Raw genomic sequence first — 43,669 nt, 5'->3', positions numbered from 1 at the left:
GGTTTTTTTTTTTTTTTCGGTTTGGGGGTTGATTTTTGCGGTTAAAATTCGGGGGTTTTGGGGGGGGGGGCCGGGGGGCCCCCCCGGGGGGGGGGGGGGGGGGGTGGGGGGGGGGGGGGGGGCGGGGGGGCCCGCCGTGAGCCTCCGGGGGTTTGACGAATCGCCGCCTGGGGTTGCGGCATGTCTGGGGGGACATTTTGTACACCTCTGTGTTCATTTCCGTGATTTCGCTTGCGCTCTTCGGGATAGCCGCCTTCACGCTCTGGTGGCAGATGCACGCCTGGCGGACGCCCGAGGTGCTCGCCTCCACCCGCTTCGACCGCCCCGACGGGGGCGACAGGCTGGCCTTCTCGCTGCTGCTGCCGGCCCGGCACGAGCAGGCGGTGCTGGAGCACACCATCGACCGGCTCCTGGAGTCGACCCACACCGACTACGAGATCATCGTGATCGTCGGCCACGACGACCCCGAGACCTCCGCCGTCGCGCTGCGGGCTGCCGCCAGGGAGCCGGCCCGGGTCCGGGTCGTCGTCGACCGCCACGAGACCAAGAACAAGCCGAAGGCCCTCAACACCGCCCTCCCGACCTGCCGGGGCGACATCGTCGGAGTCTTCGACGCCGAGGACCAGGTCCACCCCGAGCTGCTCTCCCACGTCGACCACGCCTTCCGCTCCACCGGCGCCGACGTGGTGCAGGGCGGGGTCCAGCTCATCAACTTCCACTCCAGCTGGTACAGCCTGCGCAACTGCCTGGAGTACTTCTTCTGGTTCCGCTCCCGGCTGCACCTGCACGCCGAGAAGGGCTTCATCCCGCTCGGCGGCAACACCGTCTTCGTGCGCACCGAGGTGCTGCGCGAGGCCGGCGGCTGGGATCCGAACTGCCTCGCCGAGGACTGCGACCTGGGCGTGCGGCTCTCGTCGGCCGGCAAGAAGGTGGTCGTCGCGTACGACTCCGACATGGTCACCCGCGAGGAGACGCCGGGCTCGCTGCTGAGCCTGCTCAAGCAGCGCACCCGCTGGAACCAGGGCTTCCTCCAGGTGTACCGGAAGAGGGACTGGCGGCAGCTGCCCGGCCGCGGCCAGCGCTGGCTGGCCCGCTACACGCTGATGACGCCCTTCATGCAGGCCGCGTCCGGCGTGATCATCCCGCTCAACTTCGCCGCCGCGGTCTTCCTCGACGTGCCGGTCGGCATCGCGATCATCACCTTCCTCCCCATGATCACGGCGATGGTGACGTTCGTCTTCGAGATCGTCGGCCTGCACGACTTCGGCAGGCAGTACGGACTGCCCGTCCGCTTCCCGCACTACCTCAAGCTCGTCGTCGGCGGCCCGTTCTACCAGGTGATGCTCGCCGGCGCCGCGATCCGCGCGGTCTGGCGCGAGCAGCGCGGGCAGGGCGAGTGGGAGCTGACCAGCCACACCGGCGCCCACCTCGGCGGGGCCGCGGCCTCCGCCGCGGCTCCTGCCGCCGCCTCCGCTGCTGCTGCCTCCGCCGTGCCCACGTACAGCGCGTCCACCCCGCCCGTCCCGCCCGTCTCGCACCCCGCGATCCGAGAGGACAGCCACCGGTGACCGCCACCCTGCCCACGGCCACTGATCCCCGGCCCGCCGCGACGACCGCCGCCGCCGCCGACGCGAGCGCGGCCGAGCCCCGCGTCCCCGCCCGGCGGGGCGGCCGCGGCGGGCCCGGAGCCGAGCCGCCCGCGCCGGCCCGCCCGCCCGTACGCTTCCGCTCCTCCCGCCCCGACCTGCTGCTCTGCGGGGCCCTGCTGCTGGTGATCGTCCTCGTCCAGGGCTGGAACATCACCGACTTCCCGGCCCTGAGCGACGACGAGGGCACCTACCTCGCCCAGGCGTGGGCCGTCCAGCAGGGCGAAGGCCTCGCCCACTACACGTACTGGTACGACCACCCCCCGCTCGGCTGGATCCAGGTCGCGGGACTGACGTACCTGCCCTCCCTCTTCGTACCCGAATCGATGACCGTCGCGACGATGCGGTTCTCGATGCTCGTCGTCGCCGCCGCCAGCGCGGTGCTGATCTACGTCCTCGCGCGCCGGCTGTGGCTGCCGCGCTGGGCCGCCGGCCTCGCGATGGGCCTCTTCGGGCTCTCACCGCTCTCCGTCGTGCTCCAGCGCGAGATCTTCCTCGACAACCTCGCGGTGATGTGGATCCTGCTCGCCTTCTGCCTCGCCGCGTCGCCCAGCCGTCACCTGTGGCACCACTTCGGGGCCGGACTGGCGGCCGCCACCGCCGTCCTGACCAAGGAGACGATGCTGGTGGTGCTCCCGGCGCTGCTGGTGACCATGTGGCGCCACAGTCACCGCGACACCCGCAAGTTCGCCGTCACCGGAGCCATCACCGCCTGCGTGCTGATAGGGCTGGCCTATCCGCTGTACGCGCTGCTCAACGGCGAGCTGCTGCCCGGATCGGGCCACGTCTCGCTCATCGACGGCATCACCTACCAGATGGGCCGCGAGGGCTCCGGCTTCATCCTCGACGCCGGCTCCGGCTCGAACGGCGTCCTCCGCTCCTGGCTCTACTACGACACCGTCCTGCCGCTCGGCGGGCTGGCCGGCGCCGTCCTGCTGCTCGCCACCCTGCTCGCCACCCTGCTCCCCCGAGCTCTCGGCTCCGTTCGAGCAGGGGGGAGCCACACGTCGGTCACCGCCCGCGCGCTCGCCGGTCCCGCGCTCGCCGCCGTCCTCCTCGCCCTCGTCGCGCTGCGGCCCTCCGGCTACCTCCCCGCGATGTACGTGATCCAGGCGCTGCCGTTCCTGGCCCTCGTCCTCGCGGGCGGCGCGGCCGGCGTCGCGCACGCCGTGCTGCGCCGCCGCCGGGCCCCGGGGGAGCGCAGGCGGTGGGTGTGCGCGCGCTGGGCGCTGCTCTGCGTACTCACCGCGTGCGCCGCGGCGTACGTCCTGCCGCGCTGGTACGACGGCAACCGCACCGCGCTCACGGCCGACGCGAACGCCCCGTACCGGCAGGCCGCGGCCTGGCTCGGCAGCGAGGTGGAGGATCCGGCGCGCACCAGGGTGCTGCTGGACGACGCGCTGTGGCTGGACGCCGTGCACCGCGGCTACGAACCCGGGCTCGGCGCGATCTGGTTCTACAAGGCCGACCTCGACCCCGCCGTCAGCAGGACCCTGCCGCGCGGCTGGCGGGACATCGACTACGTCGTCTCCTCGCCGACGGTGCGCCGCGACGCGGTGAACCTGCCGAACGTGAAGGCCGCGCTGGAGCATTCGACGGCGGTCGCCGTCTTCGGCTCGGGCGAGGACCGCATCGAGATACGCCGGACGGACCGCGCCGACCGCGCCGACGGAGCCGACCGCGCCGACCGTCAGAGTGGGAGCTGAGCCGCCATGAGCGAGGACCTGTGGTCCCCCCATGCCCCGGTCGACGCGGACCCCGCCGCCCCGCGGACGGTCACGGGCAGCGTCACCCTGATCATCCCGACCTTCAACGAATCCGGAAACATCGGCGAGTTGCTGCGCCGGCTCGGTGACGCGCTGCCCGAGCACCTGCCGTGTCAGGTGCTGTTCGTGGACGACTCCACGGACGACACCCCGGCCGTCATCGAGAAGGCCGCCGTGGAGTACCCCTTCCCGGTGGCCGTCCTGCACCGCGAGAGCGCCGACGGCGGCCTAGGCGGCGCGGTCGTCGAAGGGATCCGGCGGGCGGACACCGACTGGATCGTCGTCATGGACGCCGACCTCCAGCACCCGCCCCACCTGGTGCCCGAACTCGTCGGCGAGGGGATGCGCACCGGCGCCGACCTCGTCGTCGCCTCCCGCTACATCAGCGGCGGCAGCCGGGCCGGACTCGCCGGCGGCTACCGCATCGCCGTCTCGCGCGGCGCGACCTGGCTCACCAAGGGGCTCTTCCCGCGCGCCCTGCGCGGGATCAGCGACCCGATGAGCGGCTTCTTCGCCATGCGCCGCCCGGTGGTCACCGCGGACGCCCTGAAGCCGCTGGGCTACAAGATCCTGCTGGAGCTGGCGGTGCGCACCCGGCTGACGCCGGGAGGCGCCCCCGGCCGGCCGGTGAAGGTCGCCGAAGTGCCCTTCGTCTTCCAGGACCGCTTCGCGGGCGAGTCCAAGTCCACCGCCCGCGAGGGCATGCGGTTCCTCGTCCACCTCGCCTCGCTGCGCTCGGCCACCCCGCTCGCCCGGATGATCGGCTTCGGCCTCATCGGGCTCTCCGGCTTCGTCCCAAACCTGGCCGCGCTCTGGCTGCTCACGCACGCCGGGATGCACTACCTGCCGGCGGAGATCGTCGCCAACCAGGCAGGGGTGCTGTGGAACTTCGTCCTCATCGAGGCCCTGCTCTTCCGCGACCGCCGCCGTCACCGCCGCCGGGCGGACCGGGCGGGCCGTTTCGTGCTGCTCGCCAATGCCGATCTGCTGCTGCGGATCCCGCTGATCGCGGTGTTCGTCGCCAAGCTCGGCATGGCGGCGCTGCCGGCCACCGCCCTCGCGCTGGTCACCACCTTCGTCCTTCGGTACGCGGCCACCGAGGCCCTCGTCTACCTGCCGCGCACCTCGCGCACGGCGGGGCGTCACACCAGGAGCTGAGCCGCACAGAAGGGAACTTTTCGATGCGTCTGACGATCCGGCGGAGGGCAGGGCGGCGGGCCGCCCTGCTGGCCGTCGGGGCGATGACCGCGGGACTGCTGCTCACCGCACCGCAGCAGGCCACGGCCGGCCCGCCCAATCTGCTCACCAATCCAGGTTTCGAGACGGCCGGCGCGCCCGGCGCCGACATGCCGTCCTGCTGGTCCAGGTCCGGCTGGGGCGACAACGACTTCACCTTCGCCACCGTCGCCGACGCGCACAGCGGCACCAAGGCGATGAAGGTCTCCCTCACCCGCCGCGTGACCGGCGACCGCAAGGCGCTGGTCACCGAGAACGCCACCTGCGCCCCCACCGTCACGCCGGGCAGGCAGTACGACCTCTCCGCCTGGTACAAGTCGAACACCCCGGACGTCTCGGTGACGGTGTTCCGGCGGGAGGCCGCGACCGGGACCTGGCACTACTGGACCGACCTGCAGAACCCGCCGGTCAGTGCCGCCTGGGCGCGCACGGAGGTCCGTACGCCGGCGGTCCCGCCGGGCACCGACAAGATCGCGTGGGGCCTGTCGGTGTACGGGGTGGGCACGCTCACCACCGACGACTACGCCGTGGAGGAGGTGGGCGCGGCCGGCCCGCAGCCCGCCTGTTCGGGCACGGCGGAGGAGTGCGCCAAGGGCAGGTGGGAGGTGATCCCGGCCAAGAACCCGGTGCGTTCGATGCACGCCGTCGTGCTGAAGAACAGCAAGGTGCTGCTGATCGCGGGTTCGGGCAACGACATCGCCCAGTTCAACGCGGGCACCTTCACCTCGGCCGTCTACGACCCGGCGAACGGGTCGTTCAAGACGATTCCGACGCCGGTGGACATGTTCTGCTCGGGCCACGTGCAGCTGGCCGACGGCCGGGTGCTGGTGATGAGCGGCAACAAGGGCTATCCGTCGGCCGACGGCAGGATCGGCTACCAGGGGCTGAAGGACAGTTACGTCTTCGACCCGGCGACCGAGACGTACACGAGGACGAACGACATGAACGGCGGGCACTGGTACCCGTCGGCGACGGTCCTCGGCAACGGCGACGTGATCTCCTTCGGCGGCCTGAAGGAGAACTCCACGGGCAACGTGACCGCGGAGAGGTTCTCGGCGGCGCAGAACAAGTGGCTGCCGGTGAACGAGGTCAACCAGACCTGGTCGTACTGGGGCCTGTACCCGTCGATGATCCTCATGCAGGACGGGCGGCTCTTCTACTCGGGCAGCCACACGTTCGGCAACAACACCCCCGGCACCGGCTCCTCGGTCTACGACTACGACGCCAACACCGTCACCGACGTGCCCGGGCTGCGCAACAAGGACCAGCGTGACGAGTCGGCGAGCGTCCTGCTGCCTCCAGCGCAGGACCAGCGGGTCCTGACCATCGGCGGCGGCAACAACGAGACGAATCCGGCCGCGAACCGGATCACCGACATCATCGACCTGAAGAAGCCGAGCCCCGCCTACACGGCCGGCCCGGACCTCCCGCAGGGCCTGGTCGACACGGGTGCGGGCAAGCGGCCACAGACCGGGGCCGAGGGCAAGATGTACGTGTCGGCCGTGCTGCTGCCGGACGGCAAGGTGCTGGAGACCGGCGGCGGGCTGCACGACCGGGCGGACCCCGTCTTCGAGGCCTCGTTCTTCGACCCGGTGACCAACACCTACCAGGCGGGACTCGCCGCCGACCCGATCCCGCGGACCTACCACTCGGCGTCGTTCCTGATGCCCGACGGCCGGGTCATGTCGGTCGGCGACAACCCGGGCAACGGCACCTACAACCACAACGTGTCGATCTACACGCCGCCGTACCTCTTCAAGGGCCCGCGCCCGCAGATCACCTCGGTGATCGACACGCAGTGGGTGTACGGGGACACGCAGCGGATCACCGTCGACCGGCCCGTCGCCAAGGCGGAACTGATCCGTCCGGCGGCGGTCACCCACTCGTCGGACCCGAACCAGCGGTTCGTGGACCTGCCCATGACGGTCGACGGGAACACCGTCGACCTGGCCGTCACCAGCAACCCCAACCTGGCGCCGCCCGGCTGGTACATGCTCTTCGCGGTCGACGCGAACGGCGTCCCGTCGATCGCGACCTGGGTCCGCCTGGGCGGGGCCCCGGCGCTGGCGGCCGCCGAGGAGCAGCCCGCCGCGCACGAGCACGCCTTCGCGGACAGGCTGGGTCCCGCCAGGGACAACCCGGCCGAGCGGGACTCCGTCCCCGTCCCGCCGAGCGTGGCCGGCTGCGACCGCCACTACGGCACGGTCAGCCTGTGCGTACCGACCCGCTTCCCGGCGGAGGTGAAGGAGACGACGAAGGCCCGCTGCGACTGGCTGGCCGCCCACCGGTACCCGCAGCGCATGAAGGTCAACGGGAGCGATCCGCTGCGCCTGGACCCCGACCGTGACGGGTACGCCTGCTGACCGGCCGCGTCGGTCAGTGCGAGTACGCGGCGAGCGAGATGCCGACGTAGTGCGCGACGAAGGCCGCGAGGGTCAGTGAGTGGAAGACCTCGTGGAAGCCGAAGAAGCGTGGGGAGGGGTTGGGGCGCTTCATCCCGTAGATGACCCCTCCCACGCTGTACAGCAGGCCGCCGACGATCACCAGGACCAGGACGGCGATGCCGCCGGTGCGCATGAAGTCGGGCAGGAAGAAGACCGCGGCCCAGCCCATCGCGATGTAGCACGGGGTGTACAGCCAGCGCGGCGCGCCGACCCAGAAGACGCGGAAGGCGATGCCCGCGGCGGCGGCGAGCCACACCGCCCACAGCAGCGTCCGTCCCGTGGAGGGCGGGAGCAGCAGGACGGTCAGCGGGGTGTAGGTCCCCGCGATGATGAGGAAGATGTTGGCGTGGTCGAGCCGCCGCAGGATGGCCTCGCCGCGCGGTCCCCACGTACCGCGGTGGTAGACCGCGCTGACGCCGAAGAGCAGGCATGCCGTGAGGATGTACACCCCGCAGGCCACGCGTGCCCGGGTCGAGTCGGTGAAGGCCATCAGCACCAGCCCCGCGACCACCACGGCGGGGAACATTCCTAGGTGCAGCCAGCCGCGCATCAGCGGCTTGGCCTCCGGCTCCGGTGCGGCCGCGGCGTCAGAAGTCATGAGCGACATGCTACCTACGGGTCCGTAGGTTTCCCTCGGTGCTCTTTACGGAAGATTGACGGACGTGGCGATGCTCACGTGAGAGGCCCCCTGGACATATGCGCACATGCACCGGATGATCAGATGAGTGCGGTCGACACCGGATGAGCGGAGCGCGAAGCGTCCGGGTCGCAGCCCCCACGGGGCCTACACCAAACAAACCCCTCAACAAGGAGCAATCGTGGCGCGCGACAACGCGGCTCCCACTGTCCCGACGAACCACCAGGAGCTGATCTCCTGGGTGGACGAGATCGCTGCCCTGACCCAGCCGGACCGCATCGTCTGGTGCGACGGCTCCGAGGCCGAGTACGAGCGCCTGTGCGAGGAGCTCGTCGCCAAGGGAACGTTCAAGAAGCTCGACGAGACGAAGCGCCCGAACTCGTACTACGCCGCCTCCGACCCCTCCGACGTCGCGCGCGTCGAGGACCGGACCTTCATCTGCTCCGAGAAGGAGGAGGACGCGGGCCCGACCAACCACTGGAAGGCCCCGGCGGAGATGAAGGAGATCTTCGCGGGAGAGAAGGGCATCTTCCGCGGCTCCATGAAGGGCCGGACGATGTACGTCGTCCCCTTCTGCATGGGCCCCCTCGGCTCCGAGCTCTCCGCGATCGGCGTCGAGATCACCGACTCCGCCTACGTCGCGGTCGCCATGCGCACCATGACCCGCATGGGCAAGCCCGTCCTGGACGAGCTCGGCACCGACGGCTTCTTCGTCAAGGCCGTCCACACCCTCGGCGCTCCGCTCGCCGAGGGCGAGGCCGACGTCCCGTGGCCGTGCAACACCACCAAGTACATCTCGCACTTCCCCGAGACCCGCGAGATCTGGTCCTACGGATCCGGCTACGGCGGCAACGCCCTGCTCGGCAAGAAGTGCTACGCCCTGCGCATCGCCTCCGTCATGGCGCGTGACGAGGGCTGGCTCGCCGAGCACATGCTGATCCTCAAGCTCACCCCGCCGCAGGGTGAGGCCAAGTACGTCGCCGCCGCCTTCCCGTCCGCCTGCGGCAAGACCAACCTCGCCATGCTGGAGCCCACGATCTCCGGCTGGACGGTGGAGACCATCGGCGACGACATCGCCTGGATGCGCTTCGGCGAGGACGGCCGCCTCTACGCGATCAACCCCGAGGCCGGCTTCTTCGGCGTCGCCCCCGGCACCGGCGAGCACACCAACGCCAACGCCATGAAGACGATGTACGCGAACACCGTCTTCACCAACGTCGCGCTCACCCCCGACGGCGGCGACGTCTGGTGGGAGGGCATGACCGAGGAGGCGCCCGCCCACCTGATCGACTGGAAGGGCAACGACTGGACGCCGGAGTCCGAGACCCCGGCCGCCCACCCGAACGCCCGCTTCGCCGTCCCGGCCTCCCAGTGCCCGACGATCGCCCCCGAGTGGGAGGACCCCAAGGGCGTCCCGATCTCCGCGATCCTCTTCGGCGGCCGCCGCGCCTCCGCCGTGCCGCTGGTCACCGAGTCCTTCGACTGGAACCACGGCGTCTTCATCGGCTCGAACATCGCCTCCGAGAAGACCGCCGCCGCCGAGGGCAAGGTCGGCGAGCTGCGCCGCGACCCCTTCGCCATGCTGCCGTTCTGCGGCTACAACATGGGCGACTACATGGCCCACTGGGTCAAGGTGGCCGCGAACAAGGACCAGGCCAAGCTCCCGAAGATCTACTACGTGAACTGGTTCCGCAAGAACGACGCGGGCAAGTTCGTGTGGCCCGGCTTCGGCGAGAACAGCCGCGTCCTGAAGTGGATCGTCGGCCGCCTCGACGGCACCGCCGAGGGTGTCGAGACCCCCATCGGCATCCTGCCGACCAAGGACTCCCTCGACCTCGACGGCCTGGACCTCCCGGCCGAGGACCTCGACTTCCTCCTCACGGTCGACAAGGAGGTCTGGCGCGAGGAGGCCGCCCTGGTCCCCGAGCACCTGAACACCTACGGCGACCACACCCCCAAGGAGCTGTGGGACCAGTACCACGCGCTCGTGGAGCGCCTGGGCTGAGCCAGGACGCGCCCTGAAGAAGGGCCAATGAACGTGGGAGCCCCCGACCAAGCGGCGCCCACCGCTGTGGGAGCCCCCGACCAAGCGGCGCCCACCGCAGCACCGGCCTGTCAGGAGCGTCCGCGCTCCTCCAGATAGGTCGTGTGCGTCTGCTGACGGCCGGCCTCCACCCCGTGGAGGCCGGCCGTCACGCGTTCCGCCTCGTCGTACAGGACCACCAGCTGCCGCTCCAGGTGCCGCTCCGGCGACTCGGCGCCCGACGTCATCCGGGTCCACCAGCGCGTCCGGTTGTACGTGTCCACGCACTCCGGGACGTCCAGCCGGATCGCCCGCGACAGCGCGTGCACCCACTCCGGTTCGGCGGCCAGCGCGTCGGCCACCCACCCCGGATCCAGCAGCGCCGCGTACAGCTCCATCAGCTCGGCCAGCTTCCCGCCCGCCGCCGGCGGCAGGTCCACCTCGGCCAGGTACTCGCGCAGCCGCCCGAAGTCCTCCCGGACGACGCCCAGCTGCTCGGCGGCGTCCGGGTGGTGCGGCGGATCCACCCGCTCCGGCGGGGCGATGAGCGCGCCCGCCCCGTACAGCCCGGCGACCACCACCGGCCAGAACGACCCGCCCACACCGGCGAAGCCCAGGCCCAGACCGGCCAGCCCGCATGCGGAGCCGGCCAGGTTCTTCTTCGACTCCAGGTAACCGAGCAGCCTGGCCGCCGCGCCCGCCCCGCCTGCTCTGCCCGCTCTACTGGTAGCCACGGATCTCCTCGAAGGCTCCGTTCAGCGAACCGTTCCCGTCGGTGGCGTCGAAGAGCCGCCCGCCGGTCAGTTCGGTGATGTGGGTGAGCTCCTTGCGGTCCGAGTCCCCGAACAGCACCGCGAAGACCGGAGTGTGCTTCTGGCCCTCGGGCAGCGCGGCGTAGAAGGCGTCGAAGTGACCGGCCCCGACGCCCTCGGTGTTCTCGCCGTCCGTCATGAGCACGATCGAGGTGAACGCGTCCGTGCCGCCCTTGCCGAGCTGCTCGTACGCCGCCTCCAGGCTGCTGTAGACCGCCGTGCCTCCCTCCGGCCGCAAGGACTTCACGTCGCCCCGGATCGCATCCAGGGCCGGCCCCGGACTGCCGGGCTCGACCACGTGCGTCCGTACCTGCTTCACCCTGGACCCGAACGGCAGGAGCGTCACCTCCTCGCGGTCCCGGAACCGCTCCCCGGTCCCCGAACTCCCGCTGCCCGTGAGGTCCGTGAGTGCGGCCTTCAGCCGCCCGATGCGGTCGTCGTCGGCCATCGAACCCGAAGTGTCCAGCACGTACACCGTCCGCGAGGGCCGGCGCAGCTCGTTCTCGTACGAGGCCAGCAGCCCGTCGGCGACCGCGAGCGAGCCGGGGAACGGCAGCTCGCGCCGCACCGAAGCGCCCAGCCCGGGGGCCGGCGCCACCCCCGCCGCGACCGGCCGGCGGAAGGTCGCCCCGGTGATCGCCTGCTGCGCCTGTGCCCCGCGCAGGTACTCCGTCAGGGCCCGGCCCGACTCGCGCGCCCCGGCCGGGGCCGAGGTCAGCAGGGTCAGCGGGTAGTGCGCGGTGACCACGCCGTCACGCGGCCGGATCACCGTCAGCGGAGCCTTGGCGTCCCGGTTCATCGAGAGCAGCACCGACTCGTAGTTCACCAGCGCGTCCACGTCGGGGCGCTGGGCGTAGGCGGTGGCGAGCCAGCCGGAGGAGCCCGAGGTCAGCTTCTGCCCGGCGAAGAACTCCTTCAGCCGGGGCGCGGCCGCCTTCACGTCCGCGTCCGTCAGCGCCGCCTGCGCACCCGACAGGCCCGAGGCCACCGAGACCAGCGCGGAGAAGCCGGAGTTCGAGCGCACCGGATCGGTCATCCCGTACGTCAGCCTGCCTCCCGCGACCGCCTCGTGCACCGCCGACCAGGTGACCTCCTCCGGCTTCCAGCCGAGCCGGGCCAGCGACTCCGGCTTCACCCCGAGGGCGACGGGCGAGGACATCACCGGGACCTCGTTGGCGAGCTTCCCGGCGGCCTGCGGACGCAGCCGCAGATAGTCGTTCGAGGACAGCCAGACCGCGTCGTACCTTCCGTCGGCCTTCCCGGAGGCGATCTGCTCGGCGGCGTCGAGGGTCCCGGACCAGGTGAGGTTCACGGTGACCCCGGTGGCCTTCCTGGCCTGCTCCAGCACCGGCTGCATGTCGGCGAGCTCACTGGAGGCCAGCACCCGCAGGGTGCCCTCCTTGTAGGCGGTCGGCTTCGGGTCGTCGGGCCGGTCGGGCCCGTCGGAGGCGCAGCCGCTCGCGCCGGCCAGCGCGGCGAGGACCAGGCCCGCGATCATCCGGCCCCGCCGGTGCACGCGCCCCCTCACTGGGCACCGCCCTCGAGCACACCGGCGGTGCGCGTCCGCGCGAGGTACGCCGAGGCCGTCCGCAGCTCCCCGGTCAGGGACTCCACGGTCGCGGCCATGCTCTCGGTGGCCTGCACCTTGAAGGTGTCGATCGTGTCGAGCGTCCGGTAGATCTGCGCGAACGCCGTCCGCAGGGTCTCGGCGCCCACCGCCGGATCGGCCGCGATCCGCTGGATCTCGCCGCTCTGTGTGGACAGCATCTGCGCGTTGCCCCGGATCAGCTCCTCGGTGGTGCCGCGCAACGCGTTGACCTGCTCGGTCACCGTGCGCTGGTTGTCGAGGGCCGAGGCCAGCATCACGGCGATCCGCAGCGCGGACACCGTGGTGGTCGCGGCCCGGTCGACGCCCTTGATCAGTTCCTCGTTGTTGCGCCGGACCACGTCCATCGCCAGGTAGCCCTGCGCGCACACCGCCAGCTGCGTCAGCAGGTCCTGGTGCTTCTGCCGGACGGGGAAGAGGACGTCCGCGCGCATCGCGTCGGCCTGCTGCGGGTCGGTGTGCCCGGCCTCGGCGATCCGCTGCTCGACGGCGGTGTCCAGGGCCTCGGTGAGGACCGCGTACTCCTGGAGCTTGCCCATCGTCTCCCAGAGCCGTGAGCGCTCGGTGTGCAGGGCCGCGTTGTCGCGACGCAGTTCGTCCTGGCCGCCGCGCAGCGCCCCCACGATCTTGTTCAGGGTCGCCTGCGAGGAGGCGTACTTGGCCACGTGGTCGCGGAACCTGTTGCCGCCGGGCAGCTTCGCGAGCAGCTTGCCGACGCCCCTGGCGGGCGTGTCCCGCGGGTCGAGGTCCTCCACGGTGCGCCGCAGTTCGACGAGGGAGCCGGCCACCCGGGCCTGCGCGTCGCCGCCCCCGTCGGAGCCGAGCGAGCGCACCGCCCGCTCCAGCATCCGGTTGGACTGCTGGGCGGCCGTGCGGATGTCGGCCGAGCCCAGCCCGGCGATCTCGCCGAGGCGCTGAGCGAACTCGGGGGAGCGGGCGTCGATCCCGGCGAGCGCGGCGACGTACTCCCCGGCCCGGCGGGCCATCTCGTCGCGGACGCCGTCCTGGAGGGGGACGAGGCCGGCCGCCTGCTCCTTGCGGACGGGCGCGACGGGCTCGGGAGCGCTGAGGACGAGCGGGCCGTCGGCTGCGTCGGCGGTCGGTGTCAGTGTCACGGTGTGTCCCCCTGGCCCTTGGCGCGGGCGGCCAGCGCCATCAGGATCTTGACGGTGGGTGTGCCGACCTGGCGGATGCCGGTCAGTCCCGGGTTGAGGTACGCGGCGTGCGGCGCGGTGGCGGCGGTGAACTCGGGCACGCCGTCCTGCGGGCGGAACCCGTGGCGCAGGGCCAGCTCGCGCAGCTTCGGGTCGGTCGCGAGGAGGGTGCCGAGCCCCTTGGCCCTGTCGCTGAGCGGTACGAAGGTGTGCGCGGTGTTGACCGTGGTGTCCGGGTAGAGGACCACCATGTCGTCGACGTGCCCGCCTTCCTGCTTCTGCAGGAGCAAGGACGCCACCTGGGACTCGTAGACCAGGATGAGCGGTTCGCCGCTGCCGCTGATGAAGGCGCGGAAGGGGTCGTCGGTGCTCGGCGCCAGAGCGCCCTGGACGGAGATCAGCTTGCGCATCAGCGGTGCCGTGCGGGCGATCCCGGCGTCGTCGGAGACCACGTTGTTGCCGTTCGCCACGTTGGAGGCGGCGGCGAGGAAGAGGGCGCCGGAGTTGGAGGTGGCCGGGTCGGTGGTCTTGATGAACACGGTGCCGGTCAGCTCGGCGTGGGCGGAGGAGCCGGGCAGCTGCTGCCAGGTGCGGTCCTCGGCGGCGGCCTTGAGGAAGGGGCCCATGAGGAGGGTCCCGGTGTTCTTGCCGGTCGTCTTCGCCAGACCGTTGTCGGCCAGGACCTTGGCGGCGTTGGAACGGGCGATCACGACGAGCGGGGAGTAGAAGGGCTTGGTCTCCTGCGCGCCCTTGACCCCGGCCGCGGTTTCCACCTCCTTGGCGGGTTCACTGCTGCTGGGGAAGGCGAAGTCGAGCTCCTTGAGGGCGAGCTGGTCCATCGCCCAGGAGCCCGAGGTATCCGTGTCCACCGTGTAGTTCTTGGCGGCAAGGGCCTTGACGACGTCCGGGTCGCGGAAGAACTCGTACTTCTCCGAGCCGATGACGCCACGTACCACGGTCTTCGTTGCCGTGGGGTCTGGGTCGTGCCCCTGGAAGAAGGCGATGAAGAGCACGCCTCCGAGGAGGAGCACACCCAGGACGATTCCTAGGATGCGTCTCACGGGTGCAGCGTGCTCGCGGAAACCCACATTCCACGTCGAGTTGAATGAACGGCAGGTGTCCAGGCGGTCCCACTTCGAAATGCTGTGTGAACCCGCGGGTGCTGGTGGGAGGGGCGGCCGCCCGGGAGGATCTGCGCATGGGCGTGAGCGCGTTGAAGTGGCAGGGCTGGCTGGTCGGCCTGGTGACACTGGCCGGGCTGCTGGTGTTCGCCCCGCTGGGGCTGTACGTGTGGGCCAGCGGCGAGCCGCCCCGCGAGGTCGTGGAGGACGTGCGGGCCCGGGTGACCGGCTGTCGGATCGATCCGGCGAGCCGGCGCGTGGCGGCGACGGTGGAGGCGACGGGCGAGGGCTCGTACGTGGTCACGGTGGAGTTCCGCGACCGGGAACACGCCGAGCCGGGCGCGCGGGTCGCGCAGGCACTGGTGAAGATCCCGGGCCTGGCCCCCGGAACGCCGGAACGCGCCGAGGCGGTCGGCCCGGTGTGGCCTGTGGCGACGGTCCCGTGGTGCGGGGTCGCGGGCGTGGCCCTCACGGAGGCGCTGGAGCCCTGAGCGGCGCCCCTGAGCGGCGCCCCGAGCGGCGCCCTGAGCGGCGCCCTGCCGGGCCGGGCCGCGCCGCGGCATCTTCAGCCGCATCGGCGTTCGAGGCACGGGGTTGGGGGCGCGGGGTTCGGGGCGGAGCCCCGGTGGCGGCGCGCCCGGACCGCACGGGCGGGGGCGCCGCCGGAGGTGACCGGGCAGGGGCCGGGCTTCGGCCGCCGGGCTCCCCGCAGGGGTATGGCGCCCGGTCCGGAGCCTCCGCGGCCCCGGACCGGGGCCGTCAGAGGGCGCCGGCCAGGTCCGGGGACTTCAGGGCGGCGGCATGGGCGTCCATGCGCTCGGCGGCGAGGATCGCGACGGTGGTGTCGGCGCGGGACGCGGCGACGAGGAGCGCGCGGGCGGCGAGGTCGTGCGCGCGCTGGTGCAGGGCCGCGCCGTCCCCGGCGGGGTCCTGCTGCGGCGCGCGGGCAGGCTGGGCCCCCCGCAGCCGCGCGACCTGTGCGGCGATCCCGGCGGCCTCCTCGGCGAGCCCGAGCTCGTCGGTGACGGCGAGCAGGGCGGCGAGGTGCCCGGCGAGCTGGATGTCCAGCGCTTCGCCGCGGCTGCGGTGCGGATAGTCGGTCGTCGGGTTGCCGTCCACGCGGTGGACGACCGGCTTGGTGCGGATCGGCTCGTACATGAGGTGGCCTCCTGCGTGGTCAGGAGACCATCCTACATTGGATCCGTTCTAAAATTGAGCTCAATCCTGCTCTCCGGCCCGGGGGCGCAGGGGGTGTCCGCCGGACACCCCCTAGGGCTGGCTGTAACCGTCCAGGAAGTTCCCGATCCGCGTCACGGCATCGGCCAGGTCCACGGCGTTCGGCAGGGTCACGATCCGGAAGTGGTCGGGCTCGGGCCAGTTGAAGCCCGTACCGTGCACGACCATGATCTTCTCGGCCCGCAGCAGGTCCAGGACCATCTGCCGGTCGTCCTTGATCTTGTAGACGGAGGGGTCGAGCCTGGGGAAGGCGTACAGGGCGCCCTTCGGCTTCACGCAGGTGACGCCGGGGATCTGGGTGAGCAGGTCGTACGCGACGTTGCGCTGCTCCAGGATCCGCCCGCCCGGCAGGACCAGGTCCTCGATCGACTGCCGGCCGCCGAGCGCGGTGGCCACGGCGTGCTGCGACGGCATGTTCGCGCACAGGCGCATGTTCGCGAGGATCGTGAGGCCCTCGATGTACGAGGAGGCGTTCGCCTTCGGGCCGCAGACCGCCATCCAGCCGGCCCGGTAGCCGGCGACGCGGTAGTTCTTCGACAGCCCGTTGAAGGTCAGCGTCAGCAGGTCGGGCGCGATGGCGGCGGTGTTGGTGTGGGTCACGCCGTCGTAGAGGATCCGGTCGTAGATCTCGTCCGAGCAGACGATCAGGTTGTGGCGGCGGGCGATGTCCGTGAGCCCGCGCAGCATCTCGTCGTCGTAGACGGCGCCGGTCGGGTTGTTCGGGTTGATGATCACGATCGCGCGGGTGCGGTCGGTGACCTTGCGCTCGATGTCGGCGAGGTCCGGCATCCAGTCGGACTGCTCGTCGCAGCGGTAGTGCACGGCCGTGCCGCCGGCGAGCGAGACGGAGGCGGTCCAGAGCGGGTAGTCCGGCGCCGGGACCAGCACCTCGTCGCCGTCGTCGAGCAGCGCCTGCATCGACATCTGGATCAGCTCGGAGGCGCCGTTGCCGAGGTAGATGTCCTCGACGTCCAGCTCGATGCCCTTGGTCTGGTAGTGCTGCATGACCGCGCGGCGCGCGGAGAGCAGCCCCTTCGCGTCCCCGTACCCGTGGGCGCTGCCCAGGTTGCGGAGCATGTCCTCAAGGATCTCCGGCGGGCACTCGAAGCCGAAGGCCGCGGGGTTGCCGGTGTTGAGCTTGAGGATGCGATGACCTGCTGCTTCGAGCCGCATCGCCTCTTCGAGGACGGGGCCGCGGATCTCGTAGCAGACATTGGCGAGTTTCGTTGACTGGATCACCTGCATAACGGGAGCTTACGGGGCTCCCCGTGAGCCCGCTCCGGCATTTCAGCCGAATATGAAGGTGGATATGCCCCATTTCGCGCGATGGGTGGGTGGTGGTGCGCTCCGCCCTTGGAAACGGCGGCCGCGCCGCCGTTCCGGCCTGCGGAATGGGTGAGGGGTGGGGGGAGGTCGAGCGCGGGTGTTGCGCTCGTCACCCTTGCGGGTGACGCCCGCGGGTGAGCGTGCGGGCCGGGTACGGGCTGAGTACCGAGTACGGCGGCTGAGTACGCGCGCTCATGCGTGGGGCGGCGGCCGGGGAGAGGCTGGGGGCATGAGTCAGGGCGAGTGGAAGCCGACGGACCACCGCCTGGGCGTCGAACGGGTCGGCACGGTGATCGCGGCTGTGGCGGGCGGCCTCATGATCGCGGGGGCGGTCTTCATGGCGTTCCTGCTGCTGGTCCTGTACAGCCAGTGATGCCAGTGATGCCAGCGATGCCAGTGATACCAGCGATGCCGGTGAGGGTGAGAAGTAGTGGAGTTCGTAGTCGGTGACATGTCGATCAACACGGTCGGCACGGACGGTGACGACCGGGCGATCGAGTTCCTGGTGGCCCGGCGGGGGGACGCCGAGGAGGTGCACTTCGTGATCCACCGCGACCACGACCAGGGCTGGGAGGCCGCCCGCCTCACCGTCGACCCCCGCGCGGGCGGCGTCCCCGTGGCGGCGGTCGAGTGGGCGGTGGAGTTCGCCCGCGAGTACCTCTGAGGGGGTGCTTCGGGGGCGGGGCCTCGGCCGGTCGGGATCAGGGACGCGGGGCGGGGGCTTCGGGGCGGCCACCCGCCCGCCGTGGTCCCGCCTCCGCTTCCGCCCCCGATCCCGGCCGGTGGGCATTCCGCCCCCGAAGCCACCGCCCCGCGCTCCCACCCCCGCCCCGTTGTCAGTGGGCTCGCCTACCGTTTCGACATGAAGCCGCTGAGGATCATTGCCGGGGATGCCACGAGTCCGCAGGCCAAGGGACCCAAGATCATCGCCCATGTCTGCAACGACCTCGGGGGGTGGGGGAAGGGCTTCGTGCTGGCCGTTTCGAAGCGGTGGCCCGAGCCGGAGGCCGCGTTCCGGGCCTGGCACCGCGGGCGCAGCGGGAACGACTTCGGACTCGGGGCCGTGCAACTCGTCCGGGTGCAGCCCGACGTGTGGGTGGCCAACATGGTCGGCCAGCGCGGGATACGCACCGGGAGCGGGGGACCGCCGATCCGGTACGACGCCGTGGAGCGCTGCCTCGCCGCGCTGGCCGACCAGGCCGTCGAGCTGGGGGCCACCGTCCACATGCCGCGCATCGGCTGTGGGCTGGCCGGCGGCACGTGGACGCGTATCGAGCCGCTGATCACGGACGCGTTGTGCGCGCGTGGCGTGGCGGTGACCGTCTACGACCGGGGGTGAGCCGTGGCAGCATCGGCCCATGCGCTACCGATACGCCACCGAGGCCGACGCGCCGGACATGGCCGCGCTCTTCGCCGCCAACCACCATGACGCCCTGACGCCGGAGCAGCGCGCGCGGCAGGGCTTCGTCCAGGGCGCGTTCGACGTCGGCACGCTGAGCACCATGGCCGCGGCCGGGGAGCTCCTCGTCGCGGACGACGAGGGCCGGCTCGCCGGGCTGCTGGCCCTGTCGTCGGCCGAGGACATGCCCGCCCCGCCGCCCGCGGTCGCGGGCCTGCTCCGGGCCCAGGACGTGCTGGAGTGGGAGGGCCGTCCGCTGAGCGAGGTGAACTGGCTGCTCTACGGACCGGTCGTGGTCGACGCGGGATACCGGGGCCGCGGCGTGGCCCGGGCGCTGTTCACCATGGCCCTGGCGGCGGCATCGGGACGCGCGGACGTGGTGGTGGCCTTCATCGAGGCCGGGAACGTGCCTTCCTGGAAGGCGCACGTGGACGGCTTCGGCATGACCCCGCTCGGTGAGTACGCCGTAGGGGGACGCACGTACAGCGCCGTCGCCGCGGCGGCCTCCTAGGCCCTGTCGTCAAATCCTGTGCCAGTACGCGGCTTCGCCGCAATGACGGCAGGTCGCGGGAGAGCCCTCGCGGGGATCGGGCGACCGTGGCCGGCCGATGGTGACGAGGGCGTCCGCCAGTACGTTCGCGAGGAGGAACGGCCCGCTGTCCCGGCTCCGGTCCTGCTCGTGGGTGTGTGCCTGTGCGTGTGCGTGCACCTGTTCCCCCCTTCCGTCCTGTTGGTAGCGGAAGGGGGGCGGGTCGGGCGACCGGTTCGGCGATCAGTGACCCGAACGGGTCGTGACGGTGTCCGGGGCCGCGCCCCGGCGTGCCCGGGGCGCGGCCCGGGGCTCAGGCCGCCGTGACCCCCGCCGTGACCCTGGCCGCGAAGGCGTCCAGGTTGCCGGACATGCGCGCGAGGCGCTCGTCCAGGGTGAGGGACTCCTCGTACCGGCCGGCGCGCAGCTTCGGCTGCCGCTTGCCGCGTACGTACAGGGGGCAGGCGAGGTCCGCGCAGACGTAGATGCCCACGGTGTTGCCGTCACGGCCCCGGGCGCCTGCCAGCGGGGCGGCGAGCAGGGTGACACCGGAGGACGCGTGGCCGGTCAGGCAGATCTGGCAGAGGCTGGACTTCACCGCGCTGGTGCGGTTCACGGCGGGCACCCGCAGCGAGATGCCCACCGGGCCCTCGGACGTCGGCCGTACGAGATGGGCCCGCAGCGGCGCCCCCGGATCCACCCAGCCGAGGAAGTCCAGCTCCTCCCAGGGCAGTTCGGTGAAGTCGAGTGGCAGCCGCAGCCGCGCCGCCTCGCCCTTGGTGCAGTTCACGAAGGAGGAGCGGATCTGTTTCTCGGTGAGTGGTTCCACGGGCGTCGACCCTACGGCGGACCCGACCGGACCCGCACCCCAATAGTCCGCCCCTGCGGCCGGCTGCGGGGGGCCGGTCCGCAGGAACCATTCCTCAGCGCTGCAGGATGACCAGCGGGATCTCGCGCGGCCAGGCGGACACCTGGTCGTCCTCGTACGGCGGCCACAGGCCGGTCATCATGTCCCAGTACGTGTCCCGTTCCGTCGGCGTGGCCGTGCGTGCCGTCGCCCCGAAGGCGGCGGCGCCGACCTGGACACGGATCTCCGGGTGGACGGTGAGGTTCTCGTACCAGGCGGGGTGGTGCGGGGCGCCGTAGCCCGAGGCCAGGACGATGAGGCGGGCCGTGTCCCGGTCCTCGCCGTAGATCAGCGGGGTGCGGACGGTGCGGCCGGTGGTGCGGCCGACCGTGGTGAGCAGCAGGGTGGGCACCCCGTGCCACAGGTGGCCGTCCGCGCCCGCCGAGGTCACGTACGCGCGCACGTGGTCGAGCTGCGGGCCGGGCCCGGGGTCCGTGGGGTGGTCCCAGTCGATGTCGAGAGCGTGCATTCACCAGTCCTTAGGGTCGTGGCCCCCGGACGGCTAACGAGCATTCACCGGCTCTGGATGCGGTCCGGTGCGGCCGTGCCCCGCCCCGTCCCCGGATACGGCCCCGTCTCCGGATACGGCCCCGGCCCCGGGGGGCGACCCCGGGCCGGGGCGTCAGCAGCGTGCGTACGGAGCGCTACGGCAGGTAGCGCTCGATGACCTGCGGGCCCTCCTTCTCGATCAGCTTGCGCGCCTTCTCGACCCGCTCCGGAGTCGGGTCGTGGCCGGTCGCCATCACGAGGTCCTCGGGGTCGTACGGCCGCTCCCCGCCCGTGAAGAGCCGGTCCGACCGTGTCGGCTGCTGGTCCGATTCACTGTCCATCGCGTACCTCCTCCGGTTCCCCCTGGCCCCCATCCTCCGGCGGCGGCCCCATGAACGCACGTCGGCCGGGACGAGCCGCCCGTCGCGGTGCCTTCGCGGTGCCTTCGCGGTGCCTTCGCGGTGCCTTGTGGATCACGCCGCGTACCCTCGGCTCCGTGCCCCGCCATCCGAAGAAGCCCCGCAGGCTGGTCGCCGACGGACGCGAGTACCTGTGGACACTGCGCCACGGCCACCGCGTGCTGGACAGCGGCCGGTCCGCGGACTGCCGCGAGACCCTCACGCTGTACCCGCAGCCGGCCGGCACCGACGGGCCGCTGCGCATCGTCTTCGCCGACGGCCCGGGCCGGTACGTGCCGGGCGGGGCCCCGCTGGGCTCCGGAGACGTGGGCTTCATCCGCGGCGCGGACCTGAACCTGCACGAGCCGGGCGCCGTCCGGGCCCTGCTCGACGTGGCGCTGGCCCGCGGGTGGCGGCCGGGGGAGCGGCGAGCGGTGGAGCTCGACGGCTGGACCCTGCTGGAGGAGGCGGCCGCCGCGCGGGCCGGCGGCGCCGCGGCCGGGGACGCCGGGGACGCCGGGGGAGCCGGCCCCGCGGGCCCGTAGCGGTCAGCCGCCGACGGCCGCCAGCGCCCCGACGGCCGCCAGTGCCCCCGCGGCGACCAGTACGCCGCAGATCCCCAGGTTCACGGCCCTGTGCTCCCAGAACACCGCGATGAACTCGCGGATCGTGGCGGTCGGCCAGAAGTACCGGGCCGTGGGCGAGCCCAGCACCTGCCCGTTGACACCGGCCTTGCGGGCCATCATCGCGGCCCGGAAGGCGTGGAAGTCGTTGGTGACCACCACGCACCGGTAGCCCGGGTCGTCCTCCAGCATGATGGCGCGGCTGAACCGCATGTTCTCCTCGGTCGTCCGGGAGCGGTCCTCCAGCGTGACGTGCCCGGCCGGCACGCCCTGCGCGATCAGCCAGTCCGCCATCGCGCGGGCCTCGGAGACCTTCTCGTCCGAGCCCTTGCCGCCCGAGACGAGCAGCACCGGCGGCCTGCCGCCCCGGGCCAGCTGGGCGTCGTAGATCTGCTGTCCCTTGCGCAGCCGCGAGGCCAGCAGCGGCGGCACCCGGTCCCCGCCGATCAGGCCCGAGCCGAGCATGACCACGTGGTCGACGTCGCCGCGCACCTTGATCCGCCCGTAGAGGAAGGCGTAGCCGAGGAAGCACAGGAAGACGAACGAGACGTACGCGACGACCGCGACGAGGGTCGCCACGATGCCCGCGAGGACCACGGAGCGGGACAGGCCGGCGACGAACAGCAGGGCGATCACCCCGAAGATCCCCAGGCCCGCGAGCAGCGACAGCAGGTTGGGCAGGCGGGTGCCCTCCTTGCGGACCATGGTCATGCCGTTGGCGACGAGGAAGAGGCCGATCGCCACCAGGCCGAGCGTGGGCACGGCGAGGACCACCAGCAGGACGGCGGTGGCCAGCCAGCCCGGCAGCGCCTTCACCTGGAGGAGCAGGCCGAAGGAGAGGAAGAGGAGGGTCAGGCCGAGGAGTACGGCGTTGCGGAACCGGCGGCGGTCGTTGCGGGCACTGAGGCAGAAGGCGAGGAAGAGCAGGGCGGCAAGGACGAGGGGGACCATGCCTTTTATCGTAATTGTCACCCGGGAGGCCGAACGGGGGCGCGACGCGCGGACCTTACCGACCGTCCCGCCAGGACGTCGGTGCGCCGTCCGTCCCGCATGACGAAGCGTCCGTCGATCAGGACGTGCGGAATGCCGGTGGGCAGGGCGCGCGGGTTCTCGTACGTGGATCCGGCCGCGACCGTGTCCGGGTCGAAGAGGACCAGGTCGGCGCGGTGGCCGACGCGGACCAGGCCCCGGTCGGGCAGGCGCAGCCGGGCCGCCGGGCGGCCGGAGAGGTGCGCGACGCACTCCTCCAGGGAGAGCACACCGAGTTCGCGGACGTAGCGGCCGAGGTAGTGCGGGAAGGTGCCGTAGGCGCGCGGGTGCGGCTTCGCGCCCTGCAGGATCCCGTCGGAGCCGCCGGTGTGGACGCGGTGGCGCATGACCGCCCGGACGTTCTCCTCGTGGCCGACGTGCTGGAGGATCGTCGGCGCGAGCCGGTCGCCGAGCAGCAGCCGCCGGGCGGTCTCCCAGCCGTCGACGCGCGTGCCGACGTACCGGCCGTACGCGGGATCGGTGACGCCCGAGATCTCGATCGTCGGCCAGTCGACGGGCACTCCGTGGCAGCCGTCCGCGCCCTCGGTCTCCAGCGCGTACCGGATCCGCTCGGCGGTGGCGTCGTCGCGCAGCCGGGCCAGGACGGCCTGCGGGCCGCCCTCGTTCGCCCAACTGGGCAGCAGGGCGACGAGGGTGGTGCAGCCGGGGGTGTACGGGTAGCTGTCCAGGGTGATGTCGCAGCCCTCGGCCAGGGCCGCGTCGAGCAGGGCCAGCAGCTCGGGGGCCCGGCCCCGGTTCTCGCCGAAGTTCATGGTGGCGTGCGCGAGGTGCAGGGCGCAGCCGGCCTCCCGGGTCAGCTCGATCACCTCGGCGTAGGCGGCGAGTGCGCCGCGGCCGTACGAGCGGTGGTGGGGGCAGTAGTAGCCGCCGTACCCGGCCACCACGCGGCACAGCTCGGTCAGTTCGGCGCGGGAGGCGTACATGCCGGGGGTGTAGGTCAGGCCGGACGACATGCCGACGGCGCCCTGGGCGAGGCCCTCGGCGACCAGCTGCCGCATCCGGTCCAGCTGCCCCGGCGTCGCGGGCCGGTCCTCCCAGCCGACGGCGTACGCGCGGACCGTGCCCTGGGGGACGAGGTAGGCGGCGTTGACGGCGCAGCCCTGCCCGCCGTGGGCCCGGTCCAGGCGGTCGAGGTACTCGCCGACCGTGCGCCAGTCGAAGTCGATGTCGTCCCCGCCGCCGTTCCAGCCCGCGATGGCGGCCCGCACCCCGCCCAGGGTGCGCTCGTCGGCGGGCGCGTACGACAGGCCGTCCTGGCCGAGGACTTCGAGGGTCACGCCCTGCGCGGCCTTCGCGCTGTGATCCGGGTCGCGGAGCAGCGCGAGGTCGCTGTGGGCGTGCATGTCGACGAAGCCGGGGGCGAGGGCCAGCCCGTGCGCGTCGAGGGTCAGGCGGCCCCCGGGGAGCGATCCGATCCCGGCGATCCGGCCCTCGTGCACGCCGACGTCGGCGGTGTACGAGGGCCCGCCCGTGCCGTCGACGACGCGGGCCCCGCGGATGACCAGGTCCACGGCCGGGGCTTAGAAGAAGGTGCGCACGTAGTCGCCGACCGTGCCGTCCGACTCCACCACCGGGATCAGCGGCCACTTCTCGAAGATCGTGCAGGGGTGGGCCATGCCGAGGGAGACCCAGTCGCCGACCTCCAGCGCGGTGGCGTCGGCGTCCGTCTCGATCCAGGCGTGCTGGTCGGACAGCTTGGACACGCGGATGCCGGACGCGGCGCGCTCGACGCCGTCGCGGGCGCTGCGCACGGTGAGCACCTCGGGCAGGCCCAGGTCGTACGCGATGTCGCGCTTGCCGGCGTTGACGAAGGCCTGGGCGGGGGTGGGGCGGGAGACGACCTGGGTCCACAGCCGGAAGGCGGGGAGCAGGCCGCCCTCCTCGGGGAGGCGGTTGAAGGGGGTCAGGCCCGAGTACCAGCCGTGGTCGTGGGAGACGTACGCCCCGGAGCGCAGCAGCGGCAGGACGGGCAGCGACAGCTCCGGGATCTCGGCGAAGACCTCGGCGACGGCGTCGAACCACTCGCTGCCGCCGGCGCTGACGATGACCTCGTCCAGGCCGGTGCCGGTGAAGCGGCCCCGCTTGTCGAGATCGGCGGCGAGCGCGGTGAGCCGGCGCAGCCAGGCGCGGACGCTGTCGGCGTCGGCGCCCGGCATGGTGGCCTCGTATCCGGCCACACCGGCCAGGCGCAGGCTGGGGGACGCGGCGACGGCGTCGGCGACGGCCTGGCATTCGGCGTCGGTGCGCAGCCCGGTGCGCCCCTCGGCCCCGGCGCCGAGTTCGAGGACGACGTCGACGGTGGCGGCGCCGTGGTCGTGCAGGGCGGCGTCCATGAGCTCGACCCCGCGGACCGAGTCGACGTAGCAGACGAACCGGAAGCCGGGGTCGGCGGCGAGCTCGTCGGCCACCCAGCGCAGGGCGGGCGCGTCGACGAGCTCGTTGGCCAGGAAGATTCGCCGGATGCCGAAGGCCCGGCAGACGCGGGCCTGGTGGGGCATGGCGACGGTGATGCCCCACGCGCCGTGGTCCAGCTGCCGCTGGAAGAGCTGCGGGGCCATGCAGGTCTTGCCGTGCGGCGCGAAGGCGAGGGAGTGGCGGGCGGCGTACGTGCCCAGGGCGGTGAGGTTGTGCTCCAGCGCGTCCGCGTCGAGGGTCAGGACGGGGGTGGTGAATCCGCCGGTGTACAGGGGGCGGCGCTCGGCGGCCAGCCGGCCGACGGTGAGGCCGGCGGCCTGGGCGTCCGGCGGGAGACCCTTGAACCGGTGGTCGACCGGTTCGTCGGCGAGGTCCTTGACGGGGTCGCTGGCCATGCGGGTACCTCCGGGATTGCATTGTGTGCAACGGTCGTTGCGTATGCCGCTGCACGCTGTCTAACATCCCGGGTGACGACGGGTCAACGTGCGGCGCCCCTGCCGGGGCGGAGCCCGGGGCGCCGGGGCGCCGGTGGCGCAGTGACCGTACGAGAGGACGAGGGATGAGCCAGTCCGTGGAACGGGCCCTCGCGGTGCTGCCGTTGCTCGCCCGGGGCCCGGCCGGCCTCGGCCGGGTCGCCGACGAGCTCGGCGTGCACAAGAGCACCGCGCTGCGCCTGCTGCGCACCCTGCACGAGCGCGGGTTCGTGTACCGGCAGCCCGACGGCCGCTACCGGCTCGGCGCGCAGCTGTTCGCGCTCGCCGCCGAGGCCGTCGAGAACCTCGACGTCCGGGAGATCGCGCACCCGCACCTCGTCGAGCTGAACAAGGCCACCGGGCACACCGTCCACCTCGCCCTCCTCCAGGACGACGAAGTCGTGTACATCGACAAGGTCGACAGCCGCTACCCGGTCCGCATGTACTCCCGCATCGGCAAGCCCGTGCCCCTCACCGTCGCCGCCGTCGCCAAACTGCTCCTCGCCGACCTCCCCGAGCCCGAGCGCAGGAGCCTCGCCGGGCGCATCGAGTACCCGCGGTACACCGCGCGCTCCACCCCGGACGCCGCCGCCTTCCTGCGCGAGCTCGACCTCGTGCGCAGCCAGGGCTGGGCCACCGACCTCGGGGGTCACGAGGAGTCCCTCAACTGCCTGGGCGCGCCCGTGTACGGGCCCGGCGGGCGGGTCGCCGCCGCGCTGTCGGTCTCCGCGCCCAGCGTGGTGGTCGCCGCGGAGGGACTGCTCGAACTGCTGCCACTGGTACTCCGCACCGCGGACGCCGTCAGCCAGGACTACTCGGGAACCCAGGAGGCCACCCCGTGACCGACAAGACCGCCATCACCCCGGACACCCACACCACCCCGCCCGCGAGGTTCTCGCACGGGGTGCGCAAGGGGAACATCCTCCAGGTCGCCGGCCAGGTCGGCTTCCTGCCGCACGCCGACGGGCAGCCGCCCACCCCCGCGGGGCCGACGCTGCGCGAGCAGACCCTCCAGACGCTGGAGAACGTCCGTTCCGTACTGGAGGCCGGCGGCGCGGGCTGGGACGACGTGATGATGATCCGCGTCTACCTGACGGACACCGGCCACTTCGGCGAGATGAACGAGATCTACGACGCCTACTTCGAGGAGCGGGGCCTGAAGGAGGCCCCCGCCGCCCGCACCACCGTGTACGTCGGGCTGCCGGCCGGGCTGCTCGTCGAGATCGACGCGCTCGCGGTGCTCGGCTGAGACGCCGCAGGGGCGCCCCCCTGGCGGTGGGGCGCCCCCTTCACAGAGGTGCTACGCGCAGTACTGGGCTTCCTTGCCGATCGAGCGGTACATGCAGTCCGCGTTCTCCAGCAGCTGGAGCACCGCGTCCTTGTTGCGCGCCGTCTCGCGGTCGATCACCTCGTCGGGCGGGTAGAAGCCGCCGCCGCCCGAGCTCGCCGGGTACATCTCGAAGGTGTAGGAGAAGATCTTCTGGTTGCCCCACAGCCAGTCGTCGATGGTGCCGTCGGTGATGTACAGGTCGCTCGACTGCTCCGGGGTGTAGCCGTTGCTGGCCGCCATGCTGGTGCCGATCTTCTTGTACACGGCGAGGTCGTCCGCGGTCATGCCGGGCGCGGTGTCGTTGTAGGTCCAGCCGAACGGCCACAGGACCAGCTCGCTGTAGGTGTGGAAGTCGATCGCGGCCGTGATCTGCTGCTTGCCGCCGACGACCCGGCTGCGCACGAAGTCCGAGACCACCTTCACCTCGGGGGCCGACTCGGCGGCCGCGCCGCGGTAGGTCTCGGAGCTCTTGCTGCCGCTGGAGCCGCCGCAGCAGCCCCACTTGTAGTTCCAGTTCCGGTTCTCGTCCGTGCCGACGTACGAGGAGCCGGAGTTGGGCTGGCGGTTCTTGCGCCAGGAGCGGTAGGAGCCGGTGGCGATGTCGTACTCGCCGCCGTCCGGGTTGAGGTCCGGGATGATCCAGATCTCACGGCCGTTGACCGCGTTGGTGATGCGGGAGTCGGTGCCGTACTTGGAGCCGAACTCCTTGAGCAGGTACAGGGCCATCTCCACGGTCAGGTGCTCGCGGGCGTGCTGGTGGTGCGTGAAGAGCACCTCGGGCTCGGCCTCGTCGGTGGCGACGTTGTCACTGATCTTGATCGCGATGAGGTCGCGGCCCTGGTAGGACTTCCCGATCACGCGCTTGCTCATGATTCCGGGGTACTGGGCGATGCGCTGGTCGATCTCCGCGTTCGCCTCGGCGTAGTTGTGGTACTTGGCGTCCGCCGAGGGGAAGTCCATGGCGCCCGCCGCGATCCCGGGCAGACTGCGGTCCGGGGGGCCGGGCAGGGCGGTGAGCTGGTAGCCGAGCGCGCGCAGGTTCTTGGCCTGCATGGTGTCGGCGCTGACCACGGCCGTGTGGTCGTCCACCTCGTCGATCGACACGCCCGTACGGAGCAGCGCGGTGCGGTCGGCGGCCGTGGAGGGGCCGTGGATGCGGTACTGGACGATCGCCTCGTCCTGGGTGGCGGTGGACGGGGTGGGCGGTGGCGATGCCGTCGCGCTCATGCCGTAGGCGGGTGCGCCGAGCGCGAGCGCCAGCAGGGCCGCCGTGACGGCGGCCCTCCGGCGGGTCTGAAGCCGCATGCGTGCTCCTGGGTGGGGAGTGTGGGGGTAGCCGTGCGGACGCGCACAGCGTGCTCTCGTGGCATGTCCCGGTCAAGGACCCGTGGTGTCCGCCGGACCGAAACCGGCCACCCCCACACACCTACCGCCTACGGGAGGCCGTGGACCTTGGGACCCACCGTGTTGGACCAGGCACTACCCGCCTTGGCGTCCCAGTTCGTCGACCAGGTCATCGCGCCGCGCAGGCCGGGGTAGGTCTTCGACGGCTTGAAGGATCCGCAGCCCGTGCCCCTGGTCAGGCAGTCCAGGGCGTTGTTCACGACGGTCGGCGAGACGTAGCCGCTGCCCGCCCCGCTCGGCGAGGCCGGAACCCCGATGCCCACCTGCGAGGGGTCGAGCCCGCCCTCCAGCTGGATGCAGGCCAGCGCGGTGAGGAAGTCCACCGAGCCCTGGGAGTAGACGTTGCCGTCACAGCCGTTCATCGAGCCGCTGTTGTAGTACTGCATGTTGACGACGGTGAGGATGTCCTTGATGTTCAGCGCCGTCTTGAAGTAGCCGCCCTGCGTGGACTGCATGTCGATGGTCTGCGGGGCCATCGTGATGACGAGCGAGGCGCCCGCCTTCGCCGACAGCGCGCGCAGCGCCTGCGTCATGTAGGTCGGGTTGAGGCCGTTCTCCAGGTCGATGTCGATGCCGGAGAAGCCGTACTCCTGCATCAGCGCGTACGCCGAGTCGGCGAGGTTGTTCGCGGAGGCGGAGTCATTGACCGAGATGGTGCCCCTCTCGCCGCCGATGGAGAGGATGACCGACTTGCCGGCCGCCCTCTTCGCGGCGATGTCCGACTTGAACTGGGCGACGGTGTAGCCGCCGAGACCCGCCGAGTCGAGGGTGAAGGCGATGGCGCCGGGCGTGGCCGTGGCGTCGGCGAAGGAGACGGCGATGATGTCGTACTGCGCGGAGACGTCGGAGATCCTCTGGACCGTCGCGCCGTTGTTGAAGTTCTGCCAGTAGCCGGTCAGCGCGTGCTTGGGGACGGACGGGTTCGGGTTCGGACCGCCGCCGCCGGTCGTGGTGCCGGTGACGCTCGCGGACCTGGGGCCCTCGCCCGCCGCGTTGTACGCGCTCACCTGGAACGCGTACGAGGTCCCGGCCGCGAGTCCGGTGATCTGCGCGGAGGTCCCGGACACGGTCCGCACGCGGGTGCCGTCCTGGTACACGTGGTAGCCGGTGGCCCCGCCGACCGCGTTCCACGAAAGGGTGAGCCCGCTCGCGCTCTGGCCGGAAACGGCGGTCCCGGCGGGAGCACCGGGGACGCCGGGGCCGGGGTCGGTGCCGCCGCCCCCGTCCGGGCCGAAGACGCTGAACTCGTCGACGACGTAGGCCGGCTGGCCGTACCAGCCGTGCGTGTAGACGGTGACCTGGGTGGTGCTCGGGCCGGTGGTGAAGGTGGTGGAGAGCTTCTGCCAGCCCGGGCCCGAGCCGGGGGTCCAGGTGGACACGTCCTGGGTGCCGGTGCCGGTCGCGCCGAGGTACACGTAACTGCCCTGGACCTGCGTGCTCAGGGTGTACGTCGAGTTCGGCTTGACCGTGACGGTCTGGCTGCAGCGGGCGTTGTCCTGGCCCGCCGGTGCGGCCTGCAGTGCGCCGGCCCCGGCGTAGACCGGCGAGGAGACGGAAGCGCCGCTTCCGCCGGAACAGGACCAGTTGGCGAGTCCGGACTCGAAGCCGCCGTTGCGGGCGACGTTGACGTCCGCGGCCTGCGCCGTACCGGGGGTGAGGGCGGTCAGGCCGCCCGCGGCGAGGGTGGCGGCGCCGAGGAGGGCGAGGGAGCGTATGCGGTTCACGTGGGCTCCGGTGGGGGGAGGAGGGGGACGGGGAGAAGGGGAGGAGGAAGCGCGGCGCGTGGGGGCGCCCCGGAAAACGGTCTGGCGGAGCCAAGTTGGTCCAGACCAATCCCGGTGTCAAGGGTCTTTGCAATGTGGCTGGAAATGGCCGCCGGTCCGATCCTTGTTGTCCGGGTTTCCCGCCACCTGTGACTCGTGCCGCCGGCACGGGAATTCCCAAGCCCCTGCCCTGCCAGCGGGGACGCGGATATGGTGCTGGGGCAAGGGGGGAAGGGCGTCGATCGTTTGCGGTCGCGCAGTGTGTGCGTGTGTGCGACGGCTCCGCGAACGGCCGTGGCACACGGGGTGAACGGGGGGATTCGCGTGCCGACCGCCATCGCTGTCACCAGCGCCGATCTCGTACTCCCGGCCCCTGACCGGCACACGCCCGGGGCCGCCGTACTGCACCCGCCCGGGCAACTCGACCTGGAGGGCGCGCTCGCCGGGACCAGCGCGCTGCTGGAGCGGCACGGTCATCTCGTGGCCGTCGTACCGTCCTGGCTCCCGCGCGCCACCGTCCAGCGGCTGCACACCGTCCGGGCCATCCTCGAAACCGACCGGATCGCACTCCTCGGGATCGATCTGCCGCCCCTGGGAACCGCCCTGCTGGTACGTCAGCTGCGCCAGCTCAGCGTCTGCGACTTCAGCCCCGGAGTCCTCGCCTGCGCGGCGCGGCTGCTGTCCCACTACATCTACGCGGGCGCCCTGCTGGGCTCGGTCGCCAAGCTCGACCGGGTCCCCGTCGGGCTCAAGGCGCACGCCAGGTCGTGGTCGCCGGGCGCGCAGTTCGCCGTACTCGCCCACCCGGCGCCGCACCTGGCGAAGCTGGGAACCGCCGGGGCGCACGGGGGCGGAGGAGCCCTGCCCGCCGGACCCGAGTTCGCCACCCACCTCACCTTCGCCCGCGGCCAGCTCACCTCCGACTGGGTCGCGGCCGAACTCGCCCCCGCCTGGCAGGTGCAGGGCGTCATGGAGAACCCGCTGCCGGCCGACTCACCCGGCTGGTGGGGCACCCCCAAGCTCGTCGAGTTCGCCGCGGGCATCCCGGACCTGTCCGTCCTCTACCAGCTCGTCGCCTCGGTCCGCCGCGAGGAGTGCCGCTGGTGCGGCCTCGAACTCATCGGAGACCGCTGCGGCTTCTGCGCCGCACCCCTGCACGCACCACCCCCGTCGGCCACGCCGGCGAGTACCGCCCGATCCAGACCCTGACCGACCCGACACACCGAACGAACGAAGAACGGCGAGGTACTTCGGCCCATGAACTCACGCCAGCGCCGCGGCGTCATTCTGCTGCTCCTGTCGGTCCTGTGCGCCCTGGGGGCCTTCGCCGGAGTCCTCGTGGTGATCGGCGACGTCAACTCCAAGGTCGGCGCCGAGGTCGTCGCCTACCGGGCCAAGGGCGACATCGCGCCGTACAGCCCGCTCGCGGCCGGGCAGTTCGAGGAGGTCAGGATCCCGAAGCGGTGGCTGTCGCAGACCGCCGTCACCGACCTCGGCGCCCTGCGGGACAAGATCGCGCTGACCACCCTGAAGAAGGGCTCGCTGCTCCAGGCGGACATGTTCGTCGACCGGCCGCAGCTGCAGGCCGGCGAGCAGGAGATCGCCATCATGATCGACGCGGCGACCGGCGTGGCCGGCAAGATCACCTCCGGTGCGAAGGTCAACATCATCGCGACCTTCAAGGGCGCCAAGGAGACCGACCCCTCGCGATCGGTGATCATCGTCGCCAACGCCCGGGTCCTCGGCGTCGGCAAGCTCACCGCCCTGGACAAGGACAGCGACCGCAGGGGGCCCGCCGAGGCCGTCCCGATCACCTTCGCCCTGAACACCAAGGACACCCAGCGCGTCGCGTACGCCGAGTCCTTCGCGGAACACGTACGCCTCGCCCTGGTCGCCCCCGGCACCGACTCGGCGCCCGGCCCGGGCGACCGCACGTACACCCTCGACGGGGACAAGTGAGGCGCGCATGACCACCCGAATCCTCCCCGCGGCCGGCGACCCCGACGCCGCGCGCGTCCTCGTGACCCTGCTCAGCCAGCTCCCGGCCGCGGAGCCGGCCGGCCCGGTCCCCGATTCCACGTCGCTGCTGGACACCCTGGCCCGCCTCGCCGCGGAGTCGATCGACGAGCTGCCCGAGGTCGTCCTCGTCCACGAGCGGATCGGCCCGGTGCCCGCCCTGGAGCTCATCCGGGAGGTGGCCCTGCGCTTCCCGGCCGTCGGCGTCGTCCTGGTCTCCTCGGACGCCGGACCGGCCCTCTTCTCCGCCGCGATGGACGCGGGCGCGCGGGGCCTGGCCGGCCTCCCGCTCGCCTACGAGGAACTCGCCGCCCGGGTCCAGGCCGCCGCCCAGTGGTCCGTCGGCGTACGCCGCCACCTGGGGCGGGGCGCGGCCGAAGCCTTCCCGGCGGGGCCCGGCGGCCGGGTCGTCACCGTCACCGGGGCCAAGGGAGGCGTGGGCACCACCTTCACGGCCGTCCAGTTCGCGCTGGCCGCGGCCGCCTCGGGGCGGCGCACCGCACTGGTCGACATGGACCTCCAGGCGGGCGACGTGGGCTCGTACCTCGACGTCCAGTTCCGGCGCTCCATCGCCGACCTCGCCGGGATCCAGGACGTCTCGCCACGGGTCCTCCAGGACGCCGTCTACGACGACCGCACGGGCCTGGCGCTGCTGCTGGCCCCGGCGGACGGCGAGCGGGGCGAGGAGGTCGACGAGCGGGCCGCCCGGCACATCATCGGTGCCCTGCGCGGCCGCTACGAACTCGTCGTCATCGACTGCGGCACCCAGGTGACGGGCGCGAACGCCGCGGCGGTGGAGACGGCGGACGTGGCGGTGATGGTCACCACCCCGGACGTGATCGCGGTGCGGGCGGCCAAGCGGATGGTCCGGATGTGGGAGCGGCTCCAGGTGCGCAAGGCGGAGGACACCGCGATGGTCGTCAACCGCTGGAGCAGGCACACCGAGATCCAGCCCGCCCTGATCGAGAAGATCACCAAGACCCGCGCCACCCGTACCCCCGTCCCGGCGGCCTTCAAGGAACTCCAGGCCGTGGTGGACGCCGGCCGGGTCCAGGACCTGGACAACCGCTCGACGGTGAAGCAGGCCCTGTGGACCCTGGCGGGCGAACTGGGCCTGCTGGCCGCCCCGGACACCGCCGCGCCGACGGCCGCACCCGCCCCCGGCGCCTCGCTCGCGGTCCGCGCCTCGGGCCCGGTGGCGCGGCTGCGCCGGGGCCGGGAGGGCTGACCCATGCCGCCCGGGAGACCGAGGGACGAGGGCCAGGTGGCGATCGAGTTCGCCGGCACGGTGCCGCTGATCCTGCTGCTCGTGGCGGCGGTGTGGGAGTGCGTGCTGATCGGCTACGCGTTCTCCCTGGCGGGCAACGCGGCGGACGAGGGAGCGCGGGCGGGGGCGGTGACGGGGGACGCCGGGGTCTGCGCGGCGGCGGCGGGCAGGCACATCTCGGGCGCGTGGGGCATGGGTACCCCCAACTGCCGGAAGGAGGGCGACATCTACAAGGCGACGGTGACCTTGAAGATCCCCGTCCTGCACCCCGGGCTCAACTTCGGCGGGATCACGGGCACGGGCGGCGCGGCGATGGAGAAGGAGTGACATGGACCGGCACCGGAAGTGGCGCTCCGATCGGGGCCAAGTGGCCATCGAGTACATCGGCTTCGTCCCCATCCTGCTGTTCGTCGCGCTCTGCGGGATCCAGCTGGGCTGGGTCGCGTACGCCGAGGAGCAGGCGGGCACGGCGGCCCGTACCGCCGCGCGCGTGGAAGCCCGTAACGGCGAGGGCGGCGAGGCGGCGGGACGGGCCGCGATCAGCGCGGGCCTGGCATCGACCGCGCGGTTCGAATGGTCCAACACGAACGACGTCATCAGCGTGAAGGTCATCCTCACCGCCAACTCCATCGTGCCCGGCCTCGACGCGCACAAGGCGTCGGCGACGGCGGTCATGCCCAACGACGACCCGAAGGTGACCGGACCATGAGCCTGCGTTCCCGGGTCAACACGCCCGACGACCGGCACAGCCAGCGCGAGGACGGCCGACTGGTCTCCTCGTACCGCGCGAAACTGCTGGAGGAGATCGACCTCGCCGAGATGTCCGCGCTCGCGCCCGCCGAGCGCCGCTTGCGCCTGGAGCGCGTACTCGGCCACATCATCAGCCGCGAAGGGCCCGTCCTGTCCACCGTCGAACGCGCGCAGCTGATCCGCCGCGTCGTCGACGAGGCCCTCGGGCTCGGTGTGCTCGAACCGCTCCTCGAAGACCCCTCGATCTCCGAGATCATGGTCAACGGCCCCGACCAGATCTTCGTGGAGCGGTCCGGCCGCGTCGAGCAGCTCCCGCTGCGCTTCGCCTCGCACGAGCAGCTGATGCAGACCATCGAGCGCATCGTCTCCACCGTCAACCGCCGCGTGGACGAGGCCAATCCGATGGTCGACGCCCGGCTGCCCAGCGGCGAACGCGTCAACGTGATCATCCCGCCGCTCTCCCTGACCGGAGCCACCCTCACGATCCGCCGCTTCCCGCGGGCCTTCACCCTGCACGAGATGATCGCCCTCGGCTCGCTCGACGAGCAGCTGCTCCTGCTGCTGTCCGGCCTCGTGGCGGCGAAGATGAACCTGATCGTCTCCGGGGCCACCGGAACCGGCAAGACGACCCTCCTCAACGCCCTCTCCGGCCTGATCCCGGAGGGCGAACGCATCATCACCATCGAGGACTCGGCCGAACTCCAGCTCCAGCAGGCCCACGTCATCCGCCTGGAATCCCGCCCGGCGAACGTCGAGGGAAAGGGCCAGATCACCATCCGCGACCTCGTGCGCAACTCCCTGCGCATGCGCCCCGACCGCATCATCGTCGGCGAGGTGCGCGGCGGGGAGACGCTGGACATGCTCCAGGCGATGTCCACCGGTCACGACGGCTCCCTCGCCACCGTGCACGCCAACAGCTCCTCGGACGCCCTGATGCGCCTGCAGACCCTCGCCTCCATGTCCGAGGTCGAGATCCCCTTCGAGGCGCTCCAGGACCAGATCAACAGCGCCGTCGACGTCATCGTGCAGCTCACCCGCTTCGGCGACGGCTCGCGCCGCATCACGGAGATCTCCGTCCTCGAATCGCACGGCCGCGAACCCTTCCGGATCACGACCGTCTGCCGGTTCGTGGCCCAGCCGATGGGCGCGGACGGGCGGGTCTACGGCTTCTTCGAGTACTACCCGCTGCCCCGCCCCGTCGCGGACCGGCTCTACATGAACAACCAGCCGATCCCGCAGGCCTTCGGGGTCGCGCCCGACGACCCGCTCACCGCCCGCATCACCCGGACCGCCCTGTGAATCCAGTCATCCTCCTCACCCTCGGCGCCACGCTGCTGGCCTGCGTCCTCGTGATCCTCGGCGTGCACGCGTACATGGCGGGCCGCGCGCAGCGGGCCGCCCTCATCGAACGCCTCTCGGCCACCGGCGCACCGCCCCCGGCGGGCAGGCGGCGCCGCTTCCCCGGAGTCGACCGGCGGCTGCGGAAGACGAGGCTCGGACGCCGCATCGAGATCAAGCTGGCGACGACGGGCCTGGACCTGACGCCGGGCGAGTTCTTCGTCTACATGCTGCTGGCGGTCGCGGGTGTCTGGCTGGTCGCGGCCTCCTTCCTGGCGCCGTTCTTCGGCCCGGTGGCCGGCCTGATCGGGCTGTGGGCGGCGAACGCCTTCCTCAACTGGCAGCGGACGCGCCGTACGGAGCGGTTCATCAACCAGCTCCCCGAGCTCGCCCGGATCCTCGCCAACGCCACCCAGGCCGGGCTGGCCCTCCGTACGGCCATCGGGATAGCCGCCGAGGAGCTGGAGGCCCCGGCCGGCGAGGAACTCGCGCGCGTCGCCGACCGCCTCGCCGTCGGCCACTCCATCGAGGAGTCCCTGGGCGAACTGACGGAGCGGCTGCCTTCGCGGGAACTGGTCGTCCTGGTCTCCACGCTCGTCCTGTCCGCCCGCGCGGGCGGCACGATCGTGGAGAGCCTGCGCAACCTCACCGTGACGCTGGAGCAGCGCAAGGAGACCCGCCGGGAGATCCGTACGCAGCTGTCCCAGGTGACGGTGACGGCGTACCTCGTCCCGGCCATCGGCCTCGGCTCGCTGCTGCTGGTGGACATGATGATGCCGGGCGCGCTGGACCGGATGACGGGGGCCTTCATCGGGCAGACCGCGGTCCTGGTCGCGCTCGGGCTCTTCACGCTGGGCTTCGTCCTCATCCGCCGCCTGTCCAAGATCGACGTGTGAGGGGGCTGCCGGCGTGATCGCTCTTCTCCTGGCCGTGCTCGTGGCGGTGTCCGTCTTCGGCGTCTTCCACGGCGTCCGGCTCTACCGGGCCGACGTCAAACTGCCGACCGACCTCGCCCTCGCGCTGGAGGTCGGTGCCACCCGTACGACGGCGGTCGGCTCGCTCGTGGACCGGATGGGCATCCGCTGGGCGCCGCTGGTACTGCGCCTGATGGGCCCGAAGCAGGTGGCCCGCAAGCGCCGCCAGATCGACATGGCGGGCAACCCGGCGGGCCTCACGATCGACCGGTACGCGGCGCGGCGCGCGGTGTACGGCCTGCTGGGCGCCCTCGGTGCCTTCTCGATGCTGATCAACGGGCAGCTCGTACCGGCCCTGCTGATGGTCGCCTTCGGCCTGTTCTGGATCGAGGCCGGACTGTGGTCGGCGATCCGGGTCCGCCGCGACCACATCGAGCGGACCCTGCCGGACTTCCTGGACGTGCTCGCGGTGGTGGTGAGCGCGGGGCTCGGCTTCCGGCAGGCGCTGGACCGGGTGGCGCGGAAGTACGAGGGCCCGTGGGCGGACGAGATCCGCATCACCCTGCAGCAGATGGACATGGGCGTCAGCCGCCGCCAGGCCTTCGACGAACTGCGGAGGCGCAACGACAGCGAACAGGTCGCGCAGTTCGTGACGGCCCTGCAGCAAGGCGAGGAACTCGGCTCCCCGATCGTGGACACCCTGATCGCGATCGCCGAGGACATGCGCCGCACGGACGCCCAGAACGCCCGCCGGCGTGCGGCACGGGCCGTCCCGAAGGCGACGTTCGCGGTGACGATGTTCATGCTGCCCGGCACGTTGATCCTGCTCGTCTGCGGTTTCGTCTACGGGGCGAACGTCGACTTCGGCGCGATGCTCGGGGGTGGCTGAGCCGTGGCACCGGCACGACTGGGCGTGCTCATCGCCGACGACAACCCGGTCATCAGGGCGGGTCTGGCGGCCATCTTGCGCGAGGCGGAGGACATCGAGGTCATCGCGCAGGCGGCGGACGGCCGCGAGGCGCTGAGCCTGACCCGCCGGCACGCGCCGGACGTGATCCTGCTGGACGTCCGGATGCCGGGGGTGGACGGGATCTCGGCGCTGCCGCACCTGGTGCAGCTGGCTCCCGTACTGATGCTCACGTACAGCACGGAAGCCGAAATCGTCCGTGAGGCCCTGCTATTGGGGGCCGGGGGCTACCTGGTGCACGGGGAGTTCACGGCCGACTACCTGCTCAGCGCGATCCGCGACGCCCCCGAGGGCCGCCCCCACTTCACCCCGACGGCGGCGAGCGCCCTGCTCGCCGAGCTGAGGTCCTCTTCGCAACAGCAACGAACTGTGGCACCCTCTTCTGAGCGGATGAACAACTCTGTTGCTTTCGGGCTGAGTTCGCGGGAGGTGGAGGTCATGGATCTGATCGCATCCGGGATGAACAACCAGCAGATCGCCGCCACCTGCTTCATCAGCGAGAAGACGGTCAAGAACCACATCAACCGCATCTTCGCCAAGCTCCACAGCACCACCCGCAGCGAGGCCATAGCCCGCTGGCTGGGAACCGCCCGTCCAGGAGTGACCGGTCATGGGTAGACGGAGTGCGCAATGGGTCCGTATTTGGGTCCCGGGACCCTTGGTAACGAGAGGTAACTCACCGTACCGTCCGCGAATCGACACCGGTACCGGCCCGGGAGGGGACCCCCATGTTGCAGAACACCCTGGCGAGGATGCGGAAGCGCTACGCGGGCACAGGCACGACAGATCGCGGCCAGACGGCGTTCGAATACCTGGGGATCATCCTGGTGGTGGTGGTCATCATCGGGGCGATCATCGGGACAGGCATTGGGCAGGCCATCACCACCAAGATCACAGCCGCGGTTGCGAGTATCACCGCGGGCAGGTGATCGGGCCGAGCTGGCGGGACGACCACGGGCAGGCCTTCCCCATCTATGTCGTGGTGGTGGCAGGTCTGCTCTTCGCCGCGTTGGCGTTCTTTGTCGTTGGACAGGCTTCGGTCGTACGGAGCGACGCACAAGGCGCCGCGGATGCTGCGGCCCTGGCGGCGGCGCGCGATGCCAGGGACCACCTCGTGCCAGGGGTTGACCTGGTCACGCTCCAGCCAGAGGACTGGAAGAAGGTTCTTGAGGGCGACCTCTTGTACGCGGGTGGCGCCTGCGGAGCAGCCCGGGATTTTGCCGCGAAGAACGATGCGACAGCCTACTGTGATCCTGATTCGCCACGATTCCGGGTCGAGGTGGAGACCACGGGCACGGTCGGGGACTCTGTAGTCCCAGGGGTCAGCGGTCGGCACGGTACGGCCGATGCCACGGCGGTTATCGAACCGCGCTGCCAGTTGAACGCGCCCGTCGCTGATTCGTCGCCGTCGCCGTCGCCCGGTGGGCAGGGGAAGCCGGCCTCGGTCGAGATCAAATGCAAGGGCCGTGGCGTCATCAAGTTTGATCCTGCTAGGCCCGAACCTTGGAGCACGTTGGCGAGGACGCTCTTTGCCGTGCGACTGGTCGACTGACAACGAACGAAGGAATGAGGAAGCGGCGTAGATGAGTATGCGGCACATGGCGAAGGTCCAGGGTGGAGCGGCCATGGCGGTTGCGGCGGTATTGGCCCTCGCGTTGGCCGGATGTGGTGGCGGAGACGACAACAAGCCCAAGGCCGAGTCGAAGCCTCAGACGCCGCAGTCCCAGGTCGGAGGCACCCAGAGCGACGCTCCTTCCACGACCCCCACGCCTACGCAGGTCCTTGCGACGGTAAACGGGGAAGGCGGGATGACCCTGACTATCAATTCGGCAGCCCGTGAAGCCGGAGGCTTTCTGACCGTGAGTGGTCAGCTCAAGAACACTGGTGCGACCCCATTCGTGAATACTGCGCCGTGGCGGGGAAACGAACTCAATGCCAGCGGTGTATCCGTCGCTGGCGTTACCTTGGTCGACAAAGCGGGGAAGAAGCGTTACTACGTGCTTCGCGACACGGAAGGCCGGTGTCTGTGCACCACCGGCCTGGCCATCATCGAAGCCGGTCAAGTCGTCCCGTTCTTTGCCCAGTTCCCGGCGCCACCGACTGGTACCACCGAGGTGGAGTTCAGCCTCCCCACCTTCGCCACGGCCACCGTCAAACTCTCCGGGTGACCCCATGACAAAACATCACCGCACAGCCGCCGCCACCGCCGTCGCGGGTCTCGTCATCGCCGGGGCCCATCTCATCGGCGCGACCAGCGCCCACGCCGACGGCGTCAAGCCGTCCGTACCCCCCGGCACGGAGCCATCGGCCTCCGCGCCCGTCCCCATCGACTCGAACTCGCCGGGACTCAAGATCCCGCAGGGCGGGACCCTCGCGCCGATCAAGGTGCTCGACATCGCCGAGGTCGTCGAGGACCTCGGCGGGGAGCAGCGGCGTCAGGAGACCAACCAGACCGTCATGATGGCGCTGCAGTCCGAGGTGCTGTTCCCCGAGAACAGCGCGGTGTTCAACGCGCAGGCGGCGGCCCGCATCCAGGCCATCGCCGGCGAGATCAACACGCAGAAGGCCACCCGCGTCCGCGTCTTCGGGTTCACCGACGACCAGGGCAGCTACGAGCACGGCAAGGAGCTGTCCAAACAGCGTGCCGACGCCGTGCAGTCGGAGTTGGCCAAGACCGTCACCAACCCCGGCGTCGTCTTCGACGTCCGTGGATACAGCGAGGACTACCCGATCGCCGACAACAGCACCGAGGAAGGCCGTAAGAAGAACCGCCGCGTCGAGATCACCTTCCCGCGCGGTGCGAGTTAGTCGAGCAGGTGGTCCGCCTTACCCGCCTTGATGTCTCGGATCAGGGCCTGAAGGGCCGCTCTGCTGTCCGTCAGCGGCCGGTCCTCTTGGCCGGCTACCGCTATGTAGCTGTTGCCGTCCCCGTCCATCCCTATCCGGTAGCAGTTGTTGCCCTCGGCGCAGTACGGCTCTTCCCATTCGACGTCCGGCATGCGTGACTCCTCAGAGTTCCTGGGCAATAGCGTGGATGAGGTCCCTGGAGGCTCGGGTGTCGAGCGTATGCTCGTGCATCCAGTTCATGTGAGCGTCATACTTGGCCAGTTGGGCTGGCGCATGGCTAAACTCGGGCCCGTGGGCGGAGTCCAGCTGGACGGTGTCCAGTTGCGGGACCGGTCCGTGCGCGTACATGACCGCATGGCCTGCGCCAGGGAACTCCCCGGCTGCGATGGGGAGCACGCGTAGCGTGATGTTTTCCCTTTCCGACACCACGCACAGGTGCTCCAGCTGCTCGCGGGTTGCCCGGCGGCCGCCGAACTGCATGCGCAAAGCCAGTTCGTGCACGTACCCGGTGTACGGCACCGGAACGTCCCGTTCGAGTACCCGCTGGCGCTGCATGCGGTGGGTGAGTCTGAGCTCAACTTCGGACGTTGGCAGCGCCGGGATGGCTGAGCTGAAGATGGCGCGGGCGTAGCAGCTCAGGTGCAGCAGCCCTGGCAGGTGTACGGTTTGCACCGTCCGGAGGCGGGTGGCGTGCCACTCCAGTTCCGCCACGTCCAACAGCCCCTGGGGCAGTGATCCACGGTACTGCTCCCACCATCCGCGTGCCCGATACGCGGCCATCTCCGCGAGTGCCTCGACGTAACTCTCGTCTGCACAGTCGTAGTTGCTGGCCAGTATGCGGACGCGCTCGGGCGAGGTCGCCCGGGTTCCAGCCTCCATGTTGGAGACCTTCGTGCGGTCCAGGCCCAGCAGGCCGCCGGCGTAGTCGGTCGTGGCGTCTGCGGCCAGCCGCATCTTGCGCAGTTCGGCACCGAGGCGCTGTTGCCGAACGGTGGGCCTCGCTCTGGTTGGCATGCGGGCCAGTCTGCCGCGTGGGGGCGCTTACGGTCTATCGGGGAGGCAATTGCCTCGATCTCGTGGCACGAGAGTCACCTACTGCCCTACATTTGGTAACGCACCGCTTACGTAGGGCGAGTTGAAGTGCATCCCGCCAGCATGCCTAGGCCTGAGGGACGAGCCACACCCGCTGCCGATTGCGTGAGCCCTCGTGCGCGTCGAGCTTCCGAAGCCAATCCGTCCGTAAGCGCCGACGTCTTGGGAGCCGAAGATGCTCACCCCGTACCCCCACCCGTACGCCTCCGCCTGCCCGGGAGCCCCGGATCCGGGCCCCGGCCCCGGCCCCGACGAGGGGACGCTTTCGTGCAGCATGACCCTGCCCGCCTCGCCCCGCTCGGCCGGGATCGCCCGGCAAGCGGTACGGGCCGCCCTGCACGCCTACGCCCTGGACCCCCTCGAACCGACAGCCGTACAGGCAGCCTCCGAACTCGTCGGTTCGGCTTGGCGGATGGACCCGCACGGGGAGCTGTACCTGTCCGTGCGCTACCGCGACGACGCGCTCCGCGTCATCGTCTACGACGGGCACCCCACCCACACCCACCCCCGGCTCACCGCGCTCTGCGAGGCCCGGCGGCGTTCCACCCTCCGGGTGTTCTCGGCGCTGGTCCGCGACCACGGTGGCGACTGGGGCCTCGGGCCCTCCCGGGAGCCCGGCGGTGGGACCCGTACCTGGGCAACGCTGCCCAACCGGCCACCGAACGGGTAAGGGAAGACCGTTTCTCCGTCCGCAGACGCCGCCACAGGCACGTTCGGTCACATCTCGCCCGAGTTCGGGACCTCGACATCCTTTCCCCGGTCGACGGGGAGCGTCGTCTCCTGCACCAAGGCGCGAGCGGAGTGCTCAACGGCGCCGACGCAACGACCGTTCTCTGCACCGAGCGCGGCTGCGACGGGCCGCCGGCCGGGATGGCCGTCGGCGAGGTGCGCGACTTCGCCGAGCCCATCCCGACCAGCGTGATGTTCGACCAGGTCAGCCGGCCGGGGTGGCGTGCTTCTTGACGACCTCGAAGGGGAGGTTGCCCGTGTACGGCGTCTCACCCGCGGGGAGGCAGCTCTCCTCCCGGACGGTGCCGAGCCCGTCGCAGTGCTCGAAGCTCATCCTGAAGAACACCGTCGAGGTGTGCGTGCCGGGCTTGAGGCCGGGCAGTGCGGGCGTTGCGAAGTTGGCGAACGGCAGCCCCTGCTCGATCGTCACCAGGCGCAGCACCTCTGGTCCGAAGGAGAAGCTGCGCTCCTGCGGCGTACCGATGTCCTGGGTGACCCGGACCCCGAGGAACTTCAGGATGAAGTCGTCCATCGGCTTCGGCAGCGAGGGCGTGTAGCCCGCCGGATAGACGGCGGTGGCCGAGTCGGCGGCCGTGCCCCAGCTCGGGAAGGCCCGTACCCACGGCTTCCACGCCACCGCTACGCGGCAGTTGGGGGGACCGATGATCTGTTCCCGGATCGACAGGAGCGCATTGATGTCTACCCCGTCGGGGGACAGGCAGTGTCTAGCCCCGTTGGAGGGGGCCGGCGTCGTCCCCTGGGCCGCGGTCTCCTCCCAGCCTTTGTCCGCGTGGGCCGTACCGCTGCCCAGGGTGGTCAGTACGGTCGCCAGAGCGGCGGTGGCCAGGGCCGCTCGGATCCGGGTGGGTCGCATCATGCCGTTGCCTTTCGACGTCGCCATCGAGGCCCTGTCCGGGTAACGGACAGGGCCCCGCTCACGCGCCGAGCATGACCCGCACCGGCTGGGCGCGGTGCGGGACACGCGTGCACCCGCTGTGCGCACCACCCGGGGCCCGGGCGTGGCGCAGCCATTCGGTCGAGGTCGAGGAGGCAGGTGCTACCCGTTCCCACCGCGGCCCGGGGGCTTGCCGGGGTGAGACGGGAGCTGGCCTGATCGGGCGGCGAGCTGCCCGGCTGGTAGTCGCCGGCCGACTGCTGGATGACCACGTTCATCCGGTTGCAGGCGTTGATCAGCGCGACGAGGGACAGCAGCGCGGCCAGTTGGTCCTCGTCGTAGTGCTTGGCGGAGTTCGCCCCCTCCTCGTCCGTGACCCCGTCGGCCGCATCGGCGATGCGGGTGCCCTGGTCCGTCAGCTCCAGAGCCGCCCGCTCAGCCACCTGCACCTGCACCTGCACCTTCACCTACACCTGCACCTGTCCGTCCGGCAGCGCTGCGGCTCATGGGTGCGGTGGTCCGGGACTGCCGTGGAGCCTGGGGGTTCGGGGAGTCCCGCGAGCCCGGCGGCGGCACTCGCACCTGGGCGAGCCCGCCCGGCGCGGAGCTGCCGACCACCGCCACGTCTGACCGGTCGGCTGGGAGTGGTCCCCGGCGGTGTCGGGCGGCGTGGGGCCGGTCGGAGGCTGTCGCGGAGGTCTCGTGTGCGACGACGTTCCAGATCGTTCCGCGCGAGAGCGCTCCACCCCGCTACGGGCTTGCGGCACGCCCGATACGCGGGTCGCCGCTTCTCCACGCCGAGGCAGGGGCACGCAACGCCGACTTGCGGTATGCCGTCCGAGATTTCTGGCCGTAGCGGCGGATGAGGCATCTGAAGGGCTCGTGGAGATGCCTGGCGGTTTGTCATAGGTAAGTCACAGGTGGCCCGTTGCCCGTTGCAGGAGCGATGTGAGTTGATAGAACCGGACATACTTACGATCGATCGAGAGTGCGGGGGAGTGGGATGAAGTTCGACATGGGGACGCAGGTTCTGACGAACCTGATGTCGGGGTCGCGTAATTCGAATA

The 43,669-nt window shown here is 71.3% G+C and carries 45 protein-coding genes and 1 pseudogene; 27 read left to right on the top strand and 19 right to left on the bottom strand.

What is annotated here, in order from left to right; translation table 11 throughout:
• The first annotated feature begins 197 nt into the window (after window positions 1-197).
• The 4 genes from ACFCZ1_RS31175 to ACFCZ1_RS31160 are packed head-to-tail and all read left to right on the top strand — an operon-like array spanning window position 198 to window position 7,011.
• Complete coding sequence (locus tag ACFCZ1_RS31175) at window positions 198-1,568, top strand: glycosyltransferase (protein WP_376681621.1); 1,371 nt, start codon at window positions 198-200, stop codon at window positions 1,566-1,568.
• A complete protein-coding gene (locus ACFCZ1_RS31170) occupies window positions 1,565-3,352 on the top strand; it encodes an ArnT family glycosyltransferase (RefSeq protein WP_376681620.1) in 1,788 nt (595 codons plus the stop codon). Before ACFCZ1_RS31175 ends, ACFCZ1_RS31170 begins: the two co-directional genes overlap by 4 nt.
• Before the next feature lie 6 nt (window positions 3,353-3,358).
• Complete coding sequence (locus tag ACFCZ1_RS31165) at window positions 3,359-4,570, top strand: glycosyltransferase (protein WP_376681619.1); 1,212 nt, start codon at window positions 3,359-3,361, stop codon at window positions 4,568-4,570.
• A gap of 23 nt (window positions 4,571-4,593) precedes the next feature.
• Window positions 4,594-7,011: a galactose oxidase-like domain-containing protein gene (locus ACFCZ1_RS31160; RefSeq protein ID WP_376681618.1), complete on the top strand. Its 2,418-nt coding sequence runs from the start codon at window positions 4,594-4,596 to the stop codon at window positions 7,009-7,011.
• A gap of 13 nt (window positions 7,012-7,024) precedes the next feature.
• Here ACFCZ1_RS31160 and ACFCZ1_RS31155 read toward each other — a convergent pair whose 3' ends face one another.
• Window positions 7,025-7,690, bottom strand: coding sequence for a hemolysin III family protein (locus ACFCZ1_RS31155; protein WP_376681617.1), 666 nt, complete (start codon window positions 7,688-7,690; stop codon window positions 7,025-7,027).
• Between the two features lie 220 nt (window positions 7,691-7,910).
• Between ACFCZ1_RS31155 and ACFCZ1_RS31150 the strand changes: the two genes are divergently transcribed.
• Entirely contained in the window at window positions 7,911-9,734 is a 1,824-nt protein-coding gene (locus ACFCZ1_RS31150) for a phosphoenolpyruvate carboxykinase (GTP) (RefSeq protein WP_376681616.1), read from the top strand.
• A 110-nt stretch (window positions 9,735-9,844) separates the two neighbouring features.
• Here the strand turns inward: ACFCZ1_RS31150 and ACFCZ1_RS31145 are convergent, their stop codons facing one another.
• The 4 genes from ACFCZ1_RS31145 to ACFCZ1_RS31130 are packed head-to-tail and all read right to left on the bottom strand — an operon-like array spanning window position 9,845 to window position 14,385.
• Window positions 9,845-10,486, bottom strand: a complete 642-nt coding sequence (locus tag ACFCZ1_RS31145; protein ID WP_376681615.1) for a hypothetical protein — start codon at window positions 10,484-10,486, stop codon at window positions 9,845-9,847.
• A complete protein-coding gene (locus ACFCZ1_RS31140) occupies window positions 10,473-12,062 on the bottom strand; it encodes a substrate-binding domain-containing protein (RefSeq protein WP_376681642.1) in 1,590 nt (529 codons plus the stop codon). The genes ACFCZ1_RS31145 and ACFCZ1_RS31140 overlap by 14 nt, the downstream gene beginning before the upstream one ends.
• 26 nt (window positions 12,063-12,088) lie before the next feature.
• Window positions 12,089-13,285, bottom strand: coding sequence for a toxic anion resistance protein (locus ACFCZ1_RS31135; RefSeq protein WP_376681614.1), 1,197 nt, complete (start codon window positions 13,283-13,285; stop codon window positions 12,089-12,091).
• Window positions 13,282-14,385 carry a hypothetical protein gene (locus ACFCZ1_RS31130; protein WP_376681613.1) on the bottom strand — a complete coding sequence of 368 codons (1,104 nt, stop codon included), beginning with the start codon at window positions 14,383-14,385 and terminating at the stop codon, window positions 13,282-13,284. Before ACFCZ1_RS31130 ends, ACFCZ1_RS31135 begins: the two co-directional genes overlap by 4 nt.
• Window positions 14,386-14,528: 143 nt before the next feature.
• On the opposite strand from ACFCZ1_RS31130, the gene ACFCZ1_RS31125 reads away from it, so the two are divergent.
• The gene (locus tag ACFCZ1_RS31125; RefSeq protein ID WP_376681612.1) at window positions 14,529-14,936 is read left to right on the top strand and encodes a hypothetical protein; all 408 of its coding nucleotides are present in this window, start codon (window positions 14,529-14,531) and stop codon (window positions 14,934-14,936) included.
• A gap of 268 nt (window positions 14,937-15,204) precedes the next feature.
• Here ACFCZ1_RS31125 and ACFCZ1_RS31120 read toward each other — a convergent pair whose 3' ends face one another.
• Together ACFCZ1_RS31120 and ACFCZ1_RS31115 are read right to left on the bottom strand one after the other, a co-directional pair.
• Entirely contained in the window at window positions 15,205-15,603 is a 399-nt protein-coding gene (locus ACFCZ1_RS31120) for a hypothetical protein (protein ID WP_376681611.1), read from the bottom strand.
• Window positions 15,604-15,714: 111 nt separating this feature from the next.
• Complete coding sequence (locus ACFCZ1_RS31115; protein ID WP_376681610.1) at window positions 15,715-16,926, bottom strand: pyridoxal phosphate-dependent aminotransferase; 1,212 nt, start codon at window positions 16,924-16,926, stop codon at window positions 15,715-15,717.
• Window positions 16,927-17,236: 310 nt separating this feature from the next.
• On the opposite strand from ACFCZ1_RS31115, the gene ACFCZ1_RS31110 reads away from it, so the two are divergent.
• The 4 genes from ACFCZ1_RS31110 to ACFCZ1_RS31095 all read left to right on the top strand — a co-directional run bounded on the left by ACFCZ1_RS31110 (window position 17,237) and on the right by ACFCZ1_RS31095 (window position 18,917).
• Window positions 17,237-17,380, top strand: a complete 144-nt coding sequence (locus tag ACFCZ1_RS31110; RefSeq protein WP_376681609.1) for a hypothetical protein — start codon at window positions 17,237-17,239, stop codon at window positions 17,378-17,380.
• A gap of 57 nt (window positions 17,381-17,437) precedes the next feature.
• Window positions 17,438-17,671, top strand: a complete 234-nt coding sequence (locus ACFCZ1_RS31105; RefSeq protein ID WP_376681608.1) for a hypothetical protein — start codon at window positions 17,438-17,440, stop codon at window positions 17,669-17,671.
• A 198-nt stretch (window positions 17,672-17,869) separates the two neighbouring features.
• A complete protein-coding gene (locus ACFCZ1_RS31100) occupies window positions 17,870-18,346 on the top strand; it encodes a macro domain-containing protein (RefSeq protein ID WP_376681607.1) in 477 nt (158 codons plus the stop codon).
• A gap of 19 nt (window positions 18,347-18,365) precedes the next feature.
• Window positions 18,366-18,917, top strand: a complete 552-nt coding sequence (locus ACFCZ1_RS31095; RefSeq protein WP_376681606.1) for a GNAT family N-acetyltransferase — start codon at window positions 18,366-18,368, stop codon at window positions 18,915-18,917.
• Between the two features lie 331 nt (window positions 18,918-19,248).
• On the opposite strand, the gene ACFCZ1_RS31090 is transcribed toward ACFCZ1_RS31095, so the two are convergent.
• The 3 genes from ACFCZ1_RS31090 to ACFCZ1_RS31080 all read right to left on the bottom strand — a co-directional run bounded on the left by ACFCZ1_RS31090 (window position 19,249) and on the right by ACFCZ1_RS31080 (window position 20,672).
• The gene (locus ACFCZ1_RS31090; RefSeq protein WP_376681605.1) at window positions 19,249-19,764 is read right to left on the bottom strand and encodes an FBP domain-containing protein; all 516 of its coding nucleotides are present in this window, start codon (window positions 19,762-19,764) and stop codon (window positions 19,249-19,251) included.
• Between the two features lie 94 nt (window positions 19,765-19,858).
• Entirely contained in the window at window positions 19,859-20,311 is a 453-nt protein-coding gene (locus ACFCZ1_RS31085) for a nitroreductase/quinone reductase family protein (protein ID WP_376681604.1), read from the bottom strand.
• A gap of 175 nt (window positions 20,312-20,486) precedes the next feature.
• On the bottom strand, window positions 20,487-20,672 hold the full coding sequence (locus ACFCZ1_RS31080; RefSeq protein ID WP_362047664.1) for a hypothetical protein: 186 nt from the start codon (window positions 20,670-20,672) through the stop codon (window positions 20,487-20,489).
• Between the two features lie 155 nt (window positions 20,673-20,827).
• Between ACFCZ1_RS31080 and ACFCZ1_RS31075 the strand changes: the two genes are divergently transcribed.
• Window positions 20,828-21,274 carry a hypothetical protein gene (locus tag ACFCZ1_RS31075; protein ID WP_376681603.1) on the top strand — a complete coding sequence of 149 codons (447 nt, stop codon included), beginning with the start codon at window positions 20,828-20,830 and terminating at the stop codon, window positions 21,272-21,274.
• A 3-nt stretch (window positions 21,275-21,277) separates the two neighbouring features.
• Here the strand turns inward: ACFCZ1_RS31075 and ACFCZ1_RS31070 are convergent, their stop codons facing one another.
• The 3 genes from ACFCZ1_RS31070 to ACFCZ1_RS31060 are packed head-to-tail and all read right to left on the bottom strand — an operon-like array spanning window position 21,278 to window position 25,212.
• The gene (locus tag ACFCZ1_RS31070; RefSeq protein ID WP_376681602.1) at window positions 21,278-22,303 is read right to left on the bottom strand and encodes a YdcF family protein; all 1,026 of its coding nucleotides are present in this window, start codon (window positions 22,301-22,303) and stop codon (window positions 21,278-21,280) included.
• A 17-nt stretch (window positions 22,304-22,320) separates the two neighbouring features.
• Window positions 22,321-23,913: an amidohydrolase family protein gene (locus ACFCZ1_RS31065; protein ID WP_376681601.1), complete on the bottom strand. Its 1,593-nt coding sequence runs from the start codon at window positions 23,911-23,913 to the stop codon at window positions 22,321-22,323.
• Between the two features lie 9 nt (window positions 23,914-23,922).
• Window positions 23,923-25,212: an amino acid deaminase gene (locus ACFCZ1_RS31060; protein WP_376681600.1), complete on the bottom strand. Its 1,290-nt coding sequence runs from the start codon at window positions 25,210-25,212 to the stop codon at window positions 23,923-23,925.
• Window positions 25,213-25,376: 164 nt separating this feature from the next.
• Between ACFCZ1_RS31060 and ACFCZ1_RS31055 the strand changes: the two genes are divergently transcribed.
• Entirely contained in the window at window positions 25,377-26,132 is a 756-nt protein-coding gene (locus ACFCZ1_RS31055) for an IclR family transcriptional regulator (protein WP_376681599.1), read from the top strand.
• Window positions 26,129-26,539: a RidA family protein gene (locus ACFCZ1_RS31050; RefSeq protein ID WP_376681598.1), complete on the top strand. Its 411-nt coding sequence runs from the start codon at window positions 26,129-26,131 to the stop codon at window positions 26,537-26,539. Before ACFCZ1_RS31055 ends, ACFCZ1_RS31050 begins: the two co-directional genes overlap by 4 nt.
• Before the next feature lie 51 nt (window positions 26,540-26,590).
• Here ACFCZ1_RS31050 and ACFCZ1_RS31045 read toward each other — a convergent pair whose 3' ends face one another.
• Together ACFCZ1_RS31045 and ACFCZ1_RS31040 are read right to left on the bottom strand one after the other, a co-directional pair.
• Window positions 26,591-27,925 (bottom strand): M14 family metallopeptidase, encoded by a 1,335-nt coding sequence (locus ACFCZ1_RS31045; protein WP_376681597.1) that lies wholly within the window; start codon window positions 27,923-27,925, stop codon window positions 26,591-26,593.
• Window positions 27,926-28,053: 128 nt separating this feature from the next.
• Entirely contained in the window at window positions 28,054-29,748 is a 1,695-nt protein-coding gene (locus ACFCZ1_RS31040) for a chitinase (protein ID WP_376681596.1), read from the bottom strand.
• Window positions 29,749-30,111: 363 nt separating this feature from the next.
• On the opposite strand from ACFCZ1_RS31040, the gene ACFCZ1_RS31035 reads away from it, so the two are divergent.
• The 13 genes from ACFCZ1_RS31035 to ACFCZ1_RS30975 all read left to right on the top strand — a co-directional run bounded on the left by ACFCZ1_RS31035 (window position 30,112) and on the right by ACFCZ1_RS30975 (window position 39,847).
• Complete coding sequence (locus ACFCZ1_RS31035) at window positions 30,112-30,996, top strand: hypothetical protein (RefSeq protein ID WP_376681595.1); 885 nt, start codon at window positions 30,112-30,114, stop codon at window positions 30,994-30,996.
• Between the two features lie 48 nt (window positions 30,997-31,044).
• On the top strand, window positions 31,045-31,746 hold the full coding sequence (gene cpaB, locus ACFCZ1_RS31030) for a Flp pilus assembly protein CpaB (RefSeq protein ID WP_376681594.1): 702 nt from the start codon (window positions 31,045-31,047) through the stop codon (window positions 31,744-31,746).
• Between the two features lie 7 nt (window positions 31,747-31,753).
• Window positions 31,754-33,031, top strand: a complete 1,278-nt coding sequence (locus tag ACFCZ1_RS31025; RefSeq protein ID WP_376681593.1) for a CpaE family protein — start codon at window positions 31,754-31,756, stop codon at window positions 33,029-33,031.
• Between the two features lie 3 nt (window positions 33,032-33,034).
• Window positions 33,035-33,397 carry a TadE family protein gene (locus ACFCZ1_RS31020; RefSeq protein WP_376681592.1) on the top strand — a complete coding sequence of 121 codons (363 nt, stop codon included), beginning with the start codon at window positions 33,035-33,037 and terminating at the stop codon, window positions 33,395-33,397.
• 1 nt (window position 33,398) lies between these two features.
• The gene (locus ACFCZ1_RS31015; protein WP_376681591.1) at window positions 33,399-33,779 is read left to right on the top strand and encodes a TadE/TadG family type IV pilus assembly protein; all 381 of its coding nucleotides are present in this window, start codon (window positions 33,399-33,401) and stop codon (window positions 33,777-33,779) included.
• A complete protein-coding gene (locus ACFCZ1_RS31010; RefSeq protein WP_376681590.1) occupies window positions 33,776-35,119 on the top strand; it encodes a CpaF family protein in 1,344 nt (447 codons plus the stop codon). Before ACFCZ1_RS31015 ends, ACFCZ1_RS31010 begins: the two co-directional genes overlap by 4 nt.
• Entirely contained in the window at window positions 35,116-36,054 is a 939-nt protein-coding gene (locus ACFCZ1_RS31005) for a type II secretion system F family protein (RefSeq protein WP_376681589.1), read from the top strand. Before ACFCZ1_RS31010 ends, ACFCZ1_RS31005 begins: the two co-directional genes overlap by 4 nt.
• A gap of 16 nt (window positions 36,055-36,070) precedes the next feature.
• Window positions 36,071-36,961, top strand: coding sequence for a DUF5936 domain-containing protein (locus ACFCZ1_RS31000; protein ID WP_376681641.1), 891 nt, complete (start codon window positions 36,071-36,073; stop codon window positions 36,959-36,961).
• Between the two features lie 3 nt (window positions 36,962-36,964).
• Window positions 36,965-37,657: a response regulator gene (locus ACFCZ1_RS30995; protein WP_376681588.1), complete on the top strand. Its 693-nt coding sequence runs from the start codon at window positions 36,965-36,967 to the stop codon at window positions 37,655-37,657.
• Between the two features lie 110 nt (window positions 37,658-37,767).
• Entirely contained in the window at window positions 37,768-37,968 is a 201-nt protein-coding gene (locus ACFCZ1_RS30990; protein WP_376681587.1) for a hypothetical protein, read from the top strand.
• Window positions 37,965-38,591 carry a pilus assembly protein TadG-related protein gene (locus tag ACFCZ1_RS30985; RefSeq protein ID WP_376681586.1) on the top strand — a complete coding sequence of 209 codons (627 nt, stop codon included), beginning with the start codon at window positions 37,965-37,967 and terminating at the stop codon, window positions 38,589-38,591. The genes ACFCZ1_RS30990 and ACFCZ1_RS30985 overlap by 4 nt, the downstream gene beginning before the upstream one ends.
• A 46-nt stretch (window positions 38,592-38,637) precedes the next feature.
• Window positions 38,638-39,207 (top strand): hypothetical protein, encoded by a 570-nt coding sequence (locus ACFCZ1_RS30980; protein WP_376681585.1) that lies wholly within the window; start codon window positions 38,638-38,640, stop codon window positions 39,205-39,207.
• 4 nt (window positions 39,208-39,211) lie between these two features.
• Window positions 39,212-39,847 (top strand): OmpA family protein, encoded by a 636-nt coding sequence (locus tag ACFCZ1_RS30975; RefSeq protein WP_376681584.1) that lies wholly within the window; start codon window positions 39,212-39,214, stop codon window positions 39,845-39,847.
• Here the strand turns inward: ACFCZ1_RS30975 and ACFCZ1_RS30970 are convergent.
• Window positions 39,844-40,038, bottom strand: a complete 195-nt coding sequence (locus ACFCZ1_RS30970; RefSeq protein WP_376681583.1) for a hypothetical protein — start codon at window positions 40,036-40,038, stop codon at window positions 39,844-39,846. The genes ACFCZ1_RS30975 and ACFCZ1_RS30970 overlap by 4 nt on opposite strands.
• A 10-nt stretch (window positions 40,039-40,048) precedes the next feature.
• Window positions 40,049-40,900, bottom strand: a complete 852-nt coding sequence (locus tag ACFCZ1_RS30965) for a helix-turn-helix domain-containing protein (protein ID WP_376681582.1) — start codon at window positions 40,898-40,900, stop codon at window positions 40,049-40,051.
• Window positions 40,901-41,153: 253 nt separating this feature from the next.
• On the opposite strand from ACFCZ1_RS30965, the gene ACFCZ1_RS30960 reads away from it, so the two are divergent.
• Window positions 41,154-41,648, top strand: a complete 495-nt coding sequence (locus ACFCZ1_RS30960) for an ATP-binding protein (RefSeq protein WP_376681581.1) — start codon at window positions 41,154-41,156, stop codon at window positions 41,646-41,648.
• Window positions 41,649-41,912: 264 nt separating this feature from the next.
• Here the strand turns inward: ACFCZ1_RS30960 and ACFCZ1_RS30955 are convergent, their stop codons facing one another.
• On the bottom strand, window positions 41,913-42,584 hold the full coding sequence (locus ACFCZ1_RS30955; RefSeq protein ID WP_376681580.1) for a hypothetical protein: 672 nt from the start codon (window positions 42,582-42,584) through the stop codon (window positions 41,913-41,915).
• A 251-nt stretch (window positions 42,585-42,835) separates the two neighbouring features.
• Window positions 42,836-43,042: pseudogene (locus tag ACFCZ1_RS30950) on the bottom strand (carboxymuconolactone decarboxylase family protein); the annotation flags it as partial.
• Between the last annotated feature and the right edge of the window lie 627 nt (window positions 43,043-43,669).

The organism is Streptomyces sp. NPDC056224 (assembly GCF_042267665.1).
Taxonomy (GTDB): domain Bacteria; phylum Actinomycetota; class Actinomycetes; order Streptomycetales; family Streptomycetaceae; genus Streptomyces.
This window is presented reverse-complemented; position numbering and strand designations above follow the sequence as displayed.

What these genes read in the sequence shown, in the direction of transcription:
- ACFCZ1_RS31085 (WP_376681604.1), bottom strand. Translation starts at nt 20,311, where the DNA reads ATGCACGCTCTCGACATCGACTGGGACCACCCCACGGACCCCGGGCCC.
- ACFCZ1_RS31110 (WP_376681609.1), top strand. Translation starts at nt 17,237, where the DNA reads ATGAGTCAGGGCGAGTGGAAGCCGACGGACCACCGCCTGGGCGTCGAA.
- ACFCZ1_RS31080 (WP_362047664.1), bottom strand. Translation starts at nt 20,672, where the DNA reads ATGGACAGTGAATCGGACCAGCAGCCGACACGGTCGGACCGGCTCTTC.
- ACFCZ1_RS31060 (WP_376681600.1), bottom strand. Translation starts at nt 25,212, where the DNA reads ATGGCCAGCGACCCCGTCAAGGACCTCGCCGACGAACCGGTCGACCAC.
- ACFCZ1_RS31140 (WP_376681642.1), bottom strand. Translation starts at nt 12,062, where the DNA reads ATGATCGCGGGCCTGGTCCTCGCCGCGCTGGCCGGCGCGAGCGGCTGC.
- ACFCZ1_RS31070 (WP_376681602.1), bottom strand. Translation starts at nt 22,303, where the DNA reads ATGGTCCCCCTCGTCCTTGCCGCCCTGCTCTTCCTCGCCTTCTGCCTC.
- ACFCZ1_RS31020 (WP_376681592.1), top strand. Translation starts at nt 33,035, where the DNA reads ATGCCGCCCGGGAGACCGAGGGACGAGGGCCAGGTGGCGATCGAGTTC.
- ACFCZ1_RS30960 (WP_376681581.1), top strand. Translation starts at nt 41,154, where the DNA reads ATGCTCACCCCGTACCCCCACCCGTACGCCTCCGCCTGCCCGGGAGCC.
- ACFCZ1_RS31155 (WP_376681617.1), bottom strand. Translation starts at nt 7,690, where the DNA reads ATGACTTCTGACGCCGCGGCCGCACCGGAGCCGGAGGCCAAGCCGCTG.
- ACFCZ1_RS31045 (WP_376681597.1), bottom strand. Translation starts at nt 27,925, where the DNA reads ATGCGGCTTCAGACCCGCCGGAGGGCCGCCGTCACGGCGGCCCTGCTG.
- cpaB (WP_376681594.1), top strand. Translation starts at nt 31,045, where the DNA reads ATGAACTCACGCCAGCGCCGCGGCGTCATTCTGCTGCTCCTGTCGGTC.
- ACFCZ1_RS30970 (WP_376681583.1), bottom strand. Translation starts at nt 40,038, where the DNA reads ATGCCGGACGTCGAATGGGAAGAGCCGTACTGCGCCGAGGGCAACAAC.
- ACFCZ1_RS31095 (WP_376681606.1), top strand. Translation starts at nt 18,366, where the DNA reads ATGCGCTACCGATACGCCACCGAGGCCGACGCGCCGGACATGGCCGCG.
- ACFCZ1_RS31025 (WP_376681593.1), top strand. Translation starts at nt 31,754, where the DNA reads ATGACCACCCGAATCCTCCCCGCGGCCGGCGACCCCGACGCCGCGCGC.
- ACFCZ1_RS31055 (WP_376681599.1), top strand. Translation starts at nt 25,377, where the DNA reads ATGAGCCAGTCCGTGGAACGGGCCCTCGCGGTGCTGCCGTTGCTCGCC.
- ACFCZ1_RS30980 (WP_376681585.1), top strand. Translation starts at nt 38,638, where the DNA reads ATGGCGAAGGTCCAGGGTGGAGCGGCCATGGCGGTTGCGGCGGTATTG.
- ACFCZ1_RS31010 (WP_376681590.1), top strand. Translation starts at nt 33,776, where the DNA reads ATGAGCCTGCGTTCCCGGGTCAACACGCCCGACGACCGGCACAGCCAG.
- ACFCZ1_RS31100 (WP_376681607.1), top strand. Translation starts at nt 17,870, where the DNA reads ATGAAGCCGCTGAGGATCATTGCCGGGGATGCCACGAGTCCGCAGGCC.
- ACFCZ1_RS31165 (WP_376681619.1), top strand. Translation starts at nt 3,359, where the DNA reads ATGAGCGAGGACCTGTGGTCCCCCCATGCCCCGGTCGACGCGGACCCC.
- ACFCZ1_RS31120 (WP_376681611.1), bottom strand. Translation starts at nt 15,603, where the DNA reads ATGTACGAGCCGATCCGCACCAAGCCGGTCGTCCACCGCGTGGACGGC.
- ACFCZ1_RS30965 (WP_376681582.1), bottom strand. Translation starts at nt 40,900, where the DNA reads ATGCCAACCAGAGCGAGGCCCACCGTTCGGCAACAGCGCCTCGGTGCC.
- ACFCZ1_RS31015 (WP_376681591.1), top strand. Translation starts at nt 33,399, where the DNA reads ATGGACCGGCACCGGAAGTGGCGCTCCGATCGGGGCCAAGTGGCCATC.
- ACFCZ1_RS31115 (WP_376681610.1), bottom strand. Translation starts at nt 16,926, where the DNA reads ATGCAGGTGATCCAGTCAACGAAACTCGCCAATGTCTGCTACGAGATC.
- ACFCZ1_RS30975 (WP_376681584.1), top strand. Translation starts at nt 39,212, where the DNA reads ATGACAAAACATCACCGCACAGCCGCCGCCACCGCCGTCGCGGGTCTC.
- ACFCZ1_RS30955 (WP_376681580.1), bottom strand. Translation starts at nt 42,584, where the DNA reads ATGATGCGACCCACCCGGATCCGAGCGGCCCTGGCCACCGCCGCTCTG.
- ACFCZ1_RS31160 (WP_376681618.1), top strand. Translation starts at nt 4,594, where the DNA reads ATGCGTCTGACGATCCGGCGGAGGGCAGGGCGGCGGGCCGCCCTGCTG.
- ACFCZ1_RS30990 (WP_376681587.1), top strand. Translation starts at nt 37,768, where the DNA reads ATGTTGCAGAACACCCTGGCGAGGATGCGGAAGCGCTACGCGGGCACA.